General features: G+C 69.5%; 57 protein-coding genes, 2 tRNA genes and 1 other RNA gene (1 of these 60 running past the window's edge). 42 read left to right on the plus strand and 18 right to left on the minus strand.

Translation table 11 applies throughout. The features are described from left to right. The 4 genes from ACIQ6S_RS00005 to ACIQ6S_RS00020 form a co-directional block, all read left to right on the plus strand. The coding region (locus ACIQ6S_RS00005; RefSeq protein WP_397606541.1) for a caspase domain-containing protein at nt 1-930 on the plus strand (930 nt) is incomplete at its 5' end. Nucleotides 931-1029: 99 nt separating this feature from the next. Further along, nucleotides 1030-1120 (plus strand) — tRNA-Ser (locus ACIQ6S_RS00010). Nucleotides 1121-1167: 47 nt separating this feature from the next. After that, entirely contained in the window at nt 1168-2352 is a 1185-nt protein-coding gene (locus tag ACIQ6S_RS00015; RefSeq protein ID WP_397606542.1) for an acyltransferase family protein, read from the plus strand. A 14-nt stretch (nt 2353-2366) separates the two neighbouring features. Beyond that, nucleotides 2367-2777, plus strand: a complete 411-nt coding sequence (locus tag ACIQ6S_RS00020) for a DUF6165 family protein (RefSeq protein WP_297864866.1) — start codon at nt 2367-2369, stop codon at nt 2775-2777. Here ACIQ6S_RS00020 and ACIQ6S_RS00025 read toward each other — a convergent pair whose 3' ends face one another. Next, nucleotides 2778-3824: a glycosyltransferase family 9 protein gene (locus tag ACIQ6S_RS00025; RefSeq protein ID WP_397606543.1), complete on the minus strand. Its 1047-nt coding sequence runs from the start codon at nt 3822-3824 to the stop codon at nt 2778-2780. It abuts the gene before it with no gap. A 27-nt stretch (nt 3825-3851) separates the two neighbouring features. On the opposite strand from ACIQ6S_RS00025, the gene ACIQ6S_RS00030 reads away from it, so the two are divergent. Continuing rightward, entirely contained in the window at nt 3852-4586 is a 735-nt protein-coding gene (locus ACIQ6S_RS00030; RefSeq protein WP_397606544.1) for a 3-deoxy-D-manno-octulosonic acid kinase, read from the plus strand. Further along, the gene (locus ACIQ6S_RS00035; RefSeq protein ID WP_397571936.1) at nt 4583-5344 is read left to right on the plus strand and encodes an MBL fold metallo-hydrolase; all 762 of its coding nucleotides are present in this window, start codon (nt 4583-4585) and stop codon (nt 5342-5344) included. Before ACIQ6S_RS00030 ends, ACIQ6S_RS00035 begins: the two co-directional genes overlap by 4 nt. A gap of 47 nt (nt 5345-5391) precedes the next feature. Here the strand turns inward: ACIQ6S_RS00035 and ffs are convergent. Together ffs and ACIQ6S_RS00045 are read right to left on the minus strand one after the other, a co-directional pair. Beyond that, nucleotides 5392-5488, minus strand: an RNA gene (gene ffs, locus ACIQ6S_RS00040) — signal recognition particle sRNA small type. A 37-nt stretch (nt 5489-5525) separates the two neighbouring features. Next, nucleotides 5526-5618: transfer RNA gene (locus tag ACIQ6S_RS00045), tRNA-Ser, on the minus strand. A 153-nt stretch (nt 5619-5771) separates the two neighbouring features. On the opposite strand from ACIQ6S_RS00045, the gene dnaX reads away from it, so the two are divergent. The 4 genes from dnaX to ACIQ6S_RS00065 are packed head-to-tail and all read left to right on the plus strand — an operon-like array spanning nt 5772 to nt 8904. Further along, entirely contained in the window at nt 5772-7532 is a 1761-nt protein-coding gene (dnaX, locus tag ACIQ6S_RS00050; protein ID WP_397606545.1) for a DNA polymerase III subunit gamma/tau, read from the plus strand. Nucleotides 7533-7535: 3 nt separating this feature from the next. Then, entirely contained in the window at nt 7536-7865 is a 330-nt protein-coding gene (locus ACIQ6S_RS00055) for a YbaB/EbfC family nucleoid-associated protein (protein WP_397606546.1), read from the plus strand. Between the two features lie 34 nt (nt 7866-7899). Beyond that, nucleotides 7900-8499, plus strand: a complete 600-nt coding sequence (gene recR / locus ACIQ6S_RS00060) for a recombination mediator RecR (protein WP_397606547.1) — start codon at nt 7900-7902, stop codon at nt 8497-8499. A gap of 60 nt (nt 8500-8559) precedes the next feature. Further along, on the plus strand, nt 8560-8904 hold the full coding sequence (locus ACIQ6S_RS00065) for a histidine triad nucleotide-binding protein (protein WP_397606548.1): 345 nt from the start codon (nt 8560-8562) through the stop codon (nt 8902-8904). Between the two features lie 5 nt (nt 8905-8909). On the opposite strand, the gene ACIQ6S_RS00070 is transcribed toward ACIQ6S_RS00065, so the two are convergent. The 3 genes from ACIQ6S_RS00070 to ACIQ6S_RS00080 are packed head-to-tail and all read right to left on the minus strand — an operon-like array spanning nt 8910 to nt 12798. Next, a complete protein-coding gene (locus ACIQ6S_RS00070; RefSeq protein WP_397606549.1) occupies nt 8910-10859 on the minus strand; it encodes a DUF3488 and DUF4129 domain-containing transglutaminase family protein in 1950 nt (649 codons plus the stop codon). After that, entirely contained in the window at nt 10856-11842 is a 987-nt protein-coding gene (locus ACIQ6S_RS00075) for a DUF58 domain-containing protein (RefSeq protein ID WP_397606550.1), read from the minus strand. The genes ACIQ6S_RS00070 and ACIQ6S_RS00075 overlap by 4 nt, the downstream gene beginning before the upstream one ends. A gap of 2 nt (nt 11843-11844) precedes the next feature. After that, nucleotides 11845-12798 (minus strand): AAA family ATPase, encoded by a 954-nt coding sequence (locus ACIQ6S_RS00080; protein ID WP_397606551.1) that lies wholly within the window; start codon nt 12796-12798, stop codon nt 11845-11847. Between the two features lie 37 nt (nt 12799-12835). Between ACIQ6S_RS00080 and ACIQ6S_RS00085 the strand changes: the two genes are divergently transcribed. After that, nucleotides 12836-14395, plus strand: coding sequence for an ArnT family glycosyltransferase (locus ACIQ6S_RS00085; RefSeq protein ID WP_397606552.1), 1560 nt, complete (start codon nt 12836-12838; stop codon nt 14393-14395). An 18-nt stretch (nt 14396-14413) separates the two neighbouring features. Here the strand turns inward: ACIQ6S_RS00085 and ACIQ6S_RS00090 are convergent, their stop codons facing one another. After that, nucleotides 14414-14914 carry a hypothetical protein gene (locus ACIQ6S_RS00090; protein ID WP_397606553.1) on the minus strand — a complete coding sequence of 167 codons (501 nt, stop codon included), beginning with the start codon at nt 14912-14914 and terminating at the stop codon, nt 14414-14416. A gap of 144 nt (nt 14915-15058) precedes the next feature. Here ACIQ6S_RS00090 and ACIQ6S_RS00095 point away from each other — a divergent pair, with 144 nt between their 5' ends. From ACIQ6S_RS00095 to ACIQ6S_RS00155, 13 genes are all read left to right on the plus strand, one after another. Beyond that, nucleotides 15059-15592: a YceD family protein gene (locus ACIQ6S_RS00095; RefSeq protein WP_397606554.1), complete on the plus strand. Its 534-nt coding sequence runs from the start codon at nt 15059-15061 to the stop codon at nt 15590-15592. 3 nt (nt 15593-15595) lie between these two features. Next, on the plus strand, nt 15596-15790 hold the full coding sequence (gene rpmF / locus ACIQ6S_RS00100) for a 50S ribosomal protein L32 (protein WP_297864852.1): 195 nt from the start codon (nt 15596-15598) through the stop codon (nt 15788-15790). A gap of 170 nt (nt 15791-15960) precedes the next feature. Next, on the plus strand, nt 15961-16935 hold the full coding sequence (locus ACIQ6S_RS00105) for a beta-ketoacyl-ACP synthase III (protein WP_397606555.1): 975 nt from the start codon (nt 15961-15963) through the stop codon (nt 16933-16935). Between the two features lie 100 nt (nt 16936-17035). Further along, nucleotides 17036-17977, plus strand: coding sequence for an ACP S-malonyltransferase (fabD, locus tag ACIQ6S_RS00110; RefSeq protein ID WP_397606556.1), 942 nt, complete (start codon nt 17036-17038; stop codon nt 17975-17977). A 58-nt stretch (nt 17978-18035) separates the two neighbouring features. Further along, on the plus strand, nt 18036-18779 hold the full coding sequence (gene fabG, locus ACIQ6S_RS00115) for a 3-oxoacyl-ACP reductase FabG (RefSeq protein WP_397606557.1): 744 nt from the start codon (nt 18036-18038) through the stop codon (nt 18777-18779). Between the two features lie 107 nt (nt 18780-18886). Continuing rightward, nucleotides 18887-19126 carry an acyl carrier protein gene (gene acpP, locus ACIQ6S_RS00120; protein ID WP_297864848.1) on the plus strand — a complete coding sequence of 80 codons (240 nt, stop codon included), beginning with the start codon at nt 18887-18889 and terminating at the stop codon, nt 19124-19126. Nucleotides 19127-19219: 93 nt separating this feature from the next. Next, complete coding sequence (gene fabF, locus ACIQ6S_RS00125; protein ID WP_397606558.1) at nt 19220-20458, plus strand: beta-ketoacyl-ACP synthase II; 1239 nt, start codon at nt 19220-19222, stop codon at nt 20456-20458. Nucleotides 20459-20462: 4 nt separating this feature from the next. Next, entirely contained in the window at nt 20463-21884 is a 1422-nt protein-coding gene (locus ACIQ6S_RS00130) for an aminodeoxychorismate synthase component I (RefSeq protein WP_397606559.1), read from the plus strand. After that, nucleotides 21874-22662 (plus strand): aminodeoxychorismate lyase, encoded by a 789-nt coding sequence (pabC, locus tag ACIQ6S_RS00135; protein WP_397606560.1) that lies wholly within the window; start codon nt 21874-21876, stop codon nt 22660-22662. Before ACIQ6S_RS00130 ends, pabC begins: the two co-directional genes overlap by 11 nt. Continuing rightward, nucleotides 22662-23693, plus strand: a complete 1032-nt coding sequence (gene mltG / locus ACIQ6S_RS00140) for an endolytic transglycosylase MltG (RefSeq protein ID WP_397606561.1) — start codon at nt 22662-22664, stop codon at nt 23691-23693. The genes pabC and mltG overlap by 1 nt, the downstream gene beginning before the upstream one ends. Before the next feature lies 1 nt (nt 23694). Further along, nucleotides 23695-24336, plus strand: coding sequence for a dTMP kinase (gene tmk / locus ACIQ6S_RS00145; protein WP_397606562.1), 642 nt, complete (start codon nt 23695-23697; stop codon nt 24334-24336). Beyond that, the gene (holB, locus tag ACIQ6S_RS00150; RefSeq protein ID WP_397606563.1) at nt 24333-25316 is read left to right on the plus strand and encodes a DNA polymerase III subunit delta'; all 984 of its coding nucleotides are present in this window, start codon (nt 24333-24335) and stop codon (nt 25314-25316) included. Before tmk ends, holB begins: the two co-directional genes overlap by 4 nt. Next, a complete protein-coding gene (locus ACIQ6S_RS00155) occupies nt 25316-25669 on the plus strand; it encodes a PilZ domain-containing protein (protein ID WP_297864995.1) in 354 nt (117 codons plus the stop codon). Before holB ends, ACIQ6S_RS00155 begins: the two co-directional genes overlap by 1 nt. Before the next feature lie 9 nt (nt 25670-25678). On the opposite strand, the gene ACIQ6S_RS00160 is transcribed toward ACIQ6S_RS00155, so the two are convergent. The 3 genes from ACIQ6S_RS00160 to ACIQ6S_RS00170 are packed head-to-tail and all read right to left on the minus strand — an operon-like array spanning nt 25679 to nt 27565. Beyond that, on the minus strand, nt 25679-26077 hold the full coding sequence (locus ACIQ6S_RS00160; protein WP_397606564.1) for a hypothetical protein: 399 nt from the start codon (nt 26075-26077) through the stop codon (nt 25679-25681). After that, nucleotides 26077-26949, minus strand: coding sequence for an acyl-CoA thioesterase II (gene tesB, locus ACIQ6S_RS00165; protein WP_298342114.1), 873 nt, complete (start codon nt 26947-26949; stop codon nt 26077-26079). Before tesB ends, ACIQ6S_RS00160 begins: the two co-directional genes overlap by 1 nt. A 49-nt stretch (nt 26950-26998) precedes the next feature. After that, complete coding sequence (locus tag ACIQ6S_RS00170) at nt 26999-27565, minus strand: N-acetylmuramoyl-L-alanine amidase (RefSeq protein ID WP_397606565.1); 567 nt, start codon at nt 27563-27565, stop codon at nt 26999-27001. 63 nt (nt 27566-27628) lie between these two features. On the opposite strand from ACIQ6S_RS00170, the gene ACIQ6S_RS00175 reads away from it, so the two are divergent. Beyond that, nucleotides 27629-28192 carry a hypothetical protein gene (locus ACIQ6S_RS00175; RefSeq protein ID WP_397606566.1) on the plus strand — a complete coding sequence of 188 codons (564 nt, stop codon included), beginning with the start codon at nt 27629-27631 and terminating at the stop codon, nt 28190-28192. Next, complete coding sequence (rlmKL, locus tag ACIQ6S_RS00180) at nt 28192-30354, plus strand: bifunctional 23S rRNA (guanine(2069)-N(7))-methyltransferase RlmK/23S rRNA (guanine(2445)-N(2))-methyltransferase RlmL (RefSeq protein ID WP_397606567.1); 2163 nt, start codon at nt 28192-28194, stop codon at nt 30352-30354. Before ACIQ6S_RS00175 ends, rlmKL begins: the two co-directional genes overlap by 1 nt. 24 nt (nt 30355-30378) lie before the next feature. Here the strand turns inward: rlmKL and ACIQ6S_RS00185 are convergent, their stop codons facing one another. Then, the gene (locus ACIQ6S_RS00185) at nt 30379-31053 is read right to left on the minus strand and encodes a hypothetical protein (RefSeq protein ID WP_397606568.1); all 675 of its coding nucleotides are present in this window, start codon (nt 31051-31053) and stop codon (nt 30379-30381) included. 91 nt (nt 31054-31144) lie between these two features. Here ACIQ6S_RS00185 and ACIQ6S_RS00190 point away from each other — a divergent pair, with 91 nt between their 5' ends. Beyond that, on the plus strand, nt 31145-31786 hold the full coding sequence (locus ACIQ6S_RS00190) for a class I SAM-dependent methyltransferase (RefSeq protein ID WP_397606569.1): 642 nt from the start codon (nt 31145-31147) through the stop codon (nt 31784-31786). 21 nt (nt 31787-31807) lie between these two features. Here ACIQ6S_RS00190 and ACIQ6S_RS00195 read toward each other — a convergent pair whose 3' ends face one another. The 6 genes from ACIQ6S_RS00195 to ACIQ6S_RS00220 all read right to left on the minus strand — a co-directional run bounded on the left by ACIQ6S_RS00195 (nt 31808) and on the right by ACIQ6S_RS00220 (nt 39684). After that, the gene (locus tag ACIQ6S_RS00195) at nt 31808-33232 is read right to left on the minus strand and encodes an alpha-amylase family protein (RefSeq protein ID WP_397606570.1); all 1425 of its coding nucleotides are present in this window, start codon (nt 33230-33232) and stop codon (nt 31808-31810) included. Between the two features lie 236 nt (nt 33233-33468). After that, on the minus strand, nt 33469-34278 hold the full coding sequence (locus ACIQ6S_RS00200; RefSeq protein ID WP_397606571.1) for an ABC transporter permease subunit: 810 nt from the start codon (nt 34276-34278) through the stop codon (nt 33469-33471). Further along, entirely contained in the window at nt 34275-35132 is an 858-nt protein-coding gene (locus ACIQ6S_RS00205) for an ABC transporter permease subunit (protein WP_397606738.1), read from the minus strand. Before ACIQ6S_RS00205 ends, ACIQ6S_RS00200 begins: the two co-directional genes overlap by 4 nt. A gap of 140 nt (nt 35133-35272) precedes the next feature. Further along, the gene (locus ACIQ6S_RS00210; RefSeq protein WP_397606572.1) at nt 35273-36415 is read right to left on the minus strand and encodes an ABC transporter ATP-binding protein; all 1143 of its coding nucleotides are present in this window, start codon (nt 36413-36415) and stop codon (nt 35273-35275) included. Between the two features lie 4 nt (nt 36416-36419). Further along, nucleotides 36420-37550, minus strand: coding sequence for an extracellular solute-binding protein (locus tag ACIQ6S_RS00215; protein ID WP_397606573.1), 1131 nt, complete (start codon nt 37548-37550; stop codon nt 36420-36422). 103 nt (nt 37551-37653) lie between these two features. Next, a complete protein-coding gene (locus ACIQ6S_RS00220) occupies nt 37654-39684 on the minus strand; it encodes a 3-hydroxyacyl-CoA dehydrogenase NAD-binding domain-containing protein (protein WP_397606574.1) in 2031 nt (676 codons plus the stop codon). A 158-nt stretch (nt 39685-39842) separates the two neighbouring features. Between ACIQ6S_RS00220 and rpoE the strand changes: the two genes are divergently transcribed. From rpoE to recO, 10 genes are all read left to right on the plus strand, one after another. Next, nucleotides 39843-40421 carry an RNA polymerase sigma factor RpoE gene (gene rpoE / locus ACIQ6S_RS00225; RefSeq protein ID WP_397571957.1) on the plus strand — a complete coding sequence of 193 codons (579 nt, stop codon included), beginning with the start codon at nt 39843-39845 and terminating at the stop codon, nt 40419-40421. An 8-nt stretch (nt 40422-40429) separates the two neighbouring features. Next, nucleotides 40430-41101 (plus strand): RseA family anti-sigma factor, encoded by a 672-nt coding sequence (locus ACIQ6S_RS00230; RefSeq protein ID WP_397606575.1) that lies wholly within the window; start codon nt 40430-40432, stop codon nt 41099-41101. After that, nucleotides 41098-41583 (plus strand): SoxR reducing system RseC family protein, encoded by a 486-nt coding sequence (locus ACIQ6S_RS00235; RefSeq protein ID WP_397606576.1) that lies wholly within the window; start codon nt 41098-41100, stop codon nt 41581-41583. The genes ACIQ6S_RS00230 and ACIQ6S_RS00235 overlap by 4 nt, the downstream gene beginning before the upstream one ends. Continuing rightward, the gene (locus ACIQ6S_RS00240; RefSeq protein ID WP_397606577.1) at nt 41538-43037 is read left to right on the plus strand and encodes a Do family serine endopeptidase; all 1500 of its coding nucleotides are present in this window, start codon (nt 41538-41540) and stop codon (nt 43035-43037) included. Before ACIQ6S_RS00235 ends, ACIQ6S_RS00240 begins: the two co-directional genes overlap by 46 nt. Nucleotides 43038-43113: 76 nt before the next feature. Next, nucleotides 43114-44913 (plus strand): translation elongation factor 4, encoded by a 1800-nt coding sequence (gene lepA / locus ACIQ6S_RS00245; protein ID WP_397606578.1) that lies wholly within the window; start codon nt 43114-43116, stop codon nt 44911-44913. A gap of 9 nt (nt 44914-44922) precedes the next feature. Then, entirely contained in the window at nt 44923-45741 is an 819-nt protein-coding gene (gene lepB, locus ACIQ6S_RS00250) for a signal peptidase I (protein ID WP_397606579.1), read from the plus strand. A gap of 97 nt (nt 45742-45838) precedes the next feature. Next, complete coding sequence (locus tag ACIQ6S_RS00255; RefSeq protein WP_397606580.1) at nt 45839-46120, plus strand: DUF4845 domain-containing protein; 282 nt, start codon at nt 45839-45841, stop codon at nt 46118-46120. A gap of 10 nt (nt 46121-46130) precedes the next feature. Then, the gene (rnc, locus tag ACIQ6S_RS00260) at nt 46131-46823 is read left to right on the plus strand and encodes a ribonuclease III (RefSeq protein WP_397606581.1); all 693 of its coding nucleotides are present in this window, start codon (nt 46131-46133) and stop codon (nt 46821-46823) included. Beyond that, nucleotides 46820-47734 (plus strand): GTPase Era, encoded by a 915-nt coding sequence (gene era, locus ACIQ6S_RS00265; protein WP_397571964.1) that lies wholly within the window; start codon nt 46820-46822, stop codon nt 47732-47734. The genes rnc and era overlap by 4 nt, the downstream gene beginning before the upstream one ends. Nucleotides 47735-47743: 9 nt before the next feature. Then, complete coding sequence (gene recO / locus ACIQ6S_RS00270; protein WP_397606582.1) at nt 47744-48514, plus strand: DNA repair protein RecO; 771 nt, start codon at nt 47744-47746, stop codon at nt 48512-48514. On the opposite strand, the gene ACIQ6S_RS00275 is transcribed toward recO, so the two are convergent. Further along, nucleotides 48470-49138, minus strand: coding sequence for a response regulator (locus ACIQ6S_RS00275; protein ID WP_397571966.1), 669 nt, complete (start codon nt 49136-49138; stop codon nt 48470-48472). The two genes, recO and ACIQ6S_RS00275, sit on opposite strands and share 45 nt — an antisense overlap. 13 nt (nt 49139-49151) lie before the next feature. On the opposite strand from ACIQ6S_RS00275, the gene ACIQ6S_RS00280 reads away from it, so the two are divergent. From ACIQ6S_RS00280 to nagZ, 5 genes are all read left to right on the plus strand, one after another. Next, nucleotides 49152-51236, plus strand: a complete 2085-nt coding sequence (locus tag ACIQ6S_RS00280; protein ID WP_397606583.1) for a hypothetical protein — start codon at nt 49152-49154, stop codon at nt 51234-51236. A 131-nt stretch (nt 51237-51367) separates the two neighbouring features. Beyond that, entirely contained in the window at nt 51368-52033 is a 666-nt protein-coding gene (locus ACIQ6S_RS00285; RefSeq protein ID WP_397606584.1) for a YdbL family protein, read from the plus strand. 45 nt (nt 52034-52078) lie between these two features. Then, nucleotides 52079-53452: a 23S rRNA (uracil(1939)-C(5))-methyltransferase RlmD gene (rlmD, locus tag ACIQ6S_RS00290; protein WP_397606585.1), complete on the plus strand. Its 1374-nt coding sequence runs from the start codon at nt 52079-52081 to the stop codon at nt 53450-53452. Further along, entirely contained in the window at nt 53452-53961 is a 510-nt protein-coding gene (locus tag ACIQ6S_RS00295; RefSeq protein ID WP_397606586.1) for a CYTH domain-containing protein, read from the plus strand. Before rlmD ends, ACIQ6S_RS00295 begins: the two co-directional genes overlap by 1 nt. Beyond that, nucleotides 53955-54266: the 5' portion of a beta-N-acetylhexosaminidase gene (nagZ, locus tag ACIQ6S_RS00300; RefSeq protein WP_397606587.1), read on the plus strand. The gene runs 696 nt beyond the window's last position; 312 of the gene's 1008 nt are visible here — the first part of the coding sequence; the start codon lies at nt 53955-53957; its stop codon lies beyond the right edge, outside the window. Before ACIQ6S_RS00295 ends, nagZ begins: the two co-directional genes overlap by 7 nt.

Raw genomic sequence — 54266 nt, forward strand, 5'->3', positions numbered from 1 at the left:
GGCATGTTCCAGGCCAAGCTGCAGGCGGCGGAGGCGGGTACGCCGGTGAAGGTCAGCGCGACCAAGGCCGATGGCGGCGTTGCCACGCTCGAGTTCACGCTGATGACGGCAGGCGGTGGCTCGGCCCTCGCCGCGGCCGAGACTGCATCGCCCAGCGCCGCGCTGGGACGCTACTACGCGGTGGTCATCGGCAACGACCGCTACGGCAACCCCGATTACCCGGACCTCCGCAGCGCGGCCAAGGACGCGACGGCGGTGGCTCGGTTGCTGGAGGAGCGCTACGGCTTCGAGACGCGGCTGCTGCTGAACGCCTCGCGGCTCGAGACCCTCACCGCCCTCGACGCCCTGCGCAAGACGCTTGGCGAGAACGACAACCTGCTCATCTACTACGCTGGCCATGGCGAGCTTTCCGATTCCGGCGAGGGCCACTGGGTGCCGGTGGATGGCCTATCCGGCCGTTCGGAGTCGTGGATCTCGAACCGCGCGCTGAGCGAAGTGCTCGACACGCTGCCCGCCAAGCGCGTGCTGGTGGTGGCCGACTCCTGCTACTCCGGCACGATGACGCGTGTCTCAGTGCCGATCGCCGACGCCAGCCTCGATGCCGCCGGGCTCGGCCGTTGGCTGCGCGAAGCCACCGCCGGGCGATCCCGCCTCGCGCTGACCTCGGGGGGCGTCCAGCCGGTGCCGGACACGGGCCCGAGCGGGCACAGCTATTTCGCCCGCGCCTTCCTCAACGTGCTCGAGGACAACCGCGGCGTGCTCGAGGCGACGCGGCTTTTCCAGGACGTTTCGGCCTCGCTCGCGCTGTCCACGCTGGATGCCAGTGTGGTTCAGGACCCCCAGTTCGCTCCGATCCGCTTCGCGGGCCATCAGAGCGGCACCTTCGTCCTGCAGGCGCGGGGCGCGGGCACGTCGGCGGGCGGGCGCTGAGACTTGCGGCCCGTGGCTGCAGGGCTGGCGCGAGGCGAGGGGAGGCTGTAAGATGCGCGGCTCGATCAGCCGCTGCACCATCGCGGCCGAGAGACCACCGGAGAGGTGGCAGAGTGGTCGATTGTACCTGACTCGAAATCAGGCGTACGTTTATAGCGTACCGAGGGTTCGAATCCCTCCCTCTCCGCCAGATCAGGAAAGGCGCCCTTTGCGGGGCGCCTTTCGTTTTTCCGCGCCATGAACGACCGCCGCCTCCCCGCCCTGACCGGACTCCGCGGACTCGCCGCGCTATGGGTCCTCGTCTTCCACGCCTGGGCCCTGTCGGGTGCCGCCGGGGCTGGGCTGCCCGCACCGATGACGGCACTGCTGGGCGCGGGATGGCTCGGCGTCGACGTGTTCTTCGTGCTGTCGGGGTTCCTGTTGGCCCGCGGGCTCGGGGATGAACTCGCGGATGGCGAACAGCGCCCCGACTGGACTGCATTCGCGCTGATGCGCGTGGCGCGCATCCTTCCCGCCTACTACCTCCAGTTGGCCGTGTTCGCCCTGCCGGCGAGCGCCATTGTTCTCACGCCCGCCATCGCGTGGGCGCCGGCCTCGGTCGGCGAGACGCTGGCCCATCTCGGGCTGTGGTTCAACGCGTGGCCTTGGATGCCGGCGCACCTTGGGCCGTGGTGGAGCCTGCCCGTGGAAGCGGGCTTCTATGCGGTCCTGCCGTTGCTCTGGTGGGCATGGGCGACATCGCGGCGGATGCTCGGGCTGCTGCTCGGCGCGGCGATCCTCGCAGTGGCATGGCGCTTCGCGATGCATGACGTCGCCGGCATCGAGCAACGCATCGCCTGGTCGGAGCATCTGCCGGGTCGGCTGGTGCAGTTCGTCGCGGGCATGGCCCTGGCGTGGTGGACCGTTCGCGGCGAGCGCGAGGGCCGCTGCCGCGACACCCGCGAACTGCCCGCAGAAGAACCATGGCGCCTGCCGGCGGATGCCCTGGCCCTGCTGGCCTTCGCCCTGCTGGTCCTGCTGCCACAACTCGGCGGCGATCGAGCGTACGTCGGCATCATCGATGCGCGGCCCTGGACCTGGTTCTGGCCCTTGCTCACCGCCGCGCCGGTCGCAGTGCTGCTGCTGGCGCTGGTGCGTGGCCCGCAGGGTCGGGTCGCGCGCGTGCTGGGCAGCGCGCCGCTGGTCGCGCTGGGCACGGTCAGTTTCGGCCTCTACCTGTGGCACTACCCGGTGCAGTGGGCGCTGCGCGCGGCCCTCGGCGGCTACGTCCCGCCGACCTGGGGTTTGGCGGGTTACGTCGTCGCCAGCCTGCTCGTCTCGCTGGCCGTCGCGGCCCTGTCCTGGTGGGCCATCGAGCGCCCCGTCCTCGCCGCCGCCCGACGCTGGCGGGAGCGCCGCCGCGTTAAACTGCGCGCCCCGTGAATGGAGTACTCCCGATGTCCGAGATCAGCGTGCCGGTGTCGTTCGGCGAACTGCTCGACAAGATCGCCATCCTCGAGATCAAGTCCGAGCGGATCCGCGACGAGGCGAAGCTGGTCAACATCCGCCGCGAGCTCGACGCGCTGCGCGCGACTTGGGCGGCGCATCCGGCGTCGCGGGTCGACATCGCCGCGCTCCTCGTGGCCCTGAAAGCGGTCAACGAGCGCCTTTGGGTGATCGAGGACGACATCCGCATCAAGGAGAAGGCGCAGGCCTTCGACCAGGAGTTCATCCGCCTTGCCCGCGCCGTCTACTTCGAGAACGACGAGCGCGCCAAGGTGAAGAAGGACATCAACCTCGCGCTCGGCTCGACGTATGTCGAGGAGAAGAGCTACGAGGACTACAAGGTGCCCGGCGCCGCGCGCTGATCAGCGCCCGAGGTCGGCAGCGCAGGCCTCGAAACGCTCGATGACCTCGTCAATGCCGATGAGGTCCATCGCCCCTTCGAACTCGACGCGCTTGCCCCAGGGCAGCGCCGTGGCGGGCTTGCGCAGGAAGCGCTCCGCCGCCTCGGCATAACGGTTCGGCGACCAGCGGCGATCCGAGTACGGGCCACTGCGCTCGGCATCGGTGCAGGCGTGCAGTGCGATGACGCGGCAGCCCATCGCATTCGCCATGTGCACCGGCCCGGAATCGGGGCCGAGCAGGATCGAGGCGCGCCCGCAAAGTGCGAGGAAGCGCTTGAACGTGTCCTTGCCGATAAGGTCGATGACGCGCTCGCGTCCGGGCATGGCCTCGAGGATGGCATCGCCGACCGCGCGCTCCAGTGCGCTCGGCCCGCCACACAGCACCACGCGCCAGCCGCGCAACAGCGCCTGGGAGGCGACCGCGGCGTAGCGCTCCGCTCGCCAGTTGCGCAGGCGATGGCTCGAGCAGGGCGAAACCAGCAGCGTGGGCGTCTCGCCCGGAAGCTGCGTCGAAGCCCAGTCGTGCGCCTCGTCCGGCACCGGCAGCCGCCATTCGACGCGGTCCTGCGGGCATCCCAGCGCTTCCGCGAACTGCCCGAAGGCATCCAGAACATGGTGCCCGCCGGGGGTGATCCGCTCGTTGATGACGAATCCGTGGCCTTCCTTGCTGCGCGCGGCGTCGTAGCCGATGCGGCGGTCCGCGCGCACCAGCGTGGAGAGCGCGTTCGCGCGGAACGCGAGCTGCATCTGCAGCAGGGCATCGAAGCGCTGCCCGGCCAGCGTCGCGCGCAGTTGCTTGATGCCCGCCCATCCCGACTTCTTGTCGTAGACCACGAACTCGACGCCCTCCAGGCCCTTCAGCATCGCCGCCTCGGCCTTGCCGATGATCCAGGTGATCGCGATGTCAGGGCTGTGGCGCTGCAGCGTGCGGACCACGGGGACGACGTGCGTGGCGTCGCCGAGTGCGGAGAGCCGCAGGATGCAGACGGAAGCGGGCGGAGAGGGCACGGGAAGGGCCTTGCTAGACTGCCGCGGATGATAGCGTCCACACCCGCCAACGATCGTTCGCCCCACCTGCACGCCGCGGCGGCATGGCGCGACCGTGCACGGGCCGAGTGGTTCGATGTGTCGCGCTATGGTGCGAACGCCCTGCCGATCGGCGTGGGTGGCCGCGGCGACGCCTGGTACGTCGAAGGGCCGTTCGGCGCTGGCGTGCTGCGCCATTACCGTCGCGGCGGCCTGATGGCGCGACTCAGCACGCGGCATTACCTGTGGCTCGGCGCACGGCACGCGCGCTGCGTGCGCGAGGTTGATTTGCTCGAGGCCCTGGTGGCCGCGGGCTTGCCCGTGCCGGCGCCCATCGCGGGCGTGTGGTGGCGCGACGGCTTGCTCTATCGTGCAGCGCTGTTGATGGCGCGCGTGCCGGTGCGCGCCGACCTGATGAGCCTCGTGCACGACGATGTCGCAAGGGCGCCGTGGGAGGCCGTGGGCGCCACGTTGGCCCGGTTCCACCGGTTCGGTGCGCACCATCCCGATCTCAATGCGCGCAACGTCCTGCAGAGGACCGACGGGGGCATCACGCTGATCGACTGGGACCGTGGCACGGCGGGCCACGCGCCGGGGCGCTGGTGCGACGACGAAATCGCTCGCTTGGAACGTTCGCTGCTGAAGTACCGCCGGCACGTGACGCCCGCGCAGATGGGTGAGGGCATGGCGCGATTGCGCGCGGCGTGGCGCGAAGCGATGGCCTCGGACGGAGCGGCGCGATGACGTGGACCCTCCACCTGCTGGGCGTGGGCAATGCCGGGGCGGCACCCGTGCTCGGCGCGGCCTCCGCGGTCATCGAACGCGATGGTGCGCCCCTGCTGATGATCGACTGCGGGCAAGAAGCGCTGAGCGCCTTCCTCGCCACCTACGGTCGTTTGCCCGAGGCGCTGTTCATCACCCACGTGCACATGGACCACGTTGCCGGCCTCGAGCGGCTGTTCTATTCGGCGTATTTCGATCCCGCCCTGCGCGGCCGGGTGCGGCTGTACGTGCCGGCACCCGTGGTGCCGCACCTGCAGAAGCGGCTCGCGGACTATCCCGGCGTGCTCGCCGAAGGCGGCGCGAATTTCTGGGATGCGTTCCAGCTGGTGCCGGTGAGCGATTCGTTCTGGCATGGTGGCTGGCGATTCGACGTCTTCCCCGTTCGCCACCATCGCCCGGACTCCGCCTTCGGCCTGCGCCTGCGCGGCAGCGTGGTGTGGACCGGTGACACGCGGCCGATTCCCGAGGTGTTGGCCGCGGTGGCCGATGACCGCGAGTTGATCGCGCACGACTGCGGGCTGCACGGCAATCCTTCGCATTCGGGACTGGACGACCTGGAACGCGACTACCCGCGCGAGTTGCTCGCTCGTTGCGTGCTTTACCACTACGCCAGCGACGCCGACGGCGAGGCCATGCGAGCGCGCGGCCACCGGGTGGCGAGGGCGGGGGAGCGGGTAGCGCTGCAGGCGCCGACGGCCGAGAGCGTATCGAGCCGCTGAAAGCGGGCGGCGAAACGCCGAAATCCGGCACCTTGGAAGGGTGACGGCCCCGCCAGCGTGACTCCGGCACCCGAATCAGCCGATACCGTTGCTCCCTTCCGGGCCTGGCGGGGTTTTCGGCCTATCGTCGCGGAGGCGCCAACGGGGCCGCCATAGAGGGTTCCGCTCAACAGCCTCGAAGTGGCGGACAGGGCGGGATTCGAACCCGCGAAGCGGGGTTTAGCCGCTTACACACTTTCCAGGCGTGCTCCTTCAACCGCTCGGACACCTGTCCACGCTCGTGCTGCACTCCCTTGGGCGGCCTCCGGCCGGCCTCAGGGAGCCGCGGATCATACCGGCCGGGCGGCGAGGGCACAAATGAACGGGGATCCGCGTGGCGCCCGGGCGGCCCGGTTGGCACAATGCCCGTCGGTTTCCGGGGTGCGGCATGGCCTATCTCGTTCTTGCTCGAAAGTGGCGTCCGAAGCGCTTCGCCGAACTCGTCGGGCAGGAGCACGTCGTCCGTGCCCTGTCGAACGCGCTCGAATCCGGTCGCGTCCACCATGCCTTCCTGTTCACCGGCACCCGCGGTGTCGGCAAGACCACCATTTCGCGCATCTTCGCCAAGTCGCTGAACTGCGAGCGTGGCAGCGGCGCCGATCCCTGCGGTGTCTGCAATGTCTGCGTCGATGTCGATGCCGGCCGGTTCGTGGATCTCATCGAGATCGACGCCGCCAGCCACACCGGCGTGGACGATGTCCGCGAACTGATCGACAACGCCCAGTACCTGCCATCGCGCGGCCGGGTGAAGGTCTACCTGATCGACGAAGTCCACATGCTGTCGAAGAGTGCGTTCAACGCGCTGCTCAAGACGCTGGAGGAGCCGCCGGAACACGTGAAGTTCCTGCTCGCCACGACCGACCCGCAGAAGCTGCCGGTCACGGTGTTGAGCCGCTGCCTGCAGTTCAACCTGCGACGGCTGGAGCAGGAGCAGATCCACGGCCAAATGCGCCGCATCGTCGATGCCGAGGGCATTCCCGCCGACGAGCCGGCACTGGCGCTGCTCGCTCGCGGAGCGGACGGTTCGATGCGCGATGGCCTGTCGCTGCTCGACCAGGCGATCGCCTACTCGGGTGGGCAACTCACCGCCGATGCCGTGCACGCGATGCTCGGCACGCTCGACCACCAGGCCATCGGCGGGCTGCTGGCGGCGCTGGCCACCTTCGACGGCCCGTCGCTGCTCGCGCAGATCGAAGCGATGGCCGCCTTCTCGCCGGATTACGCCCAGGTGCTGGACGACGTGGCTGCGGCGCTGCACGCGGTGCAAGTGAAGCAACTCGTGCCCGAAGCGGCACGCGCCGTCGACGGCGTGGACACGGAGGCGTTGGCCACGCAGGTGCCGGCCGAACTGGTGCAGCTCTGGTTCCAGATGGCCATCAACGGCTCGCGGGATCTCGCGCTGGCGCCGACGCCGCGCGTCGGTTTCGAAATGGCGCTGCTGCGGATGCTGGCGTTCAAGCCGATGCCCGCCGGCGATGCGCCGGGGCCGCGTGGCGGCGAGCGTGCGCCGGAGGCGCTGCGGCCTTCGCCCACCGAGGCCTCGCGTAGCGTCGCGGTGCCGGTCGTCGATGCGCCAGCTCCGCGCAAGGCGCCGCCGTCGCCGTTCGCGCGCGCGGTCGAGCCCCCGCGTCCCGTGGAGCCGCCGCGCTCGCCGACCGCGTCTCCCTTCGTCGAGGCCGCCTCGATGGGCGGCAGCGCGGCGCGGATGATCGAGCGCCCTGCCGTCGAGGCGATGCCGGCGTCGGCGCCGATCGCGTCCAACGAGGACTGGTTGGGCGCCTTGCAGCGCCAGGCGCTGAGCGGCCCCGCGGGGCAGCTGGCCGCGCATGCGCGCTTCGTCAGCGGCGACGCCGACAGCCTCACGCTCGCGCTGCTGCCGGAAGGCGAGGCGATGAAGTCCGACATCAGCGTCCGCCGCCTCGCCGAGGGGCTTGCCCCGCTGTTCGGGCGGCCGCCGCAGCTGCGCTTCGTCGATGCGCCGCGCGGCGAGACTGCCGGCGTCGAGACGCTGTTCGACCGCCAGCAGCGGCAGAAATCCGAGCGCCAGCAGGATGCCGAGGCGCGTTTCCTTTCCGATCCCGTCGTGAAGCAGCTGATGGCGCAGGGCGCCAAGCTCGTCGACGGATCCATCCGACCGATCGAGGAGTAAGCCATGTTCAAGGGCAACATCGCGCAGGCCATGCAGATGGCGCAGCGCATGCAGGACAACATGAAGAAGGCGCAGGACGAGCTCGCTTCGCTTGAAGTCACCGGCAGCGCCGGTGGCGGCCTGGTCAGCGTCACGCTGAGCGGCAAGTTCGACGCCCGCAAGGTGCATGTCGACCCGCAGGCGCTCGGCGACGCCGAGATGCTCGAGGACCTGCTGCTGGTCGCGTTGAACGACGCGGTGGCGAAGGTGAACGAAGAATCCGGCAAACGCATGTCGGCGGCGACCGCCGGCATGCCGATCCCGCCCGGGATGAAGGGTATGTTCGGCGCGTGAGCCCCAAGCGCGCGAGGACGCGGGCGGCAGGCGCATGAGCAGCTCCCTGCTTGAGCAACTGATCGAGGGTTTGCGCGTGCTGCCGGGCGTGGGCGCGAAGAGCGCCCAGCGCATGGCTTACCACCTGCTGGAGCGTGACCGCGAGGGCGCGTCGCGGCTGGCGGAGCGCTTGCAGGCCGCGGTCGAGCGGATCCGCCATTGCGTGCAATGCCGGGATTTCAGCGAGACCGAGGTCTGCGCGATTTGCGCCAGCGCCTCGCGCGACCGCAGCGTGCTGTGCATCGTCGAGACGCCGGCCGATCGCCTGGCCATCGAGCAGGCCACCGGCTACCGCGGCCTGTACTTCGTGCTGCAGGGTCGGCTTTCGCCGCTGGATGGGATCGGGCCGCGCCAGCTCGGGCTCGATCTGCTCGGCGCACGCCTCGCCGCCGGCGAGGTGCGCGAGATGATCATCGCGACGAACCCCACCGTCGAAGGCGAGGCCACCGCGCATTACCTCGCGCAGATGGCGCGTGCAGCGGGCGTCACGCCGAGCCGCCTCGCACAGGGCCTGCCGCTCGGCGGCGAACTGGAGTACGTCGACCGCGGCACGCTGGCGCACGCCTTCGGGCAACGCAGCGAAGCGGCGGGCTGAAGCGGGCTACACCGCGCCGCGCGGCGCTGGCATGCTCGTGGTGGACCGTTGGAGCCGACCATGCCCGAGACGATTTTCGACAAGATCATCCGCCGCGAGATTCCCGCCGACATCGTCTTCGAGGACGACCACGTGCTCGCCTTCCGTGACATCGCGCCGAAGGCGCCGGTGCACGTGCTGTTCATCCCGAAGCAGCCGATCGCCACCCTCAACGACGCCACGCCGGCGCAGGCCGAACTACTCGGGCGGCTGATGCTGTCGGCCGCCGGCTGGGCCAAGGCGCAGGGCTTCGCGGAGAACGGCTACCGCGTGGTGATGAACTGCAACGGTGACGGCGGCCAGACGGTGTTCCACATCCACCTGCACCTGCTGGCTGGCCGCGCGATGGCCTGGCCACCCGGTTGAGGCCTTCAGCGCGGGCGGTGGCGCTTGAGCGCTTCGATCAATGCCGCCCGCTCGTGGTCGGCATCGGTGTTGGACGGCGCATAGCGCTGCGCGATGAACCGGCGGACGAGGGCCTCCGCGTCGTCCGCAGCGGACGGCGTGGACGCGCCTGAGCGCAAGCGTTCGAGGAAGGCCTCGGCAGTCTCATTCGGGCGTTTTTCCATGCCGCGTTTCGCCCAGCGCCTGAGGAACCCGCGCCAAGCGCGTAGCAGGGGGTCGCGTTCGCCTTTCGGTGGCCACATCAACACCAGCAGGGTGAGGCCGAGGGCGATGCCTGCGGCGATGACGAAGGCTTGGCCGACCGCCAGCGGATCGGTATTCCTCCATCCCAAGGACTGGAGGAGCCTGATCTGCCGGATCGCGTCATAGCCGACAACGAAGTTGTTCCACGCTTCGCGGATGCTGTCGCCAAAGTCGAGGACCGGACGAAGTGCATCGCCAAAGCCGCCGTCAAGATCGTAGACGGTATCGAATACCCGCTCGGGGGCGACAGCTGCGGTGGGGTCGATGCGAATCCATCCCTCGCCCTGCAGCCAAACTTCCGCCCATGCGTGGGCGTTAAGCTGTCGGATCACCCAGTAGTCGCCCACGCGGTTTCTCTCACCACCGGCGTACCCGGTGACGACGCGGGCGGGGATTCCGGCGCCGCGCATCAGAATCACGAAGGCTGAGCTGAAGTGCTCGCAGAAGCCTTCCTGCGTGTCGAAGAGGAATTCATCCGCAGTGTGGCGACCCAGCGGTGGGGCGGTGATGCTGTAGGCATGCTCGGCATTGAACCATTCGAGCACCCGTGCGATGTAGGCGCGATCTCCAACGGATGTTTGGCGCCAAAGACGTGCGCGCTCCAGCGTGCGTGGGTTGAAAGCGTTCGGAAGTGCCAAATAGGCATTCCGTAGTGCCTCGGGAAGCTCTGGCTGGAAGGCGCGGGCGGGGGAAGCTTGGAGTTCGAACTGGGCAACGCTTCTCAGTGGATAGCGGCTCCGCAGCGTGGCATCCGATCCGAGTTCCAGGGAGTTCGGCCAAGCAGCGGGCGATTCCAACGCGAACACGTAGCGGTGCTCGCTCGGCTCGATGGTCAATGTGTAGTGGACCCTGTCGGCTTCGGCCGGCATGGAGGGGGGCGGAACACCGCCGAAGCCCTGCAGTCGAGACCAAGTCCGTCCGTCGAATCGACCAAGGACGGGGCCTCGCCAGTACATGGCGTGAACATCCGGGGCGGAGCCCTTGAAACGAACTCGGAAGGCGGGGCGGTCATTGCCGACGAAGTCGAGCCAATCGCCGGGCGACATGGATTCGCTTATTCCTGTTCGGGCGACGGCGTTCTCTGGAAGCCCCCAAAGGGGCGCGGGGAGTCGCGGGAACAGCCAATAGCCCACGAAGGCGAGAGGCAGGGCGAGCAGGACGCTGCGTCCCAGCTCCAAAACTTCGCGCCGCACCGGCTTGGGTGCAGCCGGGGCTTGGGCCAATCGTCCCATCGCCAGCAGCACGCCGATGGCGGCCAGCAGGCCGAGGGCGAGGGTGATCGGCCCCTGGTCTTGCAGGAAAGCGGCGAACGGCGCGAACAGGGCATAGGCGACCACGCGCTTGGCGTCGTCGAACTCGCGCAGCTCGGACAGCTTCAGCACCAGCATCGAGAGCATCAGCGCGCTACCGGCATCGCGTCCCACGCGGAATCCAAAGCCGACCAGCACGGCACCGGTGATCACCACGACCAGCAGCAGGCGCAGCGCGAGCGGGAGTGGCTTGCGAAGCGCGCTCCAGCCCGAAACCAGGGCGACGGCGCCGATGCCCATCCCGACCGTTTCCGGCAGGTGCAGCAGCAGGGGCAGGGCGGCGGCCAGCACGGCGACCACCACGGCGCGTCGCAGCGCGGGCGTCAGCGTGGCGCGACTCACGGGGTCCGCGGTCGCACTCATGCACCGGCCTCCGGGAGCAGGGCCAGGGCCCGCAGGCAGGCGTGGCGATGTTCCGGCCCGCGTGCCGGCCCCAGCGTGGTGCCGGGGATCTGCAGGCGATAGCGACGGCCTTCGCGCTCGGCCTCCAGCACCCATCGCGCCAGCCGGGCGATGCGCTGCTCATGCGGCAGATGGCGCAGCGCCTGCCAATCGAGCATCACGTCGCGCGCCACGCCGGCTTCGTACTCGCGGACCATCAGGCGATCGAGCCGGGCGCTGGCCTTCCAGGCGATCTGCCGCGGCGCGTCGCCATTCCGGTAGTCGCGGAGGTGGTGGGTGTCCTCGCCGCTGCGCTGCGCGCGAGGCTGCCGCGCGCCGTCGCTGGCCGCGCCAGGCAGCGGCGGGCCGCTGCGTTCCAGCGCCGGGTAGACGAGAACGCGCTGCTGCGGCCGCCACCAGCTCCACGCGCGCGCGAGGCCGAGTGGGCGCGTGGTGCTGAGGCGCAGTCGCCCGAGGTCCATCAGGCCGCGTCGCGCGGTCGGGATCGTCAGTTCGACCTCGGCGTCCGCTCCGGTGACGTGCAGGCCAACGGGCAGGTCCACGGCCTCGCCGGTCGCGGCGCGAAGCTGCACCCCTTCGCGCGATCGCTTTCCGGATTCGAGGCGCAGCCTCAGCGCCAGCGATTCACCCGCGTGCACCGGCTCGGCATGCAGCGCGGTGAGGCGCAGGCCGGAAAGCCGCAGATGGGCGAGCACCACGCCGTTATGCACGATCGCCGCCAGCAGGAAAGCCAGCATCAGGCCGGGGTTGTTGTTGTAGTTCAGCGCGCCGAGCAGCATGCCCAGCACCAACACGCCGACCAGCAGCCCTTGCCGCGTCGGCAGGACATAGATGCGTTTGCGGTCGAGGGTGATCGGCAGCGGCTCCGGCTTCCGCCCGCGTACGAAGGGCAGCCGCGCGAGGCCGTCGTCGATGCGCTCGAGCACGTCGGGTCGGGACGGCATCGTCAGTCGACCGCCACCGCTCCCAGGATCGAGGCCGCCAGCGCGTCGCGGCGATCGCCCTCCGCGTCGGCTACGAGGCGGTGCGCGGCGACCGAAGCGAACAGGGCCTGCACGTCGTCCGGCAGCGCGTGGGCGCGGCCCAGCAGCAGCGCATGCGCGCGCGCGCCGCGCAGCAGGGCCAGTCCGGCGCGGGGCGACAGGCCGACACGCACGCCGGCATGGCGACGGCTTTCGACCAGCAGCCGTTGCACGTAATCGAGCAGCGCATCGCTGGCATGCACGCCATCGACGGCCCGCTGCAGTGCGAGCACGTCGTCGGCGCCGAGGCGCGGCATCGTCTCGTTGATCATCAGGCGCCGGTCACGGCCCGCAAGCATGGCGCGCTCGGCCTCGGCATCCGGGTAGCCCATCGACAGCCGAAGCAGGAAGCGGTCCATCTGCGAGTCGGGCAGCGGGAAAGTGCCGGAGAGGTCGACGGGGTTCTGCGTGGCGATCACGAAGAACGGAGCCGGCAGCCGATGCGACACGCCATCCACGCTGACCTGCTGCTCGGCCATGGCTTCGAGCAGGGCGCTTTGCGTGCGCGGCGGAGCGCGGTTGATCTCGTCGGCCAGCAGCAGCTGGGTGAACACTGGGCCCGGATGGAAGCGGAAGCCGCGGTCGTTCTGGTCGTAGACCGACACGCCGAGGATGTCGGAGGGCAGGAGGTCGGCGGTGAATTGCATGCGCTGGAACTCCAGGCCCAGCGTTGCCGCCAGTGCGCGCGCCAGCGTGGTCTTGCCGAGGCCGGGAAGGTCTTCCACCAGCAGGTGCCCCCCCGCGAGCAGCGCGGTGAAGGCCAGCCGTACCTCGCGCCGCTTGCCCAGCACCAGCGTGTTCACCTGCTCGATCGCCGCGTCCAGGGCGGCTCGTGTGTCCACAGGTAGGATGGCGGCCGGTTTCTGGGGAGCGTGCATGGGCATTTCGGCTGCAGGGGAAGGCGTCGAGTCTCGCATGGCGGATTCGTCGGCCCGCGTGAAGTTCATCGCGCTCTGGGCGCTGCTGCTGGTCGCGAAACTCGCCTTCGCCGCGAGCATGCCCCTGTTCGGCGACGAGGCCTTCTACGCGTGGGAGGCGCTGCATCCCGCGTGGGCCTATTCCGACCTGCCGGGTGGCACGGCCGCGGCCGTGGTGGTGGGTTCGGCCTTGTTCGATGGGCTGCCGCTGCCTCGCGAGCTCGGCGTGCGACTCGTCTTTCTCCTGGCCGGTGCCGCGATCCCGTGGCTGGTGGTCCGCATCGCGCGCCGTCTGGGCACGTGCGAGCAGGCATGGCGTGCGGGGCTTTGGAGCCTGCCGATCCCGCTGCTCATGCCGATGGGCGTGATGGCCTTGCCCGACGCTTTGATGACGCTGGCAGCCCTGCTCGCCCTCGATGCCTGTGCCGGCCTGCTGCACGACGACGAGGCGCCGCGAGGCCGGCTTTATGCGCAGTTCGCGATCGCCCTCGCCCTCGGCGCACTGACCCACTACCGTTTCGGCCCGATCCTGCTAGTCGGTGCCGCTGCATTCTTCGCGGCGGGTGGGTGGCGCCGGCGCGGGGATGCCGGCCTTTGGCTGGCGCTGCTTGTCGGTGCCGCGGCTTGGTGGCCGATCATCCAGTACAACCTCGAGATGCAGGGCGCGGGCCTGCACTTCCAACTCGTGGAACGGCATCCCTGGCACTTCAACGCGAAAGGCCTGTTGCAGCCGCTGCTGCAGGCGGTGATCACCACGCCGCTGCTCTATGGCCTGTTCGGCTGGGCCCTGTGGGCGAATCGCCGGGCGGCGAAGCCCGCCGTGCGTTTCGTCGCACTGGCCGGCGGCGGGCTTTGGCTGCTCTACGCGTTACTTGCGCCCTTCGTCGACAAGGCGCGGTTCTCCTTGCACTGGCCCGTTCCCGCCTACCTGTTGGCCGCGGCCTTGCTTCCGATCGCCCTTGATGCCGCGAGAAGTCGTTGGGCCGGGCGCCTGATGCCCTGGGCAGCGGGCATGGCTGCGGGTGCGACGGCCCTGATGCTGGCGGCCTTCGTCCTGCCTTCGTCGCCGAAGCTGGCGGCACGCGCCGCCGGGACCGCGTTCTATCCGGACAACTTCGTCGGCTGGGAGGAGATCGCCGTTGCGCTGCGGCCCCGCTTGGCCGAGGGCGATGTCTTGATCGCCGACCACTTCATGCTCGCCGCACAGCTCAGTTTTTCGCTCGGTGGCCGCGCCGAGGTATTCGTCCTCGACCATTGGAACAACCACAAGCATGGCCGCGCGCCGCAGATCGCCCTGTGGGGCTACGACGAGGCGGCGCTGTCGCGCCTTGCGCCCGGCACGCGCGCGTGGATCGCTTTCGAAGTCGCCGAGACACCGGAGCGCGACCACGCGGCGTGGGTGGCGCGTCCGTGCCGCTGGTTCGAATCCACGGAGTACGTCGCCACTATCGAAGGCCCCGGCGGCGGCAAGCGCTTCTGGCTTTACCGCGGCGTCCGCCGCGAGGGCTCGATGGAGCCGTCCGACCTCGCCTGCGACGCCCAGCCGCCGGCCCGATAGGTCGGGGCCGTCCGGTCCTCAGCCTTGGGGGACGTCTCCGTCGGTCGCACGGCGCAACGACGCGGGTTCGCGCAGCGCGGCTTCATGGGCCGCATCGGTGGCCTGGGTCAGGGCGTCACCCGCTGATTCCAGCGCGGCCAGCTGCTCGGCCAGGCGGTTGTGGGCCCGTTGCAGGGCGGCACGGGCGTCGTCCAGCTCGAGGCGCGTCGCGCGAAGGCCGTTCGACTGGATCCACAGCCGGTGCTGCAGCAAGTCGCGCTTGGCCTCGCGGATCAGTGGCTCGCCGTCCAGCGCCTGTTGCGCGCCCGAGCCGAGATCGCCCGCCAGGCGGCCGACGACGCTCCGCCATGCCGTCATGCGCTCGCTGGCGCGGGCCAGCAGGGTCTGGACGGCATCGGCGAGGTCCAGAAGTTCACGCAGGCGCCGTTCGCGGACCCGGCGCCCGCGGTAGAAGATCCCCACGCCCGCGGCGAGCAGCACGAAGGCGACGAGGGCGAGGGTGGAAAAACCGAAGTCCATGCGGAACCGGGTTCGAGGGTGGGGGTCGAGTGTGCCCCCCGCGCTTCGCGCAGGGCAACGCGGGGGCGGCGAAGCGCTGGCGTCTGAACGGCCCCAGGTCCTTGATTTGACACAGGGGGCGGCCCTGCTTAACCTTGCGCGCTTATGTCCGCGACCTCGCTTTCCGTGGTGGACGCATGGCGGATGGTTTCCGCCGCGCGCATCTTCACCGGCCGCGTCCCGCTGTCCTCCTTCACCCGGCTCGCCGGCCTGCTGGCGGACACCGAGGGCGAGTGCCGCTACGAGATCGAGTTCGGGCGTGATCTCTCCGGTCTGGCGACGATCGACATCGTCGCCGAGGCCGAGTTGCCGCTGGTTTGCCAGCGGTCGCTCGAGCGCTTCCTGTACCCGGTGTCGTCGCGGCAGCAGCTTGGTCTGCTGGCCGACGAATCGGAAGAGGCCGCGCTCCCGGAAGGGGTCGAGCCCGCCCTGGTGGGCCCGGATGGCACGTTGCACCCGCTGGAACTGGTCGAGGATGAACTGATCCTCGCGGTGCCGGCCTTCCCGGTGAAGCCGGGCAGCGCGGAAGTGGAGGCGGTCTGGAACGACGCCGTCGCCGAAGCGGAAGAAGAACAACCCAGAACCAACCCTTTCGCCGCGCTCACCGCGCTGAAAGGCCGCAAGACCCTCGGAGATTGACCCATGGCCGTCCAGAAATCCCGCGTCACCCCGTCCCGTCGTGGCCAGCGCCGCTCGCACGATGCGCTTTCCGCCAAGCAGCTCGCCACCGACCCGACCAGCGGTGAGACGCACCTGCGCCACCACGTCACCGCCGACGGCTTCTACCGCGGCAAGAAGGTGATCGACACCAAGTCGAAGGTTTCCGACGCCGAGTGATCGGCCGGCATGGCGCCCGGCGCCAGCCTTCAGACCGTCCTCGGGGGGCTTGCCAATGGCGGCTCTCCGGGTGACGCTGCGATGACGCGACGGTTCGCCCCGTCGCGTTTCGTTTTTCTGCGCCACCGTACGCCCGCGAAGGGCGCCGGGGTGCCCTGGAGCCTTCGAGAATGACCGTCTATTCGCGCATCGCCGGCACCGGTAGCTATCTGCCGGAGAAGATCCTCACCAACGCCGACCTCGAGAAGATCGTCGAGACCTCGGACCAGTGGATCCGCGAGCGCACCGGCATCCAGCAGCGCCACATCGCCGCCGAAGGCCAGACCACCGTCGACCTCGCCGAGCAGGCCGCGCTGCGCGCGATGGAGGCGGCCGGCGTGACCGGCGCCGACCTCGACCTGATCGTCATGGGCACCACAACGCCCGACATCATCTTCCCGAGCTCCGCCTGCCTGCTGCAGGCGCGCCTTGGCGCCAACGGTTGCCCGGCCTTCGACGTCAACGCCGCCTGCTCGGGTTTCATCTTCGCGCTCACCACCGCGGACAAATTCATCCGCAGCGGCGCGGCCAAGACGGTGCTGGTCGTCGGTGCCGAGACCCTGACGCGCATGCTCGACTGGTCGGACCGCAACACCTGCGTGTTGTTCGGCGACGGTGCTGGCGCCGTGGTGCTGAAAGCCGACGCCGAGACCGGCATCCTGAGTACGCACCTGCATTCCGACGGCGGCAAGAAAGAGCTGCTGTACAACCCGGTCGGCGTGTCCGCGGGCTTCAAGCTCGACGAGAAGAACGCCGGCGTGCGCGTGCTGATGGCGGGCAGTGACGTCTTCAAGTACGCGGTGAAGGCGTTGGACAGCGTCGTGGACGAGGCCCTCGAAGCCAACGGCATCGACAAGACCCAGCTCGACTGGCTGATCCCTCACCAGGCCAACCTGCGCATCATCGAAGCGACCGCCAAGCGCCTCGCCATGCCGATGGACCGCGTGGTGCTCACCGTGCACAAGCACGGCAACACCTCGGCGGCGTCGGTGCCGCTGGCGCTGGACGAGGCCGTGCGCACGGGCAAGGTGCAGCGCGGCCAGCTGGTGCTGATGGAAGCCTTCGGCGGCGGCTTCACCTGGGGCTCGGCGCTGATGCGCTACTGAGCCCTCGGGCCCGGCGGGGCGGCGCCATACCGCCTCGTACAGACGGATTTGCGCGGGCGGCCCTATCATGGCCGCCCGTCTCGTTTTCCGGACCCGCTGCATGACTGCACCGCTCGCCTTCGTGTTCCCCGGCCAGGGCTCGCAGAGCGTCGGCATGCTCGCCGAACTCTCCGAGCTGAACCCCGGCGTGCGCGCGACCTTCGACGAGGCCAGCGACGGTGCGGGCGTGGATCTCTGGGCGCTGTCGCAGGGCGGCCCGGAAGAGCAGCTCAACCGCACCGAGTACACCCAGCCGGCGCTGCTCGCCGCCAGCGTCGCCGTGTGGCGCCTGTGGCAGGCCCGCGGCGGCGCCGCGCCGCGTGCGCTGGCGGGCCACAGCCTCGGCGAATACAGCGCCCTCGTGGCTGCCGGCGCGCTGACGCTCCGCGATGCGGCCCATCTCGTGCGTCTGCGCGGCCAGCTGATGCAGGACGCCGCGCCGGCCGGTACTGGCGCGATGGCCGCCGTGCTGGGCGCCGAGGACGCGGTCGTCGAAGCCGCCTGCGCCGACGCCGCGCATGCGGAGGTGGTCGTGCCGGCCAACTACAACTCGCCCGGCCAGATCGTTATTGGCGGCCATGCCGCGGCTGTCGATCGCGCCATCGCCCTGCTGGCCGAGCGAGGCGTGCGCAAGGCCGTGAAGCTCGCGGTCTCCGTCCCCTCGCACACGCCGCTGATGCGCGAAGCCGCGAACCGGCTCGCCCAGGTCGTGGCGGGCCTCGACTGGCGCGCGCCGTCGATCCCGGTCGTGCAGAACGTCGATGCCGCGGTGCACGGTTCGGTCGAGGCCATCGCCGAGGCGCTGGTGCGCCAGCTCTACCTGCCGGTGCAATGGACGCGTTGCGTGCAGGCGCTGGCTGGCATGGGCGCGACGACGCTCGTCGAGTGCGGCCCCGGCAAGGTGCTGACCGGCCTCGCCAAGCGCATCGACAAGTCGCTCGAGGGCAAGTCGACGTCCACTCCCGCCGATTTCGACACCGCCCTCGGCGGTCCTGCGTCCTGAGTCTCGCCGCAGGCATCAGTGGCTTTCCCTACTTCCTCGATCCCGACCCCGAATTGCCATGTCCAACGAACTGAGCGGTGAAATCGCCCTCGTCACCGGTGCCAGCCGCGGCATCGGCGCCGCGATCGCCGACCTCCTCGCGTCGAAGGGCGCGACCGTCATCGGCACGGCCACCACCGAGTCGGGTGCAGCCGCCATCGGCGAACGTCTCAAGTCCTTGGGCGGGCACGGGCGCGCGCTCGACGTCACCGACGGCGCCGCCGTCGAGGCGCTCGTCGATGCGATCGCCAAGGAATTCGGTGCGGTAGGAATCCTCGTCAACAACGCCGGCATCACCCGCGACAATCTGCTGATGCGGATGAAGGACGAGGACTGGAACGCCATCATCGACACCAACCTCAGCTCGATCTTCCGCACCAGCAAGGCGGTGATGCGCGGGATGATGAAGGCGCGCAAGGGCCGCATCATCAACATCGCTTCCGTCATCGGCGTCACCGGCAACGCGGGCCAGGCCAACTACGCCGCCGCCAAGGCCGGCATCATCGGCTTCTCGAAGTCGATGGCCCGCGAGATCGGTTCGCGCAACATCACCGTGAACGTGGTCGCCCCCGGTTTCATCGAAACCGACATGACCCGCGACCTGCCGGAAGAGGCCAAGGCCAAGATGCTCGCCGACATCGCGCTGGGCCGCCTCGGCAGCCCCCGCGACATCGCCGAGGCCGTGGCCTTCCTGGCCGGCCCGGCTGCCGCCTACATCACCGGCGAAACCCTGCATGTCAACGGCGGCATGCACATGGCATAGAATCCGGCCCGCAAGCCCGAATCCGGCGGCCCGCTGCTTAGACGCGCACGGCCCCGCCCCGACAACAAGCGTCTGAAACGTTGCATACCCGGGAGGGATAAAAACCCATGAGCACCATCGAAGAGCGCGTCAAGAAGATCGTCATCGAACAGCTGGGCGTGAAGGAAGAGGACGTGACCAACACGGCTTCGTTCGTCGACGACCTCGGCGCCGACTCGCTGGACACCGTCGAGCTGGTGATGGCCCTCGAGGAAGAGTTCGAGTGCGAGATCCCGGACGAGGAAGCCGAGAAGATCACTTCCGTCCAGCAGGCCATCGACTACATCAAGGCGCACGTCAAGGCGTAAGCCCGTCTGCGTCAGGCGCCGCGTCCTTCACGGGGCGCGGCGTTTTGTTATCGGTGGCCCTCGCCGCCGGAATCCGATCCAAGGAGTGCTCCAATGAGCCAGCGTCGCGTCGTCGTCACCGGCATGGGCATCGTCTCGCCCGTGGGCAACACCCTCGCCAGCGCGTGGGACAACATCCGCAACGGCCGCTCCGGCATCGGGCGCATCACCCACTTCGACCCTTCCGCCTACACCGCGCAGATCGCGGGTGAGGTGCGCGATTTCGACGTCAAGTCGATCGTGCCGCCGAAGGACGCGAAGAAGATGGACACCTTCATCCACTACGGCCTCGCCGCGTCGTTCCAGGCGCTGGACGATTCCGGGCTGGCGATCACCGAAGCGAATGCGGAGCGCATCGGCGCGCTGATCGGCTCGGGCATCGGCGGCGTGCGTGGCATCGAGGAAACCGCCATCGACCTGCACACCGGCGGCCCGCGCAAGGTCTCGCCGTTCTACGTGCCCAGCACCATCATCAACATGCTCCCCGGCCAGCTCTCGCTCATCAAGGGCCTGAAGGGACCGAATTTCTCCGCCGTCTCGGCCTGCGCCACGGCGAACCACAGCGTCGGCATGGCGATGCGCATGATCCAGTACGGCGACGCCGACGTCATGGTGGCCGGTGGCGCCGAGCACGGCTGCACCCCGACTTCAGTCGGCGGCTTCTGCTCGATGCGCGCGCTCTCCACGCGCAACGATGATCCGACCCGCGCCTCGCGCCCCTGGGACAAGGACCGCGACGGCTTCGTGCTCGGCGACGGCGCCGGCATCCTGGTGCTCGAGGAATACGAGCACGCCAAGGCCCGCGGTGCGCGCATCTACTGTGAGCTCGTCGGCTTCGGCGCCAGCTCCGACGCGTACCACATGACCGCGCCCAGCGAGGGCGGCGAAGGTCCGGCGCGCTGCATGGCGGCCGCGTTGAAGGACGCCAAGGCGAACGCTTCCGACGTGCAGTACCTCAACGCGCATGGCACCTCGACGCCGCTCGGCGACCTCGCGGAAACGCTGGCGATGAAGCGCGCCTTCGGCGACCACGCGTACAAGATGATGGTGAGCTCGACCAAGTCGATGACCGGCCACCTGCTCGGCGCGGCCGGTGGCGTCGAGGCGATCTTCTCGATCATGGCGATGGTCGATGGCGTCGTGCCGCCGACGATCAACCTCGACAACCCGAGCGAGGGCTGCGACCTCGACTACGTGCCGAACGTCGCCCGCGACGCCAAGCTCGACCTCGTCGTGTCGAACGGCTTCGGCTTCGGCGGCACCAACGCCACGCTGGTGTTCCGCCGCCTGTGACGCCATGAGCGCGACGGTCCGCGAACTGCCTGCGGGCCTGGACCTGCTCGCGCTGAAGCGTGCCGCGCCGGGGGAGTTTCCGCTGCTGTTGGAATCGGCAGCGCAGGGCGGCAAGGCGCGCTGGGACCTCCTGCTGGCCGGTGGCGAGAGCGGGCTCTACTTGGGTGCGGACGGCGTGACGCGGCGCGAAAGCGGGCATGCCGTCGCCGGTCGTTTCCTCGAGGTCCTCGACCACGCCCAATCAGAACTGCGCGATCGTCTGGCTCGCATCTCCGCCTGCCGGGAGGGCGCCGACGACGTGCTCGAAGCCGGGGCGGCCGACCTGCCGTTCCGTGGCGGCTGGGCGCTCTACCTCGGTTACGAGCTTGCCGCGCAGGTCGAACCCAGCTTGCAGTTGCCGCCGTTCCGCGGCGGCTTGCCCGTGGCCGCGGCCCTGTTCTGCCCGGCGGCGGTGTTGCGGGATCGCGTGAGCGGCCGGTGCCTTGCTGTGGCGCTGCCCGGGCATGAGGCGTGGTTGGCGCGCATCGCGAACGTCGTCGATGGGTTGCGACCGGCCGGGGATTCGCCGCAGGCGGCCAGCGCGTTGCCGAAGCCACGAACGCTCGCCGAAGACGCCGACCAGCGCTTCCTCGACGGCGTGGCGCGGGTGCACGAGTACCTGCGTGCCGGTGATGTGTTCCAGGTCAATCTTTCGCGCGGCTGGCGGGCCGGTTTCGATGCCCCGCCCGATCCCGTTGCGCTTTATGCCGCCCTGCGGCGGGCGAATCCGGCGCCGTTCGCGGGCCTGTTCGCGCTGCCCGGTGGCAGCGTCGCGAGTTCCTCGCCGGAGCGTCTAGTGTCGATTCGCGGGCGGCGCATCGAGACGCGGCCGATCGCCGGAACGCGGCCACGCTTCGAGGGCGACGACGATGCGGCGCGCATCGCCGAGCTTGTCGGCCACCCGAAGGAGCGCGCCGAGCACGTGATGCTGATCGACCTCGAGCGCAACGACCTGGGTCGCGTCTGCGCGCCCGGCTCGGTGCGCGTCGATGAACTGATGACCGTCGAGAGCTACGCGCACGTGCACCACATTGTCAGCAACGTGTCCGGCGATCTGCGGCCGGGCGTTACGGCCGGGCAGGCCATCGCGGCGGTGTTCCCCGGCGGCACCATCACCGGCTGCCCGAAAGTGCGCTGCATGCAGATCATCGCCGAGCTCGAAGGCGAGGGCCGTGGGCCCTACACGGGCGCGATGGGTTACCTCGACGCCAGCGGCGACATGGACCTCAACATCCTGATCCGCACGCTTTGGACGGACGGGTGCGACGTGGCCTTCCGCGCCGGTGCGGGCATCGTGGTGGATTCACGCGCCGACAAGGAACTGATGGAGACCCGTGCCAAGGCCCGCGGCATGCTGCGCGCGCTGGGGCAGGGCGATGGGGCCTGAGGCCATCGACCGCGGCCTCGCCTACGGCGACGGCCTGTTCGAGACGATGCGTGCGTATCGGGGCACCTTGCCCTGGTGGCCCCGGCATCGTGCGCGGTTGCTCGCCGGTGCAGCGCGGCTCGGCATCCCGATGCCTTCCGATGCGGCGCTCGACACCGCGCTGGCCGATGCCGTGCAGGCTTCGCCGGAGGGCGTCATCAAATTGATCCTCACGCGCGGCACGGGTGCGCGTGGCTACGCGCCGACGCCCGGCGCGGCGCCGACCCTCCTTGTCACGGCCTCGGCAGCCCCGGTGGGGGCGGACCCAGCCCTCGCTGTCGATGTGCTGGCGCTTCGCCTCGGCGTGCAGCCAGCGTTGGCTGGCATGAAGCACCTCAATCGCCTTGAACAGGTGCTCGGCGCTCGCGAGGCCGCCGAGCGCGGACTGGATGACGGCCTGATGGCCGACGCGGACGGATTCCTCACCTGTAGCACGCGCGCCAACCTTTTCGCCCGCCTCGACGGACGCTGGATCACGCCGCCGGTCGATCGCGCCGGTGTGGCGGGCGTGGCCCGTGGTGTCCTGCTCGAGGCGTGGTCGCCGCCCGGTGGCCTTCACGTCGCTCCCCTGTCGCTCGACGCCTTGCCGCGCGTCGATGCGCTGCTGCTGAGCAATGCCGTGCGGGGTATCCTGCCGGTCGGCCGCTGCGGCGCACGAGCGCTCGATCCGCGGCCGGTGGGCTTCGCCGAGGCCCGCGCCGCGCTGGCGGCGTCCCATCCCGCTTTCCGCGAGTCCTGATGCGTTCCCTGCTGCGCAAGCTCTTCCGCTTCCTGGTCAAGCTCGGCATCGTGCTGGCCCTCGTCATCGCCGTCGGCGGCTACTTCGCATGGCGGCACTTCGAAGCCTTTGCCGATGCGCAAGCTGGGGCGCCGGAGGGCACCACGGTGGTCGTCGCGCGCGGCGATTCCTTCGTGCAGGTGCTGGGCAAGCTGCGTGCTGTCGGCGTCGAGGCCGGCCACGATCTCGAATGGAAGGTGCTCGCCACCCGCATGCAGGCGTTGCCGCGCATCCAGGTCGGCGAATACGCCCTCGACCCGGCGCTGACGCCGCGCCAGCTGATCGAGAAACTCGTGCGTGGCGATGTGATCCGCTACCGCTTCACGATCGTCGAGGGCTGGTCGATGCGCGACCTTCGCGCCGCGCTTGCCCGCGATGCCGTGCTGGAGGACGACCTCTCGGCGCTCGAAGACGTCGAGTTGATGGTCGCGCTGGGACGCGAGGGCGTGCCGGCCGAAGGGCGCTTCCTGCCCGAGACCTACCTGTTCACCCGCGGCGAGACGACGGTCTCGTTGCTCGACCAGGCGGCCGATGCGATGGATGCGGCCTTGGCCGACGCCTGGGCGGCGCGCCAACCCGACCTGCCGTTCGATTCCCCCGAACAACTGCTGACCCTCGCCTCGATCGTCGAGAAGGAAACCGGCAAGGCCAGCGAACGCCCGGAGATCGCCGGCGTGTTCGTGCGCCGTCTGCGGATCGGCATGCGCCTGCAGACCGACCCCACGGTGATCTACGGCCTCGGTGCGGCCTTCGACGGCAACCTGCGTCGCCGCGATCTCGAAACCGATACGCCGTTCAACACCTACACGCGCTTCGGCCTGCCGCCGCACGCCATCGCGATGCCGGGCCGCGCCGCGCTGATGGCCGCCGCGCAGCCGCTCGATGGCGAGACGCTGTACTTCGTCGCCCGCGGCGATGGCAGCCACCAGTTCTCGCGCACCTATGCCGAGCACCGCCGCGCCGTCGTGCGTTACCAGCTGGGAGGGCGTTGAGATGGCGTCCACCCGTGGCGCGCTGATCAGCCTCGAAGGCGGCGAGGGCGCGGGCAAGACCACCGTGCTCGTCGCGCTCCGGGCGCGGCTTGAGGCGCGTGGCCATGACGTCGTCGGCACGCGCGAGCCCGGCGGCACGCCGGCGGGCGAAGCCATCCGCGCGCTGCTGCTCGATCCCGCGCAGCCGCTGGTACCGAATACGGAGCTGTTACTGATGTTCGCGTCGCGCGCGCAGCTCGTGGAGACGCTGGTGGAGCCGGCGCTCGCGCGTGGCGACATGGTGCTGGCCGATCGCTTCACCGATGCCAGCTTCGCCTACCAGGGCGGTGGCCGCGGCCTGCCGATGGGCCTGATCGCCGACCTCGAGCGGGCGTTCGTCGGCCGCGTGCCGGATTTCACCCTGCTGCTCGACCTCGATGTGCAGGCCGGTCTCGCACGCGCCCGCTCACGCGGTGCGCCGGCGGACCGCATCGAGCGCGAGAAGGACGAGTTCTTCGAGCGCGTGCGCGGTGCCTACCGTGCCCGCGCCGCGGCGCAGCCGCAGCGCATCGCCGTGGTCGATGCCTCGCAGCCGGTCGAGGCCGTCGTGCATGACGCCTGCGCCGCGCTGGAAGCCTTCCTTGACCGCTGGAGCGCGCCGTGAGCCTCGCGCCCTGGCAGCAGCAGCGGCTCGATACCGCCCTGGCGGCCTGGCGGGCCGGCCGGCTCGGCCACGCCCAGTTGCTCTGCGGCCCCGAGCAGCTCGGCAAGCGCGCGGTGGCCGACTCGCTTGCCGCGCGACTGCTCTGCGACGCGCCGAAGGACGAGCCGCCCTGCGGTCGCTGCCGCGGTTGCGCGCTGCGCGAGGCTGGGACGCACCCTGATTTCCGCATCATCACGTTCGAAGAGAACGCCAACACCGGCAAGCTGCGCACCGAGCTGGTCATCGACCAGGTGCGCGCCCTGAGCGGCTCGATGCAGATGACCGCGCAGCGCGGCGGCGCGCAGGTGGTGCTGATCGATCCTGCCGATGCCTTGAACACCTCGGCCGCCAACGCACTGCTGAAGACGCTCGAGGAGCCCGCGGACAACCGCTTCCTGCTGCTTGTGAGCGCCGCGCCGCAGCGCCTGCCCGCGACGATCCGCAGCCGTTGCCAGCGCATCGAATTCTCGGTCCCCGAGCGCGAGGTCGCGTTGGGCTGGCTGGCTTCGCAAGGCCACCCGGCTCCCCGCGCCAGCGAGGCGCTCGAGGCCGCGCAGGGCCATCCGGGCCTCGCCGATGCCTGGCTGCGCGCCGGGCATCTCGCCCTGCGGGAAACAACGCTGAAGGAGTGGGCGGGCGTCGCCCGCGGCATCGCCTCGCCGCTGGGGATCGCGCAACTGTGGATGGCAGAACCCGCCCTCGCGGGGCTGCGCCTGCGCTTCGTGGCGGATGCGGCGGTCGCGCTCGCGCGCGGGCTCGCCGGGGCGCCGGCCGTGGCCGGATTGACCCCGCCCGCCGATGTCGACAAGCTGGCCTCGTGGTTTGACCAACTGAATCGCCTGCGCCTGCAGCTGTCCGCCCCGCTCAAGCATGAATTGGCCCTCGCGGGCCTGCTCGCCGAGTGGCGCGGCCTGATGGCGACAACGGAGACACGTCGATGATCGGAGCCGGTGGTGCCCGCCAGGGCATTCTTTCCCTCGCCATCAAGGACAAGGGCTCGCTGCACACGTCCTACATGTCCTTCCTGCGCGGCGGCGGGCTGTTCGTGCCGACGACCAAGCGCTACCAGATCGGCGACGAGGTCTTCCTGCTGCTGACGCTGCTCGACGACAAGGACCGCCTGCCGGTCGCCGGCAAGGTCGTGTGGATCACCCCGACGGGTGCGCAAGGCGGCCGGGCTGCCGGCATCGGCGTGCAGTTCGCCGAGACGCCCGAAGCGGAAATGGTGAAGGGCAAGATCGAAACCCACCTCGCCGGCATCATCGATTCTGACAAGCCGACCGCCACGATGTGACGCTCGCGCTCAGCGCGCGAGGTAGGGCCCGAAGAACGTGAACAGCGTGATGATGATCACGATCATCATCAGCAGCACCGTGCGCAGGCGTCGCGCATCGATGCGGCCTTTCTTTTCTTCGCGCTGCTGGAACTGCAGTTCCTGCGGGAGATAGCTTTCGCGCTGGCCGGGCTCCATGAGCCCCGCCTCGCGCAGCAGCCGGCGCGCTTCCGGAAGATCGCCGTTGTGGGTGACATAGAGCACCGCGGCCTTCGCGGAATCCGGCGTCTCGCGGAAGCTGAAATTCCGCCGCCGGCCGCCCTTGTACGAGCGGCCGTTCTGGATGCTGGTCTCGATGCCGGCCTCGTTGAGCAGGGTCGCCGCGCCCTCGACCTGTTCCACGCGCAGCGAGCGGTAGACCTCGCGCATCAGTCCTCGCCCTCGACGATGCGGATCATGCCTTCCTGCGCGGTACTGGCCACCAGGCGGCCGTCGCGGGAATAGATGCTGCCGCGGCCGAGGCCGCGCGCGCCTTGGGCCGTCGGGCTGTCGAGCGCGTAGAGCAGCCAGTCGTCGGCGCGGAACGGCCGGTGGAACCACATCGCGTGGTCGATCGACGCCATCTGCACGCGCGGGTCGTAGTAGCTGATGCCGTGCGGCAGGGTGGCGGTGCCGAGCAGGTGGAAGTCCGACGCGTAGGCGAGCAGCGCGCGGTGCAGCAGGGGCGTGTCGTCCACGCGGTCGATCAGCCGGAACCAGACCTGCTGGTAGGGCGGGCGCTTGGCCGGCTTCAGCTCGTCGCGCGGATAGACCGGGCGCACTTCGAAAGGCACCTGCCGCGACAGCCAGCGCTGCATCATCGGCGGGAGCTTGGCGAGCAACTCCGGCGCGGGCATGACCATCGGCTCGAGGTCTTCCGGATCGGGGACCTCGGGCTTGTTGATCTGGTGCTCGGCGCCCGGTTCCTCGATATGGAAAGAGCTGGCGAACACGCAGATCGGTTGGCCGTGCTGGATGGCGGTGACGCGCCGCGTGCTGAAGCTGCGGCCGTCCCGCGTCCGGTCGACGGAATAGACGATCGGCGCCTCGATGTCGCCGGGACGCAGGAAGTAGGCGTGCAGGGAGTTCACGTGCCGGGCCGCGTCGACCGTGGCCTGCGCAGCCGCCAGGGCCTGCCCCATCACCTGCCCGCCGAACACGAACTTCGTGCCGATATCGCGGCTTTGGCCGCGGTAGAGGTTGTCCTCGAGGCGCTCTAGCTGCAGGAGTTGGACGAGGTCGGCGACGACGGGGTGGGTCATGGGGGCATCGGCGTTGGATCGCGGCCGCGAAGTATAGCGTTCGCCCTGTTCAGGGCTTCAGGCGCTCCAGCCCACAGGCCTCGAGCACCCGTGCCCACGGAAACAGCGGCCCGGGATCGCGCTTGCGCCACACCGTGAGTGACGGGTCGTCGCTGGCTTCCACCCGCGCGGTGTCGAGGTCTTCGTGGCCGGCGATGAAGCGGAGGGACGGAAAGCGTTCGCGCAGGTCGGCCAGCAGCGCGAGAAGCGCGGCGATCTGGGCTTCGGTGTAGGGCTCGTCCAACGCTTGGTGGCGGCTGTCGTACCAGTGCGGGTAGCGGCCGGTGTTGACGATCTCGACGCCGATCGAGCGAGGGTTCCATCCCCGCACGTGGTTGGCGATGCGCTCGGGTTCGACGTAGCAGACGAGCGTGCCGTCGCGGTCGATGTAGTAGTGGCCGCAAGCACCGGTACCGGTGTCGGGGTAGAGCACGCGCTCGCCGAATTCACGCGCGCTGGCGAGCGTGGGCGTTTCAGTGCAGTGCATGACCACGAGGTCGATGCTGGCGGGGTCGCGTCGCGGCAGGCGCTCGGTGTAGGGCAGCGGCTGGTAGGGCGCGGAGTCAGGGTCGGCCATGGGCCGGATGCTAGCATCGCGACCCTTGGCGCCCTGGCGCCGCGCTTCACGAGTGAAACCCGCATGGCCCGAGGCCACGTCATCCTGTCGCATGGCCTCGAAAGCGGCCCCGAGGCCACCAAGGTCTCGGCCTTGGCGCAGGTCGCCGAACACCTCGGCTGGACCCATGAACGCCCGGACTATCGCGACCTCGATGCCGGCCGTCGCCCCGAGGACATCGCGGCGCGCGTTGCGCGGCTGCAGGCGCTCGCTCGCGTCCACACCGGGCCGCTGGTGCTGGCCGGTTCGAGCATGGGCGCCTTCATCAGCGGCGAAGTGGCGGGGCATCTGGCGGGCGGCGTTGACGGCACCTCGTCCACCGTCCCGACGCTGTTGGGCCTGTTCCTGATGGCGCCGCCGATCGCCATGCCGGGCTGGTGGCCGACCCCGCTGCAAGCGCCGGCGTCCCTTCCGACGATGGTGGTGCACGGCTGGGACGACGAACTGATCCCGGCCGCCGCCGTCATCGACTGGTGCGCCGCCCGCAAGGCCGAGCTCCGACTGGTGGATGATTCGCATCGCCTCGCTGCGCACGTCGAGTACAGCGCGAGCGCTTTCGCCGACCTCCTGAAGCGGGTGGACGCCTGATGCAGTACTTCGTGCCCTGTGGCCGCGGCCTCGAATACCTGCTGGCCGACGAGCTGTTGGCGCTCGGCGCCGAAAAGGCCACCGCCGCGCAGTCCGGCGTGAACGTGGAAGGCGAGGCGGAGAGCCTGTTGCGCTGCGCGCTGTGGTCGCGCTTCGGCAGCCGCGCGCTGTGGCCGCTGCTCGAATTCGACTGCGCCAGCGAGGACGACCTGTATGCCGCGGTGCACGCGATCGACTGGCGCGAGCACCTCGAGCCGGAAGGCACGCTGGCCGTGCACGCCACGGTCTCCGGCCCCGGCTTCAACCATTCGCGCTACGCGGCGCAGCGGGTCAAGGATGCGATCGTCGACCGGCTGCGCTTCGACACCGGTACGCGGCCCTCGGTGGACGTCGACAACCCCGACCTGCGCCTCGACCTCGTGGTGCGCAAGGGCAAGGCGATCCTTTCGGTCGACCTCGCCGGCCCACTGCATCGCCGCGGCTGGCGGCAAGGGCAGGGCGATGCGCCGCTGAAGGAGAACCTCGCCTGCGCCGTGCTGGCACGCGCCGGATGGACGCGCGAAGCGCTGGCCGCCGCGGACGCCGCCGGGACGCCGCTGGCACTCCTCGACCCGATGTGCGGCAGTGGCACGCTGCTGGTGGAGGGGGCGCTTATCGCCGCCGATACCGCGCCCGGCCTGTTGCGCCACGGCGAGGAGCCGCCGACGCGCTGGCGGGGCTTCGACCATGCGCTTTGGCAGCGGCTGGTCGACGAGGCGAAATCGCGTGACCGCCGAGCATCGCTGCCGGCCCACTTCTTCGGCGTCGACCTCGACATGCGCATCGTCCAGCAGGCGCGACGCAACGCCGAAGCGGCTGGCGTGTTCGATGCCATCGACTTCCGGACTGGCGACATCGCCGATCTGCAGCGCCCTTGTGAAGGGCCCGGCGTGGTCGCCTGCAATCCGCCCTACGACGAGCGCCTGGCCGCCGACGAAGCCCTGTATGCCGCCATCGGCTCCGCGCTGCAGCAGGCGGTGCCCGAGTGGCGCGGCGCGATCCTTTGCGGCAGCGAGGCGCTGGCCCATGCCACGCGCCTGCGCGCCCGGAAGCGCTATGCCATCAGCAACGGCGCCCTCGAGTGCTGCCTGCTGGCTTGCGAATCCTTCGCACCGCCGCCGCCGCGCGTGGAGGGCGAGGCGCGTGCGCTGAACGAGAACGCGCAGATGGTGGCCAACCGCCTGCGCAAGACGCTCAAGCACTCGGCGCGCTGGCGCGAGCGCGAGGGCGTCACCTGCTTCCGCGCCTACGATGCCGACCTGCCCGAGTACGCGGCGGCCGTCGATGTCTACGCCGAGGACGACGGCGAGGCGCGCACTTTCCTGCACGTTCAGGAGTACGCGCCGCCGGCGAGCGTGGCGGAGCACGACGCACGCCGCCGCTTCGGCGAACTGCTCGCGGCCTTGCGCGACGTCTTCGGCGTGCCGAAGGAACACATCGCCACCAAGACCCGCGCCCGCGGCAAGGGCGGCAGCAAGTACGGGCGCATGGACGAGCGGCAGGAAGCCTTCTACGTTCGCGAGGGCGCGGTACGGCTCGAGGTGAACCTGTTCGACTACCTCGACACGGGCCTGTTCCTCGACCACCGTCCGTTGCGCACGCGCATCTTCGAGGAAGCGAAGGACGCGCGCTTCCTGAACCTGTTCTGCTACACCGGCGCCGCGACCGTCCACGCCGCGGTCGGTGGTGCGGCCAGCACCACGTCGGTCGACCTGAGCTCCACCTACCTCGAATGGGCGGCACGCAACATGGCCATCAATGGCCAGGTCGGCCCGCAGCACCGCTATGTCAAGGCCGACGTGATGAGCTGGCTGCGCGCCGAGAAGGGCGAGTACGACCTGATCTTCTGCGACCCGCCGACCTTTTCGAACAGCAAGGACAAGGACGACTTCGACGTGCAGAAGCACCACGTCGACCTGCTGGGCGCGGCGATGCGGCGGCTGGCGCCCGGTGGCGTGCTGCTGTTCTCGAACAATTTCCGCCGCTTCAAGCCGGAGCTCGAGACGATCGCGAAGTTCGCCGAGATCGAGGAAATCACGCCGGACACCATTGGGCCGGATTTCGAACGCAACCCGCGCATCCACCGCGCCTGGTTGTTGCACCGCGGACGGCCGCGCGACTGAGGCGCGGTCCGCCGGAGGCCACGGTCAGTCCCGGGCGTCGGTGGGCGGTGCCGCCTCGTCGTCCGTGGTCATGGGCTCGACGCTCATGATCCTGCAGGGCCGGAAATCATTGACGGTGAACTGCTTGGCCATGCCGCTGAGGTAGGCCTCGCCGGGCCGGCCGATGATGGCGTCCTGCGGATGGCCGCAGATCCGGCCGTCGCGGGCGCCGGAGACGAGGTCGAATTCCTCGAGGCGGTCGAGCTGGGGGCAGGCCGTGTCCACCTGCACGAGGCGCTTGCCGCCGCCGCGCAACGTGATCGCCACCTTCTCCTCGCGCATCACCGCGAAGCCGCGCACGTCGCGGATGCGGAAGCATCGATCGGCCGGAGAACTCGTCGGGCGGATGGCCTGCACGGGGCAGATCGCCGCGGCGGTGACGGCCGCACTGCGGCCATCGGCGCAGATCGGGCCTGCGGATGACGCGATCTGGACGGCTTCGCCGGGTTTGACGCCGGCGCAGGTCGGGTCGAGGTCGAGCCGGTAGAAACGACCGTCGGCGGCCACGTCCATCGCGTGCGGATCGAGGACGGTGAGTGCCGTGATGGACGCGGCGGGGAAGCAGGTGGACGACGTGGCTTGCGCGGGGACGTCCGCATGCGCGGGCGCGAGGGCCATCAGGCCGACAACAGCAACCGCGGCACGAAGAAGGGCGGGCATGGGGGGCTCCGAATCCATTCAGGGGTTCCTTAAACCTAGCAGAAGCCTTGCCGTGGCATGCTGGGGGCCCCGACTCCCGATGCGGTCATTCATGCGCGATTCGACTGCCGACGACCGCCTCGCCCGCTGGGCCTTCTTCCGGCAATGGTTGAAGAACCCGCTGGGCGTGGCAGCGGTGTCGCCGTCGAGCCCGCAACTGGCGCGCCAGATGATCGCGGCGCTGCCGCCGAAGTCCACCCGCCTGATCGAGCTGGGTGGTGGTACGGGGGCGATCACGGAGCAGTTGCTCCGCCATGGCATCGCGCCTGCGGACCTGATGGTCTTGGAGCTCAACGAAGCGATGCACATGACGCTTCGCCAGCGCTTCCCGGACATCCACCTGCACCTCGCCAATGCGGCCGACGTGCAGCGCATCGCGCGGGAGAGTGGGTTCCTCGACGGCGGCCCCGCCGATGCGGTGGTGTCGGGCCTCGGCCTGCTGTCGATGCCGCGGCCGCTGCAGCGCGACATCGTCTCCGAAGCCTTCGCCTGTTTGCGCCCGGATGGACGCTTCGTGCAGTTCACCTACGGCCCGGCCAGCCCGGTGGCCCGCGAGGTGCTCGACGATCTCAAACTCACCTCTCGACGCGTGAGCTTTACCTGGTGGAACGTGCCGCCCGCGACGGTGTACGTCTACGAGCGGCAGCGTTCGACGGCGGTGCAAGCGCAGCCGATGGGGCGCCGCGCCGGTTGAACCCGACGCGGCGCAGGGCGGTCAGCGCAGCCACATCCGCGCGCGGCGCGGCGGCAGGTTGAAGGTGTAGGTGCCATTGGTGATGCGGACGACGCTCATGCTGTCGAGGGCGTCGCGGTAGTCGGTGTTCCACCAGAGCACGCTGTTGTTCATGTTCACCGGCACGGCCACCGAGTTCCCACACTTGTTGATGGCGACGATGCCGCGGTCGCCGCGGCGGAAGATCAGGTGGCAGTCACCGGAGGCCAGCACCTGCTGGTCGGTGCCCTGCGCGGTGTTGTGGAAGCGCACCATCGCCTTCAGGTCGCTGCGGTTCCACGCGTTGACCCAGCGGTTGTCGCCGCTCTCGTTGTTGTCCGAGTACAGCATCGGCACACCGCCGTTGCGACCGAAGATGTACGCGTAGGCCAGCGTCTCGTCGGTCGGGTCCATGATCAGGTAGCGGAACCCGCCGTTGTTCGGGATGTCGTGCGTGATCGTGAAGGTGATCGCGCGCGAGGGTTGCAGCGCCTGTCCGACGGCCAACGGATCGACCAACTGGCTCATGCGGCCGCCGAAGCCGAAGGCACTGCGCAGCTGGTTGTGCAGCGGGAAGTCGTAGGCCGCGTGGTCGGTGTCGCGCAGGTAGGGCGCGAGGAACCGGTCGTACTCGCCGTTGCCGGCACCGCCGCCGGTGATGACCTCACCGAACACGTGCATGCCCGACTTGATCGTCGGGGTCAGAACGGCATTCATGAAGCTCGCCGGCATGTGCTTGGCGGCATCGATGCGGAAGCCCTTCACACCGAGGTTCTTCAGGGCCTGCAGGTACTGCTGCTGTTGCGCGACGACCCAGCTGTTGCCCACGAGGTCCGGCAGGCCGGCGTCGCCGCTGCCGCCGCAGAGGCGGTAGTTCTGCACTTCCCAGACGTTGTTGTAGTCGACGATGCAGCGCGCCGGGCCGAAGTCGTTGCCCGAGAGCACGTTGTTGCGGAGGTCGCCGAACAGGCGGATGCCGTTGTAGTAGGTGGCGTTGCCCGCGTACGTCGACAGCACGGCGCTGCCCGGATAGTTCAGGTCGCTGCGCTTGAACGCCTCGTTCGCCATGTGGTTCATGACGATGTCGGCGTACACGCGGATGCCGCGTTGCTGCAGGGCCGTGACCATGTTGCGGAAGGCGGTGGTGTCGCCCAGCGGGTTGTGGATCAGCCGGAAATCCTGCGGCTGGTAGCGCGCCCACCAAGCACTGCCTTCGCTCTTGTAGGCCGGCGAGACCAGCACGATCCGGTAGCCGGCATCGCGGATCTGGTCGGCGCGCGCCTGCACGTCGGCATAGCGCCAGTTGAAGGCGTGGAGGATGGCGTCGGCCTGGGCTGCGGGTGCGGCGATCGCCGCCAAGACGAGGAAGGCGAGGGTGCGGAACGAAGCACGGAGCGCCCGGAACGGGCGGAAAGCACGAGAGATCATCGTTGTGGCTCCAAACGTGGGAGGGAGCGCTTCGAGCACGGGCCGGGTCGGCCATCCTTGCGACTGCGGTGCGTCCTGGGTGGAACGTCTGCACGACGCCCGGCCCTGAGTTCCAGGCGCGTCGGTGAGCAGGACCGGGGGGCTTGCTCGGTTTAGAGCCTAGGCTCTAACCGGTGTATTCGTATGCTGAATACGTATGCACGTCGTCGCGTGCCGAAGTGGTGCCGCTGACGCGCTCAGACGGCGCGTCGGGCGTTCCGATGCATCATCCAGCCGGCGAGACTGACGCCGATGCACACCGCCACGATGATGAGCGTGGCCAGCGCGTTGATCTCCGGCGTCACGCCGAAGCGCACCTTCGAGAGGATGAGCACGGGCAAGGTGCTTGAGCCCGGGCCCGACGTGAAGCTGGCGATGACCACGTCATCCAGCGACAAGGTGAAGGCGAGCAGCCAGCCGGCCAACAGCGCCGGCCAGATCAGCGGCAAGGTCACCAGGAAGAACACCTTCCACGGCCGCGCGCCGAGGTCCATCGCCGCTTCCTCGAGGCTGTGGTCGGTCTGCGCAAGCCGCGAGCGCACCACCACGGTGACGTAGCAGACGCAGAGCGTCACGTGCGCGATGGTGATGGTGTCGATGCCGCGGCCTTCCGGCCAGCCGACGAGCTGCTGCAGGGTGATGAAGAGGAACAGCGCGCTGATGCCGAGCATCACGTCGGGCATCACCAGCGGCGCGGAGCTCAGCAGCGAGAGCATGCCGCGGCCCTTGAAACGCCCGAAGCGCGAGAGCGCGAGGGCGGCCATCGTGCCGATCACCACCGCCAGCGTGGAGGCCATGGCGGCGATCAGCAGCGAGAGCAGGGCGGCGTCGATCACCGCCTGGTTCTCCAGCAGCCGGCCATACCATTGCAGCGAGAAGCCCTTCCACAGGCTCACCGAGCGGGTCTCGTTGAACGAGAACGCGACGACGCTGGCGATCGGCAGGTACAGGAAGGCGTAGCCGAAGGCCATCAGCGTGTAGAGGATGAAGGGGCGGCGCTGGTTCATGTGCGCTGCGCTTCCTTCTCGGCGCGGCGTTCCTGCGAGGCTTCGAAGAGCAGCATCGGCACCACGATCAACACCAGCATCGCCACGGCCACCGCCGCAGCCAGCGGGTAGTTGCGGGCGTTGAAGAAGTCCTCCCAGATCCGCGAGCCGATGCTCAGGGCTTCCGGGCCACCGAGCAGGGCGGGGATGACGTACTCGCCGACCGCCGGGATGAACACCAGCAGCGAGCCGGCGATGATCCCCGGCAAGGAGAGCGGCAGCGTCACCGAGAGGAAGGCGCGCCACGGCTTCGCGCCGAGGTCGGCCGCCGCCTGCAGCAGGGTGAAGTCGAGCCGCATCAGGTTCGCCACCAGCGGCAGCACCATGAAGGGCAGGTAGTTGTAGGTGATGCCGACATACACCGCGAACGGCGTGTCGATCAGCCGGATCGGCGCGTCGGTCGCGCCGATCGCCATCAGCAGCTGGTTCACCATGCCGTTGTCGCGCAGCAGGCCGGTGAGGGCGTAGGTGCGCAGCAGCGAGCTGGTCCAGAACGGCAGCACCACCAGCACCAGCAGGAACATGCGCCAGGCGGGCGTCGCGCGGGCGATGCCGTAGGCGATGGGGTAGCCGAGCAGCAGGCAACCCAGCGTCGAGATCGAGGCGAATTGCAGGGAGTTCAGGTAGCTCTCGACGTACAGCGGGTCGGTGAGCAGGGTCGCGTAGCCCTTGAAGCTCAGGTTGATCTGGACGAGGCCCTGCTCGCCGATAGCCACGAGGTCGGAGTAGGGCGGCACCCCACCGGTGCGTTCGGCGACGCTGATCTTCAGCACCACCAGCAGTGGGGCGAGGAAGAAGGCCAGCAGCCAGAGCATCGGGATGGCGATGACCACGTAGCGCCCGCGGCTGCCGCGCAGTTCGCGGCCGAGTGCGCCGATCTGGCGGAACAGGCCGACGACCACCTGGAACCAGAGGTCCCACCAAGCGCCGCCGTCGTGAGGGGCCGGGCGCTGCATCAGGCGGTCAGCACGATCGCGTCGCGGGCGTGCCACACGAGGTACAGCACGTCGCCCCAGTTGTAGTGCGGGTCGGCGCTGCGCGCGGCGTGGGTTTCCTGCACGCGCAGGACGAAGCCGTCGTCGGTCTGCAGGTGGTAGATCGAGACATCGCCGAGGTAGGCGATCTCGACGACGCGGCCGCGCACGACGTTCTCCACGCCGTGGGGCTCGGCTTCGGCGACGTCGATCTTCTCAGGGCGGATGGCCACGTTCACGTCGGTGCCCATCGGGATGGGCTCCACGTAGCGCGCCCAGACGTCGAGCTCGACGTCATGGCAGTGCACCAGCACCCGCTCCTCCTGCTGGTCGACGACCGTGCCGCGCAGCATGTTCACCGCGCCGATGAACTCGGCGACGAATCTCGAGTTCGGGTACTCGTAGAGGTTCGAGGGCGTGGAGACCTGCACGATGCGCCCGGCATCCATCACCGCCACGCGCGTCGACATCGTCATCGCTTCCTCCTGGTCGTGGGTGACCATGACGAAGGTGGTGCCGGTGCGCTCCTGGATGTTCACGAGTTCGAACTGCGTGTGTTCGCGCAGCTTTTTGTCCAACGCGCCGAGCGGCTCGTCGAGCAGCAGCAGCTTCGGCGCCTTGGCCAGCGCGCGGGCGAGCGCGACGCGCTGGCGCTGGCCGCCGCTGAGCTGGTCGGGCTTGCGCCGGCCGAGCTGCCCCATCTTCACAAGGTCGAGCATCGCCGCCACGCGGTCACCGATCTCGCTGGCCGGGCGCTTGTCCTGCTTCAGGCCGAAGGCGATGTTCTGCTCGACGGTCATGTGCGGGAAGAGCGCGTAGCTCTGGAACATCATGTTCACCGGCCGCTCGTAGGGCGGCACGTGGGTCATGTCCGTGCCGTCGATCAGCACGCGGCCTTTGTCCGGCACCTCGAAGCCGCCAAGGATGCGCAGCAGGGTCGATTTGCCGCAGCCCGAGCCGCCCAGCAGGGCGAAGAACTCGCCGCGGAAGATGTCGAGTGAGACATCGTCCACGGCGTAGGTCTTGCCGAAGGTCTTGGTGACGCCCTCGATGCGGAGGATCGGCTCCGCGTTCGGGTCCTGCCAGGGATCGACCTGGGCCTGCCGGCGCGCGGGCGTGCTCATGGGTTCAATTGCCGCTCTTGATGGTCGTCCAAGCGCGCTGCCGGGCGTCGTTCTCCTCGAGCGGCAGCTTGCGTGTGTCGACGAGCTTGCCGATCACGTCCTCCGGCGGGTACACGGCCGGATCGTTGCGGAGGTCCTCGCTCACCAGCGCCTTGGCCGGTGCGTTCGCCGAGGCATAGCCGACGAACTCCGTGACCGGCGCGATGACGTCGGGCTTGAGCATGAAGTCGATGAACGCGTGCGCTTCGGCCTTGTTCGGCGCATCGGCCGGGATGGCCATGACGTCGAACCAGCGGATCGCGCCCTCCTTGGGAATGACGTAGGCGATCTCGACGCCGGTGCCGGCCTCCTCGGCACGGGCCCGGGCTTGCAGCACGTCGCCGTTGTAGCCGAGCGCCACGCAGATCTCTCCATCGGCGAGGTCGTTGATGTAGCGGCTGGAATTGAAGTAGCGGATGTTCTGGCGGATCGGCGCGTAGGTCTGTTGCACGAGCTCGATCTCGCCGTTGCCCATGCCGTTCGGGTCGCGGCCGTGGAAGAAGAGCGCGGCGGAGAAGGCTTCCTGCTGGTCGTCGAGGATGGCGATGCCGCAGCTCGCGAGCTTGCCGCTGATGGCTGGATCGAAGATCGCCGACCAGCTGTCCAGCACGAAGTCCGGCCCCATGATTTCGGCGACCTTCTGTTTGTTGTAGCCGATCGCCGTGGTGCCCCACATGTACGGAACGATGTGCGTGCCGTCCGGGTCGGCGGCGGCGAGGCCGGCAGCCAGCGCCGGATCGACGTTGGCGAGGTTCGGCAGCGCGGCTTTGTCGAGCGCGGCGTAGAGGTTGTTGACGATGTGCTGCTGCGCGAACGGCGCCGAGGGGAAGATCACGTCGTAGCCGCTCTGCCCGGCGACGAGCTTCGCGTCGAGCGTCTCGTTGTCGGCATAGACGTCGTAGACCACTTCGATGCCCGTCTCCCGCGTGAAGCGCTCGAGGGTCTCCGGCGTGATGTAGTCCGACCAGTTGTAAACGTTCACTTGGCGCTTGCCGTTGCCGTCCGGCTTGGCGGCGTCGTCGGCAGGCGCGTCAGCTTGCCCCCCGCAGGCGGCGAGCAGCAAAGCGGCGGCGAGGGCGGTCAGGGTCAGACGCATGTGGAACTCCTTGAAAAGCGAAGGCCGCATGGTCGATGCGGCCTGTAGAGGTGTCAACGCGGACGGGCGAGGCGGCTCGCGCCGCCTTCACCCCCCGCCGGGCTCAGAGCGCGTCCCAGCCTGGACGCGGCTTGAAGCGGTCGCCGTGCTTGGCGGCCAAGGCCTCCAGCGTGGCCTTCAGCTTGGCCGGGCCGGCGGCGCGTGCGTGGCTGATCGGGCCGCCGCGGAAGGGGGCGAAGCCGGTGCCGAAAATCACGCCGGCATCCAGAAGGTCGGCGTCGGCGACGGTGCCGTCGGCGAGGCAGCTCACGGCTTCGTTGACCAGCGGCAGGATCAGGCGGTCTTCGAGATCGTCGGGCGCCTTGTAGTCGGCGGGAACCTGCGGCTTGACGGCCTTGCCGTTCTCCCACTTGTACAGGCCCTGGCCGTCCTTCTTGCCGCGCTTGCCTTCTTCGACGGTGAGCCCGTCGGGCAGGGGCTGGCCGTGGAAGGCCGCCATGATCTTGCCCACGCTCGCGGCCACGTCGAGGCCGACGGTGTCGACGAGTTCTATCGGGCCCATGGGCATGCCGAACTTCAGTGCGGCCTTGTCGATCACCGCACCCGGCACGCCTTCCTTGAACAGCAGGATGGCTTCCTGCATGTAGGGCGCGAGGATGCGGTTGACGAGGAAGCCCGGCGTGCCCGCCACCGGCACCGGCAGCTTGTCGATGGCCTTGCAGAACGCGGCGAGGCGGCGCGTGGTCTCGGCGTCTAGGCCGTCGTGCTGGACGATTTCCACCAGCGGCATCATCGAAACCGGGTTGAAGAAGTGCAGGCCTGCGAAGCGCGCCGCGTCGGTGCGGCCCTCGCGCAGGATTTCCAGCGCGATCGAGCTGGTGTTGGTGGCGAGGATGGCGCCGGGCTTCAGCGTCTCCTCGGCCTTCTTGAACAGCGCGTGCTTGGCTTCGGCGTTCTCGTAGATGGCCTCGATGACGAGGTCGGCCTTGGCCACGCCGGCACCTTCAACATCGGCCTGCAAGCGGGCACGGGTCTCGGCGCGCTTGGCCTCGTCCTTGATCTTCTTTGCGTAGAACTCGTCGGCACGCTTCAGGGCCGGCTCGATGAACTTCATCTCGCGGTCCTGCAGGGTCACGTTGAAGCCACGGAAGGCGGCCCAGGCCGCGATGTCGCCGCCCATCACGCCGGCGCCCACCACGTGCACGTGCTGGATGCCGTGGTCCTTGCCGCCGAGGCCCTTCAGGCGCTCCATCAGCAGGAAAACGCGGACAAGGTTCATCGCCGTCGGCCCGGTGGCGAGCTTCGAAACGGCCTTGGCCTCGGCCATCAGCGCCTTGCCGACGTTGTTGACGCCGTTGCGGCGCCAAGCCTCGATCATCGCGAACGGGGCGGGGTAGTGCTCCTTGCGGGCCTTCCGCGACACCTGCTTGACCATCATGTTGGCCAGCACTTGGCGCGCCGGCCAGGTGTTGGTGGCCCAGGCGGTGAGGCGCTGCTTGAGCGGGCGCTGCGTGCCCTTCTTCGCCAGTTCGATGGCGGCATCCACGAGCAAGGGGCCCTCGACGACCTTGTCGACCAGCCCCATCGCGCGGGCCTGCGAGGCGCGCAGGCCACGTCCGGTGAGCATCAAGTCCATGGCCGCGGGGGCGCCGAGCAGCTTCGGCGCGCGAACGCTGCCGCCCCAGCCCGGGTAGATGCCCAGCTTCACTTCCGGCAGGCCGATGCGGGTGTTGTCCGCGCTGCTGGCCACGCGGTAGCGGCAGGCCAGGGAGAGTTCGGTGCCGCCGCCCATGCAGTGGCCGTGGATGGCCGCGACGGTGGGGAAGGGCAGCTTGCTGATGCGGTCGAACAGCAACTGGCCGGAGCGGATCCAGTCGAAGGTCTCGCCGCGGGCGTGGATCGCCTCGAAGCCTTTGATGTCGGCGCCGGGGATGAAGCCCGCGGCCTTGCCCGAGCAGAACACCACGCCCTTGGGTTTCTCGATGGCGAGGCGCTCGACCAGCGAGGCGAGCTCATCGAGCACGCCGCGGGAGAGCGCATTGACGTTCTGGTCGGCGCGGTCGAGGGTGAGCACGACGATGCCGTCCGGACGCACCTGGGTGCGCCAATGCTGCAGGCGAAGACCTTCGAACATGGGGAGTCCGTACGGAAGAGTAGGGTGATGGGCCGGTATCATCCGGGCTGCACTTTCCCCCGGTCAAATCGGCCGGGAACTTTTTTTCGAAAGTCCGGTCTAGGTCCGCGTTCCATCCGCGGCCGATCCGGCGCCAAGCAGCCAGGAGCGGGCCCGGGATGGGCGACGACCCCAACGACTTCCAACTCGTGCAACGCGTCCAAGCCGGTGACCGCTCTGCCTTCGACCTGCTCGTCCGCAAGTACCAGTACCGCATCGCGGCCCTGGTGCGGCGCTACATCCGCGACGAGGCCGAGGCCGAGGACGTGGTGCAGGAGGTCTTCATCCGCGCCTGGCGCGCCCTGCCGCAGTTCCGCGGGGATGCGCAGTTCTACACCTGGCTTTACCGGATCGCCGTGAACACCGCCAAGAACCACCTCGTCAGCCTTGGCCGCCGCCCGGCCACCGACGACATCGACGATGAGGAGCTCACGACCGTCCGCGAGGCCGAGCGCCTGCACGACGTCGCGACGCCCGAGCACGAGGCGCTTCGCAGCGAGATGGAATCCCTCGTGCTGGCCGCCGTGGACGCCCTCGCCCCCGAATTGCGCGAGGCCCTGACGCTGCGCGAGGTCGAGGGCCTGAGCTACGAGGACATCGCCGAGCGGATGCAGTGCCCCATCGGAACGGTGCGTTCGCGCATCTTCCGCGCCCGCGACGCGATCGACGCCCGCCTGAAACCCTTGTTGAACCCATGAGTACGCCGATGTCCCCGAATGCCCCTGCCGGCCCCGACGACTTCCGCGAACAGTTGAGCGCCTGGCACGACGGCGCACTTCCGGACGAAGCCTCGCGCTTCGTGCTGAAACGCCTGCTGGGGGATGAGTCGCTGCGTGCCGAGGTCGGCCGCTGGCAGGTGATCGGTGACGCGCTCCGGCGCCAGCCTCACCAGCGTCCCGTGGGGGATCTGCCGGCTCGCGTGGCCGTGGCGGTCGCGGCGGACGAGGCGCGACGGGCTGCCGACGCGCCCGTGATCCCGGGCGCCGTCCCCGTGCGTTCGGGTTCGCTGCGCTGGCTGGCGACGGCGGCGGCGCTGGGCCTGATGGCCGTCTTGGCGTGGCCGTCCGATCCGGTGCCGGTGGCTGGCGACGCCGCAACCCTCATGGCCGAAGCGCCCGTTCCCTCGGTCGCGACGGCGCTCCCGGCGGGGCCAAGCCCCCCGTTGCCGATGCCACCGCGTCGCGCGGAAGCGAACCCGTCGGCCGCTCTTGTGGCCGCCGTGCCGCCGCTGGTGCGCGCCCCGCAGCCGACCGCCGAACAGCTCGCGCCGCTGCCTGCCGTCGATGCGCCGAGCCGTCCCTGGCCGCGCAGCGCGTCGGAACAGGACGTTTACACCGTGGACTACAGCGTGCCGGCCGCCGCGCCGCCACGGCAGTGACCCCGGCTCCACTGGCCGCCGGGGAGGCGATCCGCCGTCGCGCCGTCGTCGTCTCCGCCGCGGACAGGCAGCTGGCCTTGCGCTGGACGGAATCCCAATGCCGCGGCTGTGTCGGGTGTGGCGGCCGTTGCGGCCTCTTCGCTGCTGACGATGTCGGCGTGGTCCGCCTCGAGCACGACGCCAGGGCGTTGCAGCCCGGCGACGCCGTCGATGTGGAAGTGTCCGCGCCTCGCCTTCGCCACGCCGCCATGCGTGCCTACGGTTTGGCGCTCGTCGCCCTCATCGCTGGTGTCGGCCTTGGCCATGCCGTCGGTGCTCGTTGGGGCGCCGCGAATGCCGGCGCGCTCGTCGGGCTGCTGCTGGGAACTTTCCTTGCGGGCCTGCTGACCAAGCGCCTCGATGCCTCGCCGCCGCTGCGTGTGCGGCCTTGCCCCGATTGCCCTTCCGAACTCGAGTCCGACCCCAAGGAGCTCCCACGATGATGACCCCGGTCCGTCTGCTTCCCCTCGTCCCCGTGCTGGCCGCCGCGCTGCTGGCGCCGGCCGCTGTCGACGCGCAGACCGCCACGCCCGCGGCCCCGGCCCCGGTCTCCGCACCCCTCGTGCAGTTGCCTGACTTCACCCGCTTGGTCGAGCAGGTGTCCCCGGCCGTGGTCAACATCGAAGCCACCAGTACGCCTGGCGGCGGTGCCAAGGCACAGGGCCAGCCCCAGGACGAGGAGATCCCCGAGATCTTCCGCCGCTTCATTGGCCCCGGCATGCCCCAACCGCAGCAGCGCGGCGGCGTCTCGCAGGGCACCGGCTTCGTCACCAGCGCCGACGGCTACATCATCACGAACCACCACGTCATCGACGGCGCCGACAAGGTGATCGTGCGCTTCAACGACCGCCGCGAGCTGGAGGCGAAGATCGTCGGCTCCGACGCGCTGTCGGACATCGCCGTGCTCAAGGTCGAGGCCACCGGCCTTTCGGCCGTGCGCATCGGTGATGCGCGCAGCCTCAAGCCGGGGCAATGGGTCGTGGCGATCGGCTCGCCCTTCGGCTTCGACTACTCGGTGACGGCCGGCATCGTCTCCGGCGTGAACCGCCGCAGCCTCGACCCGGGCCAGCAGTACGTGCCCTTCATCCAGACCGACGTCGCCATCAACCGCGGCAACTCCGGTGGCCCGCTGCTCAACGTGCGGGGTGAGGTGGTCGGCGTGAACTCGCAGATCTTCAGCAACACCGGCGGCTTCATCGGCGTGAGCTTCGCGATCCCGGTGGACGTGGCCATGAACACCGCGCGCCAGTTGCGCGAGAACGGCACCGTGCGCCGCGGCGTGCTCGGCGTGCAGATCGGCCAGCTCACCCGCGAGCGGGCGCAGGAACTGGGCCTGCCGCGCCCGGTGGGGGCCTTCGTGAACAGCGTCAACAACGGCAGCGCGGCCGACAAGGCCGGCATCCGCCCGGGCGACGTCATCACCGCTTTCAACGGCCGCGAGATCCTCACCGCCTCCGACCTGCCGCCCCAGGTGGGCCTGCTGCCCCCCGGCAGCCGCGCCACGGTGACTGTGCTGCGTGACGGCGGTCGGCGTGACCTTGTCGTGTCGCTCGACGCCCTCGATGGCGCCACGGCGGGCGCACCGGCGGCACCGGCGGCTCCGGCCGCCGCCCCGGCCAACGCGCTGGGCCTGGCGACGGAGGCGGTGGATGCCGCCACCCGCCAGCGCTTGGGCCTGCAGGCCGGCGAGGGCGTGCGGATCAGCCGCGTGGGCTCGGCCTTGGCCCGCCAGGCCGGCCTGAATCCCGGCGACGTGGTCCTGGCCGTCAACGGCCGCGACGTGGGCACGGCGGCGGCCTTCGATGCGGAGCTGGGCAAGGTGAAGGCAGGCAGCATGCTGCGCTTGCTGGTGCGCAACGCCAGCAGCACCGGCTTCGTCGAGCTGCCCATGCCGTGAAGGCCGCCCGGGGCAGGCCCGTATGCGACAATCGTGGGCTTGCCCGAACGGGCACCGTCTTCCCGGCACCGACCCCATGCAGCACATCCGCAACTTCTCGATCATCGCCCACGTCGACCACGGCAAGTCGACGCTCGCCGACCGCATCATCCAGCTCTGCGGCGGCCTCGAGGATCGCGAGATGGAGGCTCAGGTGCTCGACTCGAACCCCATCGAGCGCGAGCGCGGCATCACCATCAAGGCCCAGTCCGTCTCGCTGCCCTACACGGCGAAGAACGGCCAGACCTACCAGCTCAACTTCATCGACACGCCCGGCCACGTCGACTTCAGCTACGAGGTGTCGCGCTCGCTGGCGGCGTGCGAGGGCGCGCTGCTGGTGGTGGATGCCGCGCAGGGCGTCGAGGCCCAGTCGGTGGCGAACTGCTACACCGCGGTCGAGCAGGGCCTCGAAGTGGTGCCGGTGCTCAACAAGATCGACCTGCCGACGGCCGACACCGAGCGCGCGAAGCGCGAGATCGAAGCGGTGATCGGCATCGACGCCGAGGACGCGGTGGCCATCTCGGCCAAGACCGGTCTCAACGTGCGCGACGTGCTCGAGGCGATCGTGGCCCGCATCCCGCCGCCGAAAGTGGGCGACACGGACAAGCTGCAGGCCCTGATCATCGACTCCTGGTTCGACAACTACCTCGGCGTGGTCTCGCTGGTGCGCGTCATGCAGGGCGAGATCCGCAAGGGCGACAAGATCCAGGTGATGTCGACGGGCCGCGTGCACGAGGTCGACAGCGTCGGCGTGTTCACGCCGAAGCGGAAGCTCAAGGACGCGCTGCTTCCAGGCGAGGTGGGTTTCCTTACCGCGTCGATCAAGGACGTGCATGGCGCACCCGTGGGCGACACGCTGACGTCGGCGCGTGATCCGGCAGCGAAGCCGCTGCCGGGCTTCCAGAAAATGCAGCCTCGCGTGTTCGCCGGCCTGTTCCCGACGGCGGCCGACGATTACCCGGCGCTGCGCGAGGCCCTCGAGAAGCTGCGCCTCAACGACGCCGCCCTGCAGTTCGAGCCGGAAAGCTCGGAGGCGATGGGCTTCGGCTTCCGCTGCGGCTTCCTCGGCATGCTGCACATGGAGATCGTGCAGGAGCGCCTCGAGCGCGAGTACGACCTCGACCTCGTCACCACCGCCCCCACCGTCGTCTACGAGCTGCTGCAGACCGACGGCGAGGTGATGAAGCTGGACAACCCGGCGCGCCTGCCGGCGGTGAACAAGATCCAGGAAATCCGCGAGCCGATCATCCGCGCCAACATCCTCACGCCCGAGGAGTACATCGGCAACATCATCAAGCTCTGCGAAGAGAAGCGCGGCAGCCAGATCGGCATCACCTACCTCGGCAGCCAGGTGCAGATCGCCTACGAGTTGCCGATGGCCGAAGTGGTGCTGGATTTCTTCGACCGCCTGAAGTCGGTGTCGCGCGGTTACGCTTCGCTCGACTACCACTTCCTGCGCTTCGAGGCCGGCCCGTTCGTGCGCGTCGACGTGCTGATCAACGGCGACAAGGTCGACGCCATGTCGATGATCCTGCACCGCGCCCACGCCGACCGCCGCGGTCGCGACCTCTGCGAACGCATGCGCGAGCTGATCCCGCGGCAGATGTTCGACGTCGCCATCCAGGCGGCCGTCGGTTCGCAGATCATCGCCCGCTCGACGGTCAAGGCGATGCGCAAGAACGTGCTGGCCAAGTGCTACGGCGGCGACGCCACGCGCAAGAAGAAGCTCCTCGAGAAGCAGAAAGAGGGCAAGAAGCGCATGAAGCAGTTCGGCAAGGTGGAAATCCCGCAGGAAGCCTTCCTCGCGGTGCTGTCGGTCGACAACAACTCCAGATAAGGACGCTGCGTGAAGCTCGATTTCGCCCTGATCCTCACCGCCCTGACGTTGCTCTGCGGCGCGTTCTGGCTGGTGGACAAACTGGTGCTCGCCAAGCGCCGCGGCGCGGACGGCAAGCCGAACGAGACGGTCGACTTCTTCGCCTCCCTGTTCCCGGTGCTGGCGATCGTCCTGTGCCTGCGCAGCTTCGTCTACGAGCCCTTCCGCATCCCGTCCTCGTCGATGATGCCGACCCTGCTGATCGGTGACTTCATCCTCGTCAACAAATTCGCCTACGGCGTGCGGCTTCCGGTGACGAATACCGTGCTGTTCGACACCGGCGCGCCGGAGCGTGGCGACGTGGTGGTGTTCCGCTACCCGGGCCGCAAGCCGCCGGTGGCCAGCGATCCGCCGGTCGGCACCGACTACATCAAGCGCGTGATCGGCTTGCCCGGCGACATCATCGGAATCCGCCAGAACCGCCTGACCGTGAACGGCACGCCGATCGCCTATGGCGAGGAAGCAATCTACGTGGGAAGCGGTGCCACCGCGGCCATCGAGATGACCGGCGCCACCCGCGTCAGCGAGGCCCTCGCCCCGGGCAAGGAGCACGCCATCCTCGACAAATGGCCGCGCCAGATGGCCTTCGGTGACGGCGAGTACGAGGTGCCGGAAGGGCACTACTTCGTCCTCGGAGACAACCGCGTGGCCTCGGACGATGGGCGCTTCTGGGGCTTCGTCCCGGCGGCCAACCTGGCCGGCCGCGCCGACGTCATTTGGCTGAACTGTTCGAACTGGGCTTGCATGGACAGCTTCGATTGGCGTCGAATGGGCGACGTCATCCGCTAAACCCCCGGGGTTGTCCATGCGCCATCGCCAGCGCGGCATCAGCTTTATTGGATTCATTCTCGTCCTTATCGTGGGCGGGTTCTTCCTGTTCCTGGGAATGAAGATCGGTCCGACCTACATCGAGTACTACTCGATCCGCAACGCGGTGAACAAGGTGGCGGCTGAGGCCACTTCAGCCGATCCCGGAACCATCAGGCAGGCGATGGACCGCCAGATGAAGGTCGATTACGCGTACTCCTACAAGCCGGAGTTCGTGCGCGTGATCCGCGACGGCGATCAGCTCAACCTCGTGCTGAACTACGAGATCCGCAAGCCGCTGATCTACAACCTCGATTTCGTCGCCAAGTTCCAGCACTCGGCGCCGATCAGCCAGCGTTGACGGTCCTCGCATGAAGGCCGGCTTCGGTCATCGGTTCGCCGACCCGGCCCGGCTCGACACGGCGCTGCGCCACCGCAGCGCCGGCGCGCCGCACAACGAGCGGCTGGAATTCCTCGGCGACGCCGTCCTGGCCCTGCTGATCGCGGAAGCCCTGCACGAACGCTGGCCGCAGGCCGACGAGGGCGCCCTGACCCGGGCCCGTTCGGCCTTGGTGCGGGAATCGAACCTCGCCGGCATCGCGCGCGGCCTCGGCCTTGGGGACCGGCTGCAGCTCGGCCCGGGCGAAATGAAGTCCGGCGGCAAGCACCGTGATTCCATCCTCGCCGACGCGCTCGAGGCGGTGGTCGGGGCGATCTACCTCGATGGCGGGCTCGAGGCCTGCCGTGCCGTCGCCCTGCCGTGGTTCGAGGCGGGCTTGGCGGCCATGCCCACTGGCAAGGTCGAGAAGGACCCGAAGACCCGCCTCCAGGAATGGCTGCAGGCCCGCCAATGGGCGCGGCCGGAGTACGAGCTGGTGGAGGCCCGCGGGCCCGACCATTCGCGGCACTTCCGCGTCCGTGCCCGGGCCGGCGAGCCCCTGCTCGAGGTCGAGGGCGAGGGAACCTCGCTTCGCAATGCCGAACAGGCGTCCGCTGAAGCCCTGCTGGCCGCGCTGGAGCGCGACCATCCGAAGGGCCGCGGCGCCGCTACACTGCCGCCATGAGCGACACCCTCGATACCGATACCCCGCACCGCGCCGGCACCATCGCCGTGCTCGGCCGCCCCAACGTGGGCAAGTCCACCCTCGTCAACGCGCTGGTGGGCGCCAAGGTGAGCATCGTCTCGCCGAAGCCGCAGACCACGCGCCATCGCCTGCTTGGCATCGCCACCTTCCAGGACGGCCAGATCGCCCTGGTGGACACGCCCGGCCTGCACCGCGACCAGAGCGGGCGCGCGATGAACCGCTACATGAACCGGGCCGCCCGCGGCGCGGTGGAGGATGTCGACGGCGCGGCCCTGGTCGTCGAGGCCGGGCGCTGGACCGACGAGGACACCCTCGCCTACAAGGTGCTGCGCGATGCCGGCGTGCCGGTGGTGCTGGTCATCAACAAGGTCGACAAGCTCGTCGAGAAGGGGGCGTTGCTGCCCTTCATCGCCGAAGTGACCAAGGACCGCGAGTTCGCCGCCGTGCACCCCATCGCCGCGCGCAAGCAGGACGGCCTGCGCCCGCTGGTGAAGAGCCTGATCTCGGTGCTGCCGGAATCGCCGCCGCTGTTCGCCGAGGACGAGATCACCGACCGCAGCGAGCGCTTCCTCGCCGCCGAGCTGGTGCGCGAGCAGCTGATGCGCAAGCTCGGGCAGGAAGTGCCCTACTCGACGACCGTCGAGATCGAGAAGTTCGAGGAAGAAGGCGAGAAGCTGCGCATCGCAGCCATCATCTGGGTCGAGCGCGACGGCCAGAAGGCCATCGTGATCGGGCAGGGGGGCGAGATGCTGAAGACCATCGGCAGCGCCGCGCGCATCTCGATGGAGAAGCTCTTCGGGCGCCGCGTCTTCCTGCAGACTTGGGTCCGCGTGCGCGAGGGCTGGTCGGACGACGAATCCGCGCTGCGCCAGTTCGGCTACGGCGAGTAACGTCCCGCCGTGCGCGTCGGCGGTGAACGCGCCTTCGTGCTGCATGCGCGGCCTTGGCGCGAGACCAGCCTGCTGGTCGAACTGCTGAGCGAGCACCACGGCCGCATCGGCGTGGTGGCGCGCGGCGTGCAGGGGACGAAGCAGCAGGCTCGGCGCGCGGCGTTGCAGCCTTGGCAGGCCATCGAATTCGACGCCGCCCAGCGCGGCGAGCTCTGGACCTTGGCGCGTTGGGAGGCCGTCGATGCGGCGCCTAGGCATGCCGGCGACGCGGCGCTGGCGGGCTTCTACGTGCATGAGCTGCTGCTGCGCCTGTTGCCGCGGCAAGACGCCGTGCCCGAGGTCTTCGTGCGCTACGAGGCCTTGCGCGAGGAACTGGCGCAGGTGACGCCGCCGACCGGCGCGCAGCCGCTGGCCTGGACCCTCCGCCGCTTCGAGCGCGACCTGCTGGACGCCCTCGGCCTCGGGCTGCCCTGGGGAGAAACCGCCGAAGGTGAGGCGCTCGACCCAGCGGCGCGCTATCGCATCGATCCCGAACATGGCGCCTGGCGGGATCGCAGCCATGCACCGGACAGCCTGCGCGGCAGCGCGTTGCTGGCGCTCGCCGAGGACCGGTGCCCGCCGGCGGAAGAGCTCGGTGAGTTGCGCCGCGGGCTGCGCGCCATTCTGGCGCATCATCTCGGCGGCAAGCCCCTCAAAGCGTGGAGCCTGATGGCCGAGGTCGCGCGGGTGGGGCGCTCAGCCCCCGGGACTGGCGAGCGCCTCGTCGATCCGTCGGAGTAGCCGCATCGCGGCTTCGCTGTCGGCCGGTTCCGCATGCAGGGCTTCGACCGCGCCGGCCAAGGCGCTGGCGCCGACGAAGCCGCAGCCAGCCCGCAGCTGGTGCAGGACGGCGCGAAGCCCAGTGGTGTCGCCGTCGGCGAGCGCGGCAACCACCCGTTCCCGTTGGCGTGGCAATTCCTCGATGAACAGGGCGCGCATCCGTCGCAAGGCGGCATCGGAACCGCCGAGCGCCGAGAGCGCCTGGGCATCGTCCCAGGCCGAGCGGGATGCTCCGAGCCACGGCGCCAACGCCTGTCGCAACGCCGCCTCCGACAGCGGCTTACCGAGGGCCTCGACGAACCCGCTGGCCATCAGTCGCCGCCGTCGCTCGGCGTCGAGTTCGGCCGTGAGCGCCACCGCCGGCGTGTGGTTGGCGAGGGCGCGCTGGCGGGCGAGCCAGCCGTCGCCTTGCCCGTCGGGCAGCGAGACATCGAGCAACAGGAGCGCATAGTCGTTGTCGGCACAGAGCGCACCGGCATCCGCCAGAGTCCGGGCGGTGTCGACAATGCCGAACGGCGCCAGGCTGCTGCGGGCGAATTCGCGGCTGGCGGGGTCATCTTCGACCACCAGGAAGCGTAGGCTCACGGATCCCTCCTCGATGCGTTCCCCAAGCAGGATGCCGGCCCTCGCGGCGAGCCACTATAGGAAAATTCTGACGCTGCTCTTCTCGGCGGCGGCGCTTGGGTTGGCGTTCATGCTCGCGGCGCCCGAGGTTGGCGCCCGGGAGCTGCGCGTCGCCATCGAACGCGTGGACGCCGGTACGGCCCGCGCCGAGGCCGTGGCGATGCGGCTCCGAACGGGAGCGACGGGCGCGGAGCCCGTCGGGCTGACGGTGGAAGCAGGCCTCGTGGCGCTCCCGGCCCTCGCCCTCCACCTGGACCGCGTGGCGTGGACCTGCGAACGCGTGCTGACCTTGGAACCTCTGGCCTGCGAGGGCCCCCTGCAGGTCGGTGGCCGCTCGGCCGGACGGCTGGCCGTCGATCTTTCGGAAGCGCGCACCCAAGCGCACTGGTCGCAGGGGCGGCGGTCGATTCGCGTCGACAAGGACCTCGCCTCGCCATGGCGGGTGGCGGCCCAGCGCATTCCGTTGGCTTGGCTTGAGGATTTCGCGAAGCAACTCTGGGCCGGCGGCCGCCTCGGCGCCGGCACCGTGTCGGGCCGCTTGACAGTTCCTGCCGGGACGCCCGAGACCCGCGTCGATGCCGACCTGCGGCTCGAAGGCCTCGCCTTCGACACGCCGGACGGCCTGCTGGCGGGTGCCGGCCTGGCCGTCCCCCTGACGCTGCGCTATGTGACGACGCCCGCGTCGGCAGCGGCCCCGGAACGAACCCGCCTCACGCTGCGTGGGGCCCTCAAGGCCGGCGAGCTGCTGGTGAGCCCGATCTATCTGGCCGTTCCAGCCGCCGGAGTGGGCCTGCAGCTGGATGCCGAATCCGAGGCGGACGGCGGCTGGCGGCTCTCGCATTGGCAATGGGAGGACGCCGCTGCGCTGACGGCGGTGGGCGATGCGTCGCTCGATGCGGCCGGCAACGTGACGGCGCTCGCGGCGCGCTGGCGATCGCCGGACTTGGCCGCGCTGCGCAGGAGCTACCTCGACGGCGTGCTCGCGCCGGCCGGTTTCGGCGAACTCCAGTTGGCCGGGCAGGGCAGCGGTGCCTTCGGCTTCGATGCCGAGGGACTGTCGGCGCTCGATGTCGATCTGCGCGATGCCATCGCGATCGATCCGAAGGGCCGCTTCTCGCTGGCGGGGCTCGACGGTGGCGTGCGCTGGTCGCGTGATTCGGCGTTGGCGAACAGTCGCCTCGCGTGGCGCGCGGCCGCGCTGTACGGCATCGGCATCGAGGCGGGCCAGCTCGACTTCCGCAGCAGCGAAGGCCAGCTCGCGCTTGCGGCGCCGCTGCGCACCGGGATGCTCGGCGGGCACCTGCGGCTCGACCGGCTGCTGTGGCGGCCGGCGCGTGGTGAGGCGCCGCTGCGGATCGAGATGGGGCTGGCCCTCGAAGCGCTCGACCTCGGCAGCCTGTCGCAGCGCCTCGGCTGGCCGGACTTCGAAGGCACGATCGGCGGCACGCTGCCGAACGCGCTCTATGAGCGCAATCGCGTGAGCTTCGAAGGCGGACTGGCCATGCAGCTGTTCGGCGGCGAGGTGCGCATCGACGATCTCGCGCTCGAGCGGCCGTTCGGCGTCGCGCCCTCACTGGCGGCCAGCGTCCGTTTCCAGGACATCGACCTCGCGCCGTTGACCGGCGCCTTCGGTTTCGGCGAGATCACCGGCCGCCTCGACGGACGCATCCGCGATTTGCGCCTCGTCGACTGGACGCCCGTGGCCTTCGATGCGCGGCTGCTCACCGATCGGAACTGGGAGGGCTCGCGCCGCGTCAGCCAGCGCGCGGTTCAGGACATTTCCGACCTCGGCGGCTCCGGCCTGATTGCCGGCCTGCAGGCGCGGCTGCTGCGCACCTTCGACGATTTCGGCTACGACCGCATCGGCATCGGCTGCGTGCTTAAGGACAACCGCTGCGCGATGACCGGCCTGAAGAAGCGCGGCGACGGCTACGTGATCATCGACGGGCGCGGCCTGCCGCGGATCGAGGTGGTCGGCTTCCGGCGCAGTGTCGATTGGCCGACACTCGTCTCGCGGCTGAAGGACGCGACGGAAGGCGACACGCTTCGCATCGAATGAGGGAGGCCTCGCGTGGCCGGCGAGCGTCGTCGCCAGCCTGAACGCCGGGCGACGGTGGCAGGTCATCGGCTTGCGCGGCGCGCGCGCCACGGCGTTAGCATCCAAGACATCCCGCCATCGAGGTGATCGCCATGCGCCAGCCCCTGCTGAAGCTCTCTGCCCTGCTGCTGCCCGTCGCGTTGCTGGCGTCGTGCGTGACGATCAATGTGTACTTCCCGGCCGCGGAGGCGCAGAAGGCGGCCGAGGAATTCGTCGAGGACGTGATCGGCGAGGCGCCCGCGGACAGCGGCGGTTCGGCCGGCATCGAGAACGGCGAAGCCGCCCGCTTCGTCGCGGCGACGGTCGAAGGCCGTGACGTCGCTCCGGCCCGCGTGTTCTCGCATACCGAAACGCGCTTCGACCCGGTCGGTTTCTTCATCGGCAGCGCGATGGCGCAGGAGAACGTCGACATCCGCATCCGCACGCCGGCCATCCAAGCCATCCAAACGCGGATGGCCGAGCGATTCCAGGGCACGCTGGCGCCGCTCTTCGACGCCGGGGCAATGGGCTTCGGCAACGACGGCCTCGTGGTGCTGCGTGACCCGGCCAAGGTGCCGCTGGCGCAGCGCACGGCCGCGAACCAGGCCGTCGCCGAGGAGAACCGCGACCGCAACGCCGTCTACCGCGAGATCGCGGTGGCCAACGGCCATCCGGAGTGGGAGACGCAGATCCGCCAGATCTTCGCCAAGGAATGGGTGGCCCAGGCCCGCGCCGGCTGGTGGTACCAGGACAGCGCCGGGGCCTGGAAGCAGAAGTAAGCCCGGGCGTGCGAAAATCGCGCCCCGTTCTTCCCGAGCTTTCCCGTGGCGCGACAGCGGCAACGACTGGACCCTGATTTCGAGATCGCCATCGACGGCCTGACCCACGACGGCCGGGGCGTCGGTCGCCGCGACGGCAAGGCGGTGTTCGTGGCCGGCGCGCTGCCCGGCGAACGCGTTCGGGCGAAGCAGACGGCGAAGAACCGCCACTTCGACGAGGCCGCGGCCTTCGAGGTGCTCGAGGCCTCGGCCGATCGCGTGGCGCCGCGCTGCGCGCACTTCGGCACCTGCGGTGGCTGCGCCATGCAGCACCTCGACGAGGCCCGGCAAATCGAGGCCAAGGACCGCGTGCTCACCGAGAACATGGCGCGCATCGGCCACGTCGAGCCGCGCGAGTGGTTCACGCCCATCCGCGACGCCCAATGGGGCTACCGCCGCAAAGGGCGCCTCTCGGTGCGCTGGGTCGAGAAAAAGGCCAAGGCGCTGGTGGGCTTCCGCGAGCAGGACCCGCGCTTCGTCGCTGACCTCACCGAATGCCACACGGTGATTCCGGCCGTGGGCCAGCGCATCCCAGCGCTGTCGGCGCTGGTCGAGTCGCTCGAGGGTCGTCGCACGATTCCGCAGATCGAGTTCATTGCCGGCGACGGCGCGCTGGACGGCGGTGCGCCGCGCGAGAGCGGCGTGCTGGCGCTGGTGTTCCGCCATCTGGAGCCGCTGTCGGCCGGCGACCTGGAAAAACTGACGGACTTCGCCAAGCGCGAGGCGGTCGCGGTGTTCCTCCAGCCGGGCGGCATCGATACGGTCGCGCCGCTGTGGCCCGAGCACCTCGACCTGCATTTCGATCTCAGCGCCGAGGATGTGGGCGCCGATGAGGGCGTGCGCCTGCAGTTCCGGCCGCTCGACTTCATCCAGGTCAACGCCGGCTTGAACCGGAAGATGATCGCGCGGGCCATCGAGCTGCTGCAGCTCAAGCCCGGAGAGCGCGTGCTCGACCTGTTCTGCGGCCTGGGCAATTTCACGCTGCCGATCGCGCGGCGCGGCTTCGACGTCGTCGGCGTCGAGGGCGACGCCGGGCTGGTGGCGCGGGCACGGCAGAACGCCGAGGCGAACGGCCTGCCGAACGCGCGCTTCTTCGCTGCCGACCTCGCCAAGGACCTCTCGGGCGAGCCGTGGATGCGCGATGGCTTCGACAAGCTGCTGATCGACCCGCCGCGTGCCGGGGCCGCCGAAGTGCTGGCCCAGCTGCCGCTGAAGAACATTCCGCGCATCGTCTACGTGAGCTGCCATCCGGGCTCGCTGGCGCGCGATGCCGGCTTCCTCGTCAACGAGCGCGGTTACACCCTCCTCGGCGCCGGCGTGATGGACATGTTCCCGCACACCGCGCACGTCGAGTCGATCGCCGTGTTCGAGCGCCGCTGATGGGCATCGAGATCGAACGCAAGTTCCTCGTGCTGGGCGACGCGTGGCGTTCCCAGGCCTCGCGCCACCAGCGCATGGCCCAGGGCTACCTCAACGACGCGGCATCCCTGCAGGCCGGCGCGCAGAAGGCGTCGGTGCGCGTGCGCATCGCCGGCGAGCAGGCCGCGCTGAACCTGAAGTCGCGCGAGCTTGGGGCCTCGCGGCAGGAGTTCGAGTACGCCATCCCGCTGGCCGATGCGGAAGCCCTGCTGGCGCTCTGCGTCGGCGGCGCCATCGACAAGACCCGGCATTACGTCACCGTCGGCGCCCATCTGTGGGAAGTCGACGAGTTCCACGGCGACAACGCCGGGCTCGTCGTGGCCGAGATCGAACTGGGCGCGGTCGACGAGGCTTTCGAGAGACCGTCATGGGCGGGTTCGGAAGTCACCGAGCACGCCCGCTACTACAACCTCGCGCTGTCGGCCCGGCCGTACGCGCAGTGGACCGACGAGGAGAAACACGCGTGCTGATCTTCGGCATCGCTGGTACGGAACTCACCACGCAGGAGCGCGACTGGCTGCAGCATCCGCAAGCGGCCGGCGTGATCCTGTTCAAGCGCAACTTCGCCTCGCGCCAGCAGGTGGCCGAACTCGCCGCCGCCATCCGCGAGGCGGCACCGCGCCCGCAGCTGCTCTGCGTCGACCAGGAAGGCGGCCGCGTGCAGCGCTTCATCGAGGGCTTCACCAAGCTGCCGGCGCTGGCGCCGTTCGGCCCGCTGCATGATCGCGACCCCGGCGCCGCCCTGCGCCTCGCGCACGAGCACGCCTGGCTGATG

The organism is Silanimonas sp. (assembly GCF_044377035.1).
Lineage (GTDB): Bacteria > Pseudomonadota > Gammaproteobacteria > Xanthomonadales > Xanthomonadaceae > Silanimonas.

Bases quoted from the DNA above. Each gene is read 5' to 3' on its own strand.
- ACIQ6S_RS00015 (WP_397606542.1), top strand. From the start codon at position 1,168: ATGAACGACCGCCGCCTCCCCGCCCTGACCGGACTCCGCGGACTCGCC.
- ACIQ6S_RS00020 (WP_297864866.1), top strand. From the start codon at position 2,367: ATGTCCGAGATCAGCGTGCCGGTGTCGTTCGGCGAACTGCTCGACAAG.
- ACIQ6S_RS00030 (WP_397606544.1), top strand. From the start codon at position 3,852: ATGATAGCGTCCACACCCGCCAACGATCGTTCGCCCCACCTGCACGCC.
- ACIQ6S_RS00035 (WP_397571936.1), top strand. From the start codon at position 4,583: ATGACGTGGACCCTCCACCTGCTGGGCGTGGGCAATGCCGGGGCGGCA.
- dnaX (WP_397606545.1), top strand. From the start codon at position 5,772: ATGGCCTATCTCGTTCTTGCTCGAAAGTGGCGTCCGAAGCGCTTCGCC.
- ACIQ6S_RS00055 (WP_397606546.1), top strand. From the start codon at position 7,536: ATGTTCAAGGGCAACATCGCGCAGGCCATGCAGATGGCGCAGCGCATG.
- recR (WP_397606547.1), top strand. From the start codon at position 7,900: ATGAGCAGCTCCCTGCTTGAGCAACTGATCGAGGGTTTGCGCGTGCTG.
- ACIQ6S_RS00065 (WP_397606548.1), top strand. From the start codon at position 8,560: ATGCCCGAGACGATTTTCGACAAGATCATCCGCCGCGAGATTCCCGCC.
- ACIQ6S_RS00070 (WP_397606549.1), bottom strand. From the start codon at position 10,859: ATGAGTGCGACCGCGGACCCCGTGAGTCGCGCCACGCTGACGCCCGCG.
- ACIQ6S_RS00075 (WP_397606550.1), bottom strand. From the start codon at position 11,842: ATGCCGTCCCGACCCGACGTGCTCGAGCGCATCGACGACGGCCTCGCG.
- ACIQ6S_RS00080 (WP_397606551.1), bottom strand. From the start codon at position 12,798: ATGCACGCTCCCCAGAAACCGGCCGCCATCCTACCTGTGGACACACGA.
- ACIQ6S_RS00085 (WP_397606552.1), top strand. From the start codon at position 12,836: ATGGCGGATTCGTCGGCCCGCGTGAAGTTCATCGCGCTCTGGGCGCTG.
- ACIQ6S_RS00090 (WP_397606553.1), bottom strand. From the start codon at position 14,914: ATGGACTTCGGTTTTTCCACCCTCGCCCTCGTCGCCTTCGTGCTGCTC.
- ACIQ6S_RS00095 (WP_397606554.1), top strand. From the start codon at position 15,059: ATGTCCGCGACCTCGCTTTCCGTGGTGGACGCATGGCGGATGGTTTCC.
- rpmF (WP_297864852.1), top strand. From the start codon at position 15,596: ATGGCCGTCCAGAAATCCCGCGTCACCCCGTCCCGTCGTGGCCAGCGC.
- ACIQ6S_RS00105 (WP_397606555.1), top strand. From the start codon at position 15,961: ATGACCGTCTATTCGCGCATCGCCGGCACCGGTAGCTATCTGCCGGAG.
- fabD (WP_397606556.1), top strand. From the start codon at position 17,036: ATGACTGCACCGCTCGCCTTCGTGTTCCCCGGCCAGGGCTCGCAGAGC.
- fabG (WP_397606557.1), top strand. From the start codon at position 18,036: ATGTCCAACGAACTGAGCGGTGAAATCGCCCTCGTCACCGGTGCCAGC.
- acpP (WP_297864848.1), top strand. From the start codon at position 18,887: ATGAGCACCATCGAAGAGCGCGTCAAGAAGATCGTCATCGAACAGCTG.
- fabF (WP_397606558.1), top strand. From the start codon at position 19,220: ATGAGCCAGCGTCGCGTCGTCGTCACCGGCATGGGCATCGTCTCGCCC.
- ACIQ6S_RS00130 (WP_397606559.1), top strand. From the start codon at position 20,463: ATGAGCGCGACGGTCCGCGAACTGCCTGCGGGCCTGGACCTGCTCGCG.
- pabC (WP_397606560.1), top strand. From the start codon at position 21,874: ATGGGGCCTGAGGCCATCGACCGCGGCCTCGCCTACGGCGACGGCCTG.
- mltG (WP_397606561.1), top strand. From the start codon at position 22,662: ATGCGTTCCCTGCTGCGCAAGCTCTTCCGCTTCCTGGTCAAGCTCGGC.
- tmk (WP_397606562.1), top strand. From the start codon at position 23,695: ATGGCGTCCACCCGTGGCGCGCTGATCAGCCTCGAAGGCGGCGAGGGC.
- ACIQ6S_RS00160 (WP_397606564.1), bottom strand. From the start codon at position 26,077: ATGCGCGAGGTCTACCGCTCGCTGCGCGTGGAACAGGTCGAGGGCGCG.
- tesB (WP_298342114.1), bottom strand. From the start codon at position 26,949: ATGACCCACCCCGTCGTCGCCGACCTCGTCCAACTCCTGCAGCTAGAG.
- ACIQ6S_RS00170 (WP_397606565.1), bottom strand. From the start codon at position 27,565: ATGGCCGACCCTGACTCCGCGCCCTACCAGCCGCTGCCCTACACCGAG.
- ACIQ6S_RS00175 (WP_397606566.1), top strand. From the start codon at position 27,629: ATGGCCCGAGGCCACGTCATCCTGTCGCATGGCCTCGAAAGCGGCCCC.
- rlmKL (WP_397606567.1), top strand. From the start codon at position 28,192: ATGCAGTACTTCGTGCCCTGTGGCCGCGGCCTCGAATACCTGCTGGCC.
- ACIQ6S_RS00185 (WP_397606568.1), bottom strand. From the start codon at position 31,053: ATGCCCGCCCTTCTTCGTGCCGCGGTTGCTGTTGTCGGCCTGATGGCC.
- ACIQ6S_RS00190 (WP_397606569.1), top strand. From the start codon at position 31,145: ATGCGCGATTCGACTGCCGACGACCGCCTCGCCCGCTGGGCCTTCTTC.
- ACIQ6S_RS00195 (WP_397606570.1), bottom strand. From the start codon at position 33,232: ATGATCTCTCGTGCTTTCCGCCCGTTCCGGGCGCTCCGTGCTTCGTTC.
- ACIQ6S_RS00200 (WP_397606571.1), bottom strand. From the start codon at position 34,278: ATGAACCAGCGCCGCCCCTTCATCCTCTACACGCTGATGGCCTTCGGC.
- ACIQ6S_RS00205 (WP_397606738.1), bottom strand. From the start codon at position 35,132: ATGCTCTGGCTGCTGGCCTTCTTCCTCGCCCCACTGCTGGTGGTGCTG.
- ACIQ6S_RS00210 (WP_397606572.1), bottom strand. From the start codon at position 36,415: ATGAGCACGCCCGCGCGCCGGCAGGCCCAGGTCGATCCCTGGCAGGAC.
- ACIQ6S_RS00215 (WP_397606573.1), bottom strand. From the start codon at position 37,550: ATGCGTCTGACCCTGACCGCCCTCGCCGCCGCTTTGCTGCTCGCCGCC.
- ACIQ6S_RS00220 (WP_397606574.1), bottom strand. From the start codon at position 39,684: ATGTTCGAAGGTCTTCGCCTGCAGCATTGGCGCACCCAGGTGCGTCCG.
- rpoE (WP_397571957.1), top strand. From the start codon at position 39,843: ATGGGCGACGACCCCAACGACTTCCAACTCGTGCAACGCGTCCAAGCC.
- ACIQ6S_RS00230 (WP_397606575.1), top strand. From the start codon at position 40,430: ATGTCCCCGAATGCCCCTGCCGGCCCCGACGACTTCCGCGAACAGTTG.
- lepA (WP_397606578.1), top strand. From the start codon at position 43,114: ATGCAGCACATCCGCAACTTCTCGATCATCGCCCACGTCGACCACGGC.
- ACIQ6S_RS00255 (WP_397606580.1), top strand. From the start codon at position 45,839: ATGAAGATCGGTCCGACCTACATCGAGTACTACTCGATCCGCAACGCG.
- rnc (WP_397606581.1), top strand. From the start codon at position 46,131: ATGAAGGCCGGCTTCGGTCATCGGTTCGCCGACCCGGCCCGGCTCGAC.
- era (WP_397571964.1), top strand. From the start codon at position 46,820: ATGAGCGACACCCTCGATACCGATACCCCGCACCGCGCCGGCACCATC.
- ACIQ6S_RS00280 (WP_397606583.1), top strand. From the start codon at position 49,152: ATGCGTTCCCCAAGCAGGATGCCGGCCCTCGCGGCGAGCCACTATAGG.
- ACIQ6S_RS00285 (WP_397606584.1), top strand. From the start codon at position 51,368: ATGCGCCAGCCCCTGCTGAAGCTCTCTGCCCTGCTGCTGCCCGTCGCG.
- ACIQ6S_RS00295 (WP_397606586.1), top strand. From the start codon at position 53,452: ATGGGCATCGAGATCGAACGCAAGTTCCTCGTGCTGGGCGACGCGTGG.